This is a genomic window from Paenibacillus athensensis (assembly GCF_004514475.2).
Taxonomy (GTDB): domain Bacteria; phylum Bacillota; class Bacilli; order Paenibacillales; family NBRC-103111; genus Paenibacillus_AL; species Paenibacillus_AL athensensis.
Genome location: NZ_MYFO02000003.1, coordinates 115344 through 173014 on the forward strand (window position 1 = coordinate 115344; position 57671 = coordinate 173014).

41 protein-coding genes and 2 pseudogenes (2 of these 43 cut by a window edge) are annotated in these 57671 nt (G+C 59.4%); 29 read left to right on the plus strand and 14 right to left on the minus strand.

Features of this window, described 5'->3' with window-relative positions; genetic code table 11:
- Positions 1–159: the final stretch of a PAS domain-containing sensor histidine kinase gene (locus B5M42_RS07025; protein ID WP_407946116.1), read on the plus strand. Its footprint begins 957 nt before the window's first position; the window shows 159 of its 1116 coding nt (coding positions 958–1116); its start codon lies off the left edge, out of view; the stop codon is at positions 157–159.
- A gap of 247 nt (positions 160–406) precedes the next feature.
- Here B5M42_RS07025 and B5M42_RS07030 read toward each other — a convergent pair whose 3' ends face one another.
- Positions 407–1339: a GGDEF domain-containing protein gene (locus B5M42_RS07030; protein ID WP_134756714.1), complete on the minus strand. Its 933-nt coding sequence runs from the start codon at positions 1337–1339 to the stop codon at positions 407–409.
- Positions 1340–1557: 218 nt separating this feature from the next.
- On the opposite strand from B5M42_RS07030, the gene B5M42_RS07035 reads away from it, so the two are divergent.
- From B5M42_RS07035 to B5M42_RS07045, 3 genes and pseudogenes are all read left to right on the plus strand, one after another.
- Positions 1558–1929, plus strand: coding sequence for a hypothetical protein (locus tag B5M42_RS07035; RefSeq protein ID WP_167690243.1), 372 nt, complete (start codon positions 1558–1560; stop codon positions 1927–1929).
- 45 nt (positions 1930–1974) lie between these two features.
- Positions 1975–2505 (plus strand): ribosome hibernation-promoting factor, HPF/YfiA family, encoded by a 531-nt coding sequence (hpf, locus tag B5M42_RS07040; protein ID WP_134756712.1) that lies wholly within the window; start codon positions 1975–1977, stop codon positions 2503–2505.
- A gap of 75 nt (positions 2506–2580) precedes the next feature.
- Positions 2581–3360 (plus strand): annotated as a pseudogene (locus B5M42_RS07045) (formate/nitrite transporter family protein); the annotation flags it as partial.
- Positions 3361–3720: 360 nt separating this feature from the next.
- On the opposite strand, the gene B5M42_RS07050 reads toward B5M42_RS07045, so the two are convergent.
- Together B5M42_RS07050 and B5M42_RS07055 are read right to left on the minus strand one after the other, a co-directional pair.
- Positions 3721–4176 carry a CBS domain-containing protein gene (locus tag B5M42_RS07050; RefSeq protein ID WP_134756708.1) on the minus strand — a complete coding sequence of 152 codons (456 nt, stop codon included), beginning with the start codon at positions 4174–4176 and terminating at the stop codon, positions 3721–3723.
- A gap of 110 nt (positions 4177–4286) precedes the next feature.
- Positions 4287–5915, minus strand: a complete 1629-nt coding sequence (locus B5M42_RS07055) for a DHA2 family efflux MFS transporter permease subunit (RefSeq protein WP_134756706.1) — start codon at positions 5913–5915, stop codon at positions 4287–4289.
- Between the two features lie 416 nt (positions 5916–6331).
- Between B5M42_RS07055 and B5M42_RS07060 the strand changes: the two genes are divergently transcribed.
- The 4 genes from B5M42_RS07060 to B5M42_RS07075 all read left to right on the plus strand — a co-directional run bounded on the left by B5M42_RS07060 (position 6332) and on the right by B5M42_RS07075 (position 10891).
- The gene (locus tag B5M42_RS07060; RefSeq protein ID WP_134756704.1) at positions 6332–6766 is read left to right on the plus strand and encodes a MarR family winged helix-turn-helix transcriptional regulator; all 435 of its coding nucleotides are present in this window, start codon (positions 6332–6334) and stop codon (positions 6764–6766) included.
- Between the two features lie 131 nt (positions 6767–6897).
- On the plus strand, positions 6898–7185 hold the full coding sequence (locus tag B5M42_RS07065) for a DUF1811 family protein (protein ID WP_134756702.1): 288 nt from the start codon (positions 6898–6900) through the stop codon (positions 7183–7185).
- 84 nt (positions 7186–7269) lie between these two features.
- Positions 7270–8397 (plus strand): stalk domain-containing protein, encoded by a 1128-nt coding sequence (locus B5M42_RS07070; protein ID WP_134756700.1) that lies wholly within the window; start codon positions 7270–7272, stop codon positions 8395–8397.
- A gap of 160 nt (positions 8398–8557) precedes the next feature.
- On the plus strand, positions 8558–10891 hold the full coding sequence (locus tag B5M42_RS07075) for an OmpL47-type beta-barrel domain-containing protein (protein WP_134756698.1): 2334 nt from the start codon (positions 8558–8560) through the stop codon (positions 10889–10891).
- Between the two features lie 183 nt (positions 10892–11074).
- On the opposite strand, the gene B5M42_RS07080 is transcribed toward B5M42_RS07075, so the two are convergent.
- Positions 11075–12706: a HAMP domain-containing sensor histidine kinase gene (locus tag B5M42_RS07080; RefSeq protein WP_134756696.1), complete on the minus strand. Its 1632-nt coding sequence runs from the start codon at positions 12704–12706 to the stop codon at positions 11075–11077.
- Positions 12687–13376 carry a response regulator transcription factor gene (locus tag B5M42_RS07085; RefSeq protein WP_134756694.1) on the minus strand — a complete coding sequence of 230 codons (690 nt, stop codon included), beginning with the start codon at positions 13374–13376 and terminating at the stop codon, positions 12687–12689. Before B5M42_RS07085 ends, B5M42_RS07080 begins: the two co-directional genes overlap by 20 nt.
- A gap of 192 nt (positions 13377–13568) precedes the next feature.
- Here B5M42_RS07085 and B5M42_RS07090 point away from each other — a divergent pair, with 192 nt between their 5' ends.
- Positions 13569–14069, plus strand: coding sequence for an HPP family protein (locus tag B5M42_RS07090; protein ID WP_134756692.1), 501 nt, complete (start codon positions 13569–13571; stop codon positions 14067–14069).
- 260 nt (positions 14070–14329) lie between these two features.
- On the opposite strand, the gene B5M42_RS07095 is transcribed toward B5M42_RS07090, so the two are convergent.
- The gene (locus B5M42_RS07095; RefSeq protein ID WP_134756690.1) at positions 14330–14689 is read right to left on the minus strand and encodes a DUF1304 domain-containing protein; all 360 of its coding nucleotides are present in this window, start codon (positions 14687–14689) and stop codon (positions 14330–14332) included.
- 161 nt (positions 14690–14850) lie between these two features.
- On the opposite strand from B5M42_RS07095, the gene B5M42_RS07100 reads away from it, so the two are divergent.
- From B5M42_RS07100 to B5M42_RS07135, 8 genes are all read left to right on the plus strand, one after another.
- Positions 14851–15825: a LacI family DNA-binding transcriptional regulator gene (locus B5M42_RS07100; protein ID WP_134756688.1), complete on the plus strand. Its 975-nt coding sequence runs from the start codon at positions 14851–14853 to the stop codon at positions 15823–15825.
- Positions 15826–16099: 274 nt separating this feature from the next.
- On the plus strand, positions 16100–17068 hold the full coding sequence (locus tag B5M42_RS07105; protein ID WP_134756686.1) for a PfkB family carbohydrate kinase: 969 nt from the start codon (positions 16100–16102) through the stop codon (positions 17066–17068).
- Between the two features lie 256 nt (positions 17069–17324).
- Entirely contained in the window at positions 17325–18167 is an 843-nt protein-coding gene (locus B5M42_RS07110; RefSeq protein ID WP_134756684.1) for a carbohydrate binding domain-containing protein, read from the plus strand.
- Positions 18148–19374 (plus strand): acyltransferase family protein, encoded by a 1227-nt coding sequence (locus tag B5M42_RS07115; protein ID WP_134756682.1) that lies wholly within the window; start codon positions 18148–18150, stop codon positions 19372–19374. The genes B5M42_RS07110 and B5M42_RS07115 overlap by 20 nt, the downstream gene beginning before the upstream one ends.
- A gap of 74 nt (positions 19375–19448) precedes the next feature.
- Entirely contained in the window at positions 19449–20207 is a 759-nt protein-coding gene (locus B5M42_RS07120; protein ID WP_134756680.1) for a hydroxypyruvate isomerase family protein, read from the plus strand.
- A gap of 284 nt (positions 20208–20491) precedes the next feature.
- Positions 20492–22882, plus strand: a complete 2391-nt coding sequence (locus B5M42_RS07125) for a cadherin-like beta sandwich domain-containing protein (protein ID WP_134756678.1) — start codon at positions 20492–20494, stop codon at positions 22880–22882.
- Between the two features lie 267 nt (positions 22883–23149).
- Positions 23150–25933 (plus strand): ATP-binding protein, encoded by a 2784-nt coding sequence (locus tag B5M42_RS07130; RefSeq protein ID WP_134756676.1) that lies wholly within the window; start codon positions 23150–23152, stop codon positions 25931–25933.
- 67 nt (positions 25934–26000) lie between these two features.
- Positions 26001–27584 carry a response regulator gene (locus B5M42_RS07135; RefSeq protein ID WP_134756674.1) on the plus strand — a complete coding sequence of 528 codons (1584 nt, stop codon included), beginning with the start codon at positions 26001–26003 and terminating at the stop codon, positions 27582–27584.
- Positions 27585–27600: 16 nt separating this feature from the next.
- On the opposite strand, the gene B5M42_RS07140 is transcribed toward B5M42_RS07135, so the two are convergent.
- The gene (locus B5M42_RS07140; protein WP_134756672.1) at positions 27601–28203 is read right to left on the minus strand and encodes a 5' nucleotidase, NT5C type; all 603 of its coding nucleotides are present in this window, start codon (positions 28201–28203) and stop codon (positions 27601–27603) included.
- 125 nt (positions 28204–28328) lie between these two features.
- Here B5M42_RS07140 and B5M42_RS07145 point away from each other — a divergent pair, with 125 nt between their 5' ends.
- Together B5M42_RS07145 and B5M42_RS07150 are read left to right on the plus strand one after the other, a co-directional pair.
- Positions 28329–29261 (plus strand): DUF1848 domain-containing protein, encoded by a 933-nt coding sequence (locus B5M42_RS07145; protein WP_134756670.1) that lies wholly within the window; start codon positions 28329–28331, stop codon positions 29259–29261.
- A gap of 100 nt (positions 29262–29361) precedes the next feature.
- Complete coding sequence (locus B5M42_RS07150) at positions 29362–30123, plus strand: SDR family NAD(P)-dependent oxidoreductase (protein WP_134756668.1); 762 nt, start codon at positions 29362–29364, stop codon at positions 30121–30123.
- 457 nt (positions 30124–30580) lie between these two features.
- Here the strand turns inward: B5M42_RS07150 and B5M42_RS07155 are convergent, their stop codons facing one another.
- Entirely contained in the window at positions 30581–30988 is a 408-nt protein-coding gene (locus B5M42_RS07155) for a VOC family protein (protein WP_134752456.1), read from the minus strand.
- 323 nt (positions 30989–31311) lie between these two features.
- Here B5M42_RS07155 and B5M42_RS07160 point away from each other — a divergent pair, with 323 nt between their 5' ends.
- Together B5M42_RS07160 and B5M42_RS07165 are read left to right on the plus strand one after the other, a co-directional pair.
- Positions 31312–32073, plus strand: coding sequence for an SDR family NAD(P)-dependent oxidoreductase (locus B5M42_RS07160; protein WP_134752458.1), 762 nt, complete (start codon positions 31312–31314; stop codon positions 32071–32073).
- Between the two features lie 160 nt (positions 32074–32233).
- The gene (locus tag B5M42_RS07165) at positions 32234–32878 is read left to right on the plus strand and encodes a hypothetical protein (protein WP_134752460.1); all 645 of its coding nucleotides are present in this window, start codon (positions 32234–32236) and stop codon (positions 32876–32878) included.
- A 433-nt stretch (positions 32879–33311) separates the two neighbouring features.
- On the opposite strand, the gene B5M42_RS07170 is transcribed toward B5M42_RS07165, so the two are convergent.
- Complete coding sequence (locus B5M42_RS07170; RefSeq protein ID WP_134752461.1) at positions 33312–34550, minus strand: WD40/YVTN/BNR-like repeat-containing protein; 1239 nt, start codon at positions 34548–34550, stop codon at positions 33312–33314.
- 700 nt (positions 34551–35250) lie between these two features.
- On the opposite strand from B5M42_RS07170, the gene B5M42_RS07175 reads away from it, so the two are divergent.
- Positions 35251–39030 (plus strand): carbohydrate-binding domain-containing protein, encoded by a 3780-nt coding sequence (locus B5M42_RS07175; RefSeq protein WP_209280702.1) that lies wholly within the window; start codon positions 35251–35253, stop codon positions 39028–39030.
- 362 nt (positions 39031–39392) lie between these two features.
- On the opposite strand, the gene B5M42_RS07180 is transcribed toward B5M42_RS07175, so the two are convergent.
- The 3 genes from B5M42_RS07180 to B5M42_RS07190 form a co-directional block, all read right to left on the minus strand.
- Positions 39393–43892: an S-layer homology domain-containing protein gene (locus B5M42_RS07180; RefSeq protein WP_134752465.1), complete on the minus strand. Its 4500-nt coding sequence runs from the start codon at positions 43890–43892 to the stop codon at positions 39393–39395.
- 131 nt (positions 43893–44023) lie between these two features.
- Positions 44024–44884 carry a CPBP family intramembrane glutamic endopeptidase gene (locus tag B5M42_RS07185; RefSeq protein ID WP_167689846.1) on the minus strand — a complete coding sequence of 287 codons (861 nt, stop codon included), beginning with the start codon at positions 44882–44884 and terminating at the stop codon, positions 44024–44026.
- Between the two features lie 173 nt (positions 44885–45057).
- Positions 45058–46044: a copper amine oxidase N-terminal domain-containing protein gene (locus B5M42_RS07190; RefSeq protein WP_167689848.1), complete on the minus strand. Its 987-nt coding sequence runs from the start codon at positions 46042–46044 to the stop codon at positions 45058–45060.
- 193 nt (positions 46045–46237) lie between these two features.
- Between B5M42_RS07190 and hprK the strand changes: the two genes are divergently transcribed.
- The 4 genes from hprK (at position 46238) to B5M42_RS07210 (ending at position 51061) form a co-directional block, all read left to right on the plus strand.
- Positions 46238–47149 (plus strand): HPr(Ser) kinase/phosphatase, encoded by a 912-nt coding sequence (gene hprK / locus B5M42_RS07195; RefSeq protein WP_134752471.1) that lies wholly within the window; start codon positions 46238–46240, stop codon positions 47147–47149.
- A gap of 149 nt (positions 47150–47298) precedes the next feature.
- Positions 47299–48393, plus strand: a complete 1095-nt coding sequence (locus B5M42_RS07200; protein WP_134752473.1) for a hypothetical protein — start codon at positions 47299–47301, stop codon at positions 48391–48393.
- A gap of 179 nt (positions 48394–48572) precedes the next feature.
- A complete protein-coding gene (locus B5M42_RS07205) occupies positions 48573–49667 on the plus strand; it encodes a hypothetical protein (RefSeq protein ID WP_134752475.1) in 1095 nt (364 codons plus the stop codon).
- A 308-nt stretch (positions 49668–49975) separates the two neighbouring features.
- Complete coding sequence (locus B5M42_RS07210) at positions 49976–51061, plus strand: hypothetical protein (RefSeq protein ID WP_134752477.1); 1086 nt, start codon at positions 49976–49978, stop codon at positions 51059–51061.
- A gap of 73 nt (positions 51062–51134) precedes the next feature.
- Here the strand turns inward: B5M42_RS07210 and B5M42_RS07215 are convergent, their stop codons facing one another.
- Positions 51135–52421, minus strand: a complete 1287-nt coding sequence (locus B5M42_RS07215) for a glycoside hydrolase family 18 protein (protein WP_134752479.1) — start codon at positions 52419–52421, stop codon at positions 51135–51137.
- A 280-nt stretch (positions 52422–52701) separates the two neighbouring features.
- Between B5M42_RS07215 and B5M42_RS07220 the strand changes: the two are divergent.
- From B5M42_RS07220 to B5M42_RS07230, 3 genes and pseudogenes are all read left to right on the plus strand, one after another.
- Positions 52702–52911, plus strand: a pseudogene (locus B5M42_RS07220) (YiaA/YiaB family inner membrane protein); the annotation flags it as partial.
- Between the two features lie 24 nt (positions 52912–52935).
- Entirely contained in the window at positions 52936–53139 is a 204-nt protein-coding gene (locus tag B5M42_RS07225) for a YiaA/YiaB family inner membrane protein (RefSeq protein ID WP_268999117.1), read from the plus strand.
- 181 nt (positions 53140–53320) lie between these two features.
- Positions 53321–56017, plus strand: coding sequence for a PAS domain S-box protein (locus B5M42_RS07230; RefSeq protein ID WP_134752481.1), 2697 nt, complete (start codon positions 53321–53323; stop codon positions 56015–56017).
- Between the two features lie 204 nt (positions 56018–56221).
- Here B5M42_RS07230 and B5M42_RS07235 read toward each other — a convergent pair whose 3' ends face one another.
- Positions 56222–57671: the 3' portion of a sensor histidine kinase gene (locus B5M42_RS07235; protein WP_167689852.1), read on the minus strand. 542 nt of this gene lie beyond the right edge of the window; 1450 of the gene's 1992 nt are visible here — the last part of the coding sequence; the start codon falls outside the window, past its right edge; the stop codon is at positions 56222–56224.

A 57671-nucleotide genomic window follows, 5' to 3' on the forward strand; every position in this document is an offset into this window, starting at 1 on the left:
GATCGCGGACAGGGATTCTCGCGCGCGGGCATGGGCAAGGGCGTGGGGCTGTTCAGCATGGAGGAGCGGGCGAAGTCCGTGGGCGGCCAGCTGCAGGTGAGCTCGGCGCCGGGGGAAGGCACATGCGTGACGCTGACGGTGCCGCGCAGCCGTAACTGACGGCGCGGGCCGTCCGGGCTGCCGCACAACGGCTGCGGCGATGTGGCCGCCGACGTGTCGAGCAGGCTGCAGGGGGGGCGCGTGAGCGGCGGCAGGCCGGCCCCGCGGCCCGCGGGGAGCGAGCACGCGTGTCGAGCAGGCCGCAGGGGGGACGCGTGAGCGGCGGCAGGCCGGCCCCGCAGCCCGCGGGGAGCGAGCACGCGTGGCGAGCAGGCCGCAGGGGGGACGCGTGAGCGGCGGCAGGCCGCTACAGCTCGGCGCGGTTGCGGCCGCGGGCCTTGGCCCGGTAGAGCGCTTCGTCGGCCCGGGCGACGAGCGCCCGAGGTCCGACGGCTCCTGCGGGCCGTACGGCTCCGGCCGCCGGGCTGACGGCTGCGCAGCCGATGCTGACCGTGACGACGTTCAGCACGGTCGAGCTGGCATGCGGCAGCCCTTCGTCGCGGACCGCCTCGACCAGCAGGCGCGCTGTTTCCAATGCGGCTTCTGCATTGGCGCCCGGCGCGATCAAAGCGAATTCCTCGCCGCCGTAGCGGGCCAGGAAGCCCTGACGCACGCTGCGGCGCAGCGCATTCGCAACCGCGCGCAGGCATTCGTCTCCGCCCAGATGGCCGTACGTATCGTTGAATAGCTTGAAATGGTCGATATCGATCATCAAAAGCGCGAGCGGATGCCCGTTTTGCCGGGCCTGCTCCCACTCATGCAGCAGCATGTCGTCGAACAGCCGACGGTTGGCGATTCCGGTCAGCGCATCTTGCGTGGCCAGGCGCTCCAGTCGGCTATTTTGTTTTTCCAGCCGTCGTTCCTTATGCTTGCGGTCGGTAATATCGGAGAATATCGAGACGTAATGCGTGACGGAGCCGTCGTCGTCCCGCAGGGCGGTAATATGCTGCCATTCGATGAACGTTTCCCCGTTTTTGCGCTTGTTCCAGATTTCTCCTTGCCACTGCCCCGATGTTCGCAGCGATGTCCACAGCTCCTGATAAAAATCCGCTTCATGCAGTCCCGACTGCAAAATCCGCGGGTTTTGCCCGCAAACCTCCTTCAGCGTGTACCCGGTCAGCACCGTGAAGGCTTCGTTGACATAAACGATGCGGTTGCCGCTGTCAGTGACGATGACGCCGTTAGGCGTTTTTTCGACGATTTGAAAAAAGACGTGCAGGTCTTGCGGAACTTTGAGCATGGAAGCCACCTCGGGTCATTTGCTGATCTCTTCTATTATACATTTTATTCGACAAAATTCGATGAAAATACCAGCCTTCAGCGCGGATTTTGGACATTTATTTTCCAGGCTAAAAGGGGGCGGGCTTATTTTTTAACAGGATGCAAGTGATTTTTTTCACAACCGTGGGCAGAGAGCTGCTGTACAATGAAGGCAAGAGGAAATGGAGGGGATGCGTCATGAACGAGCGGTCGGCGGGTGCAGCGGATGCGGCGGGTACGGCAGGTGCGGAGGTTGCAGGTGCAGCGGTTGTGTCAGGTGCGGCAGGTGCAGCGGTTGCGGAGGTTGCAGGTGCAGTGGTTGCGTCAGGTACGGCGGGGAATGCGATAGAGCACGGGCGCAATGAGCAGGAGCTGGAGACGTATGGTGCGGCAGTGTGCCGGCACTGCGGCGCGGAGCTGCCCGCGTTGGCGGAATGTTATCCGACGGAGTGCGCGCGCTGCGGCGGCAGGCGGTTTTATGCGATCCGCGAGATGCCGCGTCGACGGTCGGAGCCTGACAAAGCGGCGTTTCTGCCCGATGTTGGCGTGATCGACGATTATACGTTGTAAACGGCGGTGCGATGAATCCGGATGCCCGGAAAGGAGATGGCGGCGATGCGGTTTATTTTCCACGGCAGACACATGGAGGTTACAGAGGCGTTGCAGACGTATGCGGAGCGCAAAATCCGGCGCGCGGCCACGATCGCTCCCTGTGAGGAGGCGGTTGTGACGTTCAGCGTGAACCGGCACAAGCAGCATACGCACCGGGTCGAGGTACTGCTGAGGCTGGACGGCGCGGTTTTGCGGGCCGAGGAGGATACGGGCGATATGTACGAAGCGCTCGATGCGGTAGCCGACAAGCTGGAGCGCAGGCTGCGCAAGCTCAAGGAGAAGCTGCGCCGGCGCGGACGGCGAGGTGCGGAAGCGGGGCCTGAGCCGATGGAAGCGGTGCGGCTGGACGACGAGGAGGCGTTTGCGATCGCGCGGGTGAAGCGGGTGCAGCTCAAGCCGATGGATATTGAGGAGGCGATATTGGAGCTGAATTTGCTGGACCACAGCTTCCACGTTTTTGTGAACGGGGCGACGCAGGCGACGGAGGTCGTTTACCGGCGGCATGACGGCACGTACGGATTAATTACTTCATGACGGCGGCGCGCCGGTTCCGTGAGCGGAGCCGGCTTTCTTTGTCGCCAATGTCATCATAAAAAAGGGGCGGTACGCATGTATGAGGAAACGCTGGAGCTGGCCAATGCGCTGACGGAAAAAAAGAAACGGCTGATGAAGCAGCGTCCGCTGCGCTACCTGCTGGCTGCCGGTTTGGCCGGCGCTTACGTCGGGCTGGGCATCGCGCTGATTGTATCGGTGGGCGCGCCGCTGTATGCCGCTCACTCGCCGTACACGTCTACCTTGATGGGTGTCTCCTTCGGGGTGGCGCTGACGCTGGTGCTGTTTGCGGGGGCGGAGCTGTTCACGGGCAACCATCTGCTGTTTACGATCAGCTCCTTGTCCGGCCGGACGGCATGGCGCGATACGCTGGCGAGCTGGGGGCTGTCCTATGTGGGCAACCTGCTCGGCGCGCTGGCGTTATGCGGACTGTTGGTCGGGGCGGGGATTTTTGCACAGGCTGGACCCGATCATTTGCTGATGGCGACAGCGGTCAAAAAAATGCATCTGACGACTGCGCAGTTGTTTTTCCGCGGCATTCTGTGCAATTGGCTGGTTTGTCTGGCCGTCTGGACCGGGCTAAGGGTCAAAAGCGAGGCGGCCCGGCTGGTGCTGATCTGGTGGATGCTGTACGCCTTCATCGCCACCGGCTACGAGCACAGCGTCGCCAATATGACGGTGCTGAGCCTGGCGCTGCTGCTGCCGCATCCGGCAACGGTCACGCTGGGCGGCTGGCTGCACAATATGGTGCCGGTGACGCTCGGCAACATCGTGGGCGGCGCGCTGTTCGTCGGCACGGCATATTGGCTGATCAGCCCCGTGCGCAGCGCCCGGAAGCCGTCTGCGGCCGGGGAGGGCGAACGGGCGGAGCGGATCGCCGAACCGCAGACGGCTGAGCAGACGCCGGCCGCTGTAGGCGAGTCGGCGGAAGGGATTGCGGCAACGACAGCGGCGCTGGCGCTGGTTGCCGCGCCGGCTGCGGCTGGGCCGCGCAGCAGCGCCCAAGGGCGGACCGCTACCGGCGAACCCGAAACGGCCGGCAGTACCCACGGTCGAACTGCTACCGGCGAACCCAAAACGGCCGACAGCACCCACGGTCGGACCGCTACCGGCGAGCCCGGAACGGACAGCAGCCCGCACACGGCCGGGTAGGCGTGGCGGGCTGCTGCAGGCTGTTGCGCGAGGACTGGTGGCGCGCTAGAGCATTTTTTTGAACACCTGCCGGATGACGTCGCCGCGGCTGATGATGCCTACGAGCACGCCGCGGCGTTCGACTGGCAGCTTTTTGATTTGCTTTTTGCCGAGAATCGCGGCCACTTGTTCCAGCTCCTCGTCGGCTGAAACGACAATGACCTTTTTGCGGGCGATGTCCATGACCGGAACCTTGAGCAGCTTGTGGGCGCGCGATTCAAAATCCTCGATATCCCCTTTAAACACCGCGGTATGATAGACAAAATCGACGACCAGGTCCTGATGCTTGCCGATATAGCGCATAATATCGCCATCGCTGATGTAGGCGACGATTTCGTTGCGTTCGTTAACGACCGGCAAGCCGCTGATCCGATGATCGATGAATTTCTCGATCACCGCGCGCACGGAGTCGTGCTCCTTGACCTTGTATACCTGCGTAATCATGATGTCCTGCGCTTTCATCCGTTTCGTCCTCCCCTGTGTTCATGCTTGTAACGCCGGTGTTGTCCGGCATCGTCCCGGCATTGGCCGCTTGCTCCAGCGCTTCCCCTTGCGGCTGCGGCAGCCGCCGTTTACAGCGGCGTCACTGACGGTTCCTCCGGTTCGCCCGTCCCTTTTTTCCGATCCGACAGCTTGATCGCATGCAGGAAAAAGCTGAGCACGGCCCCGGCAATAATAAAGACCAGGCCGAGCAAATAGACGCTGTGCAGCGATTCGACGAGCGCGTTCTTCATTATCGGCAGCAGGGCGCTTTTGAACGCCTCCGGGAATTGGGCCAGCGCTTCGGGACTCAGCATGACGGAGAATAGCGTCTGTGGGTCTTTTTCAATCGTTGCCGTTAGTTGCCCGACCAGTTGACCGGCCTCGGCCGGCATTTGCTGCAGCTTGGGCAGCAGCTCCTCGTTCAGCAGCGTGCCCGAACGGTGGTTCATCACCGCGCCGAGCACCGTCATTCCGAATGTGCCGCCGATTTGCCGGAAAAACTGGCTCGACGACGTCACCACACCCAGCTCGGATTTCGGGAATTCCTCTTGCAGCACAAGCGTCAGCAGCGGCATCACGAGGCCCATGCCTAGGCCAATGATCATCATGTAGGAGGATGCGGTCAGCTTGGACGTATCCATGCCCATCGTCGTCAGCAGCAGGAAGCCGGCTGCCATGATGACCATGCCGATGATCATTTGCGGCTTGACGCCGAGCTTTTGCACGATTTGTCCGCCGATGACGCTGGCGACGATCATCGTGATCATCATGGGCGTCATCACGGTGCCGGAAGCCGAGGCGCTGATGCCGACAATGCCTTGCATGAACAAGGGCACAAACATGATGGCGCCGAACATGCCGATGCTCATCAGAAAGCCGATGCTGTTGATCATGGAGAAGGTGCGGTTGCGGAACAGCCTTGTCGGCAAAATCGGCTCATCCGCGCGCGCTTCAACCAGGACGAAGGCGATCAAAAACGCTGCAGCGACAACGAGCAGCCCGATAATCTGCCACGAAAGCCAAGCGAAATCCTTGCCGCCGAACGTCAGCGCAAGCAGCAACGAGACGACGCCGATGATCATGGTTGCCATACCGGCAATGTCGAATTTCACTTTGCCCTGCGCTTTATGCTTGGGCAGTGCCGTAGCAATCAGCAGCGTAGCAACGATACCGACCGGCAGGTTGATGTAAAACACCCATTCCCAGCTCATCGAATCAACGATCCAGCCTCCGACCTGCGGGCCGATGACCGAAGAAAGCCCGAAGATGGCACCAAAAACGCCCTGCCATTTGGCCCGCTGCTTGCCGGTGAAAATATCGCCGATAATAATCATCGCCATTGGCATCATGATCCCGCCGCCGATGCCTTGCACCGCCCGGAACAGGATGAGCTGGGTCATGTCCTGAGCCATGCCGCATAAAGCCGAGCCGAGGATGAAAATAACGAGCCCCGACACGTACACGGCTTTGCGGCCAAGGAGATCGGCCAGCTTGCCTGCGACCGGCACGACGACAGTCGACGTCAGCATGTACGCAGTCGTCACCCACGCCATCAGGCTCAAGCCGCCCAGTTCGCCGACAATGCGCGGCATGGCCGTGCCGACAATCGTGCCATCCAGCGCGCCGAACAGCATGGCGATCATCAGGCCGGCGATCAGCAAGCCCCGCCGCTCCTGGTGTTCCCCAGGGGGCTGATCTTTTTCCAAAGAAGCTGTCATAAGGAATATCCCTCCGTTTGTATTTCCTGCTAGGATCAACTGCTTTCATATATTTCAATAGTTTAAATATATCACAAGTTAACATTTATCTCTACTGCATTTGGACGTCTTCAGGTTGCTTGGCCGTGACCTGGAAAGCGGACAATCGCTGTGCGTAAAGGCCGGCTCCGCTATCGGAAGGGGAGCAGCCTATTCGGGTGAGGCTGCATCTAGTTTACCGTTTTACGGAAAGCCGTATGCGGATGCGGCCAAGCCGCCCGGCCAGGGAGCGGCAGGCGCTTGCCGCACTGCGCTGTTCGTGGGAGCAACGCGAATTCCCGGGCCCGCGGGCTGCTTGACACCCGGAGCAGGAAGCGCCTAGTATGGGGTAATAAGAAAAGACAGGCCCGGGCGCGGGAACGGATAGGAGGAAGGTCATGGACGTTGACGTCGAGCGCTTTCACGATGCGCTGCAAGCGCTCAGGCGCGCCGTAGAGGCCGAGTTGTTGCAGGAAATACAGGCTCAGATTACCGGGCCGCAGATGTTTATGCTCTATTACATCAATGAGCTGGGGCCTTGCAAGCTGACCGAGCTGGCGGACAAGCTGGAGGTCAAGCCGAGTGCGGTCACGGTGATGATCGACCGGCTGGAAAAGGCCGGGTATGTCGAGCGGACGCACGATACGGTCGATCGGCGAGCGGTGCGAGTCGCCGCTACGCCGATCGGGCGCGAGGTTCTGGCCAAGGCGGTCGCCAAGCGCAATGAGATTATCGGCGGGTATTTGTCGCGGCTGGGACCCGGCGAGGCGCTGCAGGTCACGGAGCTGCTGGAGCAGATGGTGCGGCAGCCGCAATCGGCGGAAGGACTCTAGGGCCGCGCAGGGCTGTGGTTGGATGCTGACGACCGTCCCGCCAGCCCGCCGAAGTCAACGGGCAATCAGCGGTCCGCCGAACCGAGCGCATGAGCGAGCCCCGGACGAAGTCTATGAAGGAGTGTAGCGATATGAAACGATATTCGGAGATGAGTCCGCAGGAGCTGCAGGCAGCAATCGCCGCCCTGGAGAAGCAAATGCAGGCGGCCGAGTTTCCAAGCCAGCTTGCCGTGCTGGAGAGCAAGCTGTTGTTCGCCCGGGCGTATGCGCTGTCGCCGACGGATTTTCCGCCCGGCTTGTACGCGGTGAAGGATCGCGAGCAGCCGATGCGCGTCGATTATTTGAATGGCGTGATGGCATGGGGGACGATGGACGGCGAGGAAATCAGCGTGCCGATTTCCGCCTTGCGTCCTGTCTGAGCTCCTTCCTGCGAGGGGCGGCGCTGAACCTTTCGCTTGCTTGAAGCGTCTATTAAATACTTGAATGGTAAAGGAGCTGTCAGGATGCAACCAGTAACAAATCGTTTTCACAAACGCCGGCCGTCTTGGGTCCGCGTTCCTATTGTCATCGCGTTGGCCGCAGCTTTGGGCAGCGCTCTGCCGGCTGCTGGTTATGCGGCAAGCGACGCGGCTGCGGCGGTTGAGACAGCTGCGCCCATCCAGCTGAAGACGCTTAACGTGCAAATCGCCGGGCAGCGCACAGAGGTGCCGGGCGGCATTTCGAACGACGGAGACTCGTACGTCGGGCTGGCTTTTCTCAGCGACAAGCTGGGGCTGACAACGGCTTGGGACGGCGATACGCGCACCGTTTCCGTCAGCAGCGAGAGCAAAACCATGAACATGCACAATGAAAGCAGCATATATGAGCTGAACGGCCATGAATTCTACGGCGTGCTGTCACCGTACATTATTGAGGGCAGCACGTATGTGCCGCTGCGTTTTGTACTGGAGCAAATGGGGTTCCACATCGGGTATGATGCTGCCGAGCGTCTGATTACGATTGAGCCTGTACAGGAAAATGCGTTGCAGCTGCGTAACGAAACGATTGACGATTCCTCCGAGGGGCGGACGATCACGATTCAATATCCGCAAATCGAAGGCTGGGCCGATGCTCAAGCGAGCGGCAAAATCAACGCTTTTCTGAAGCAGCGGGCGCTGCAGGCGCAATCGGACGCGCATGCGCTTTACAAGGAGGCGACCGACGGGCTTTCCGACGAGGATCGGCAATTTCCTTTTGAAGATACGCTGAATTACCGCATTACCTACAATCAGGACAACAAGCTGAGCTTGTATTTTGAAACCTACAACTACACGGGCGGCGCGCACGGTATGTACGATATGGAGGGGCATACGTTTGACCTGACCACGGGCGAGGAACTGACGCTGCAGCAAGCGGCGCTGGGCAACCCGGGTTACAAGGCGATCATTAATCGGGAAATCAACGAGCAGTTGGCGGAACGCGACTACGATTTACTGGAGTCGTTCGATACGATCGGCGACGAGCAGCGATATTTTTTGCAGGACGATCAGATTGTTGTCTATTTCGGTTTATATGAATATACGCCATACGCTGTAGGCATGCCCGAGTTTCAAATTCCGGTAGCGATGTTTGGTAAGCCGGCGGAAAGCTGATCTGCGGCAACGAGGCGCCTTAGGGCGCTTTTTTGCGTTCAGGGGGAAAATCCGCACAGTAAACGGGTGCATCTTGTAGAAGCGTAGTGTAGAATAAAAGAAAAAGCTGCTGGAGGATGTTTGTGCAATAAGGGACCGATTGCAGGAGAGGGGGAGAAGATTGAATCGAAAAATGGCAGAGTGGCTGCTGGTTGTCGCTGTCATGCTCATCGTGAGCTTTGTGCCTGCGCTGGCTCACGCGCAAGACCGTTTGCCGTCAGGGACCTCATGGACAAGCTCGGGAGCGGGCGTATACTCGGTTACGGATGCAACTTACGGAGTTACGTTAACGTATGATATCAACAATTCCAGCGTCTGGAACGGACAAAGCTGGGACTTCGGCACCACGGCGGCAGATGCGGCGGATATTTCCTATAGCTGGACGTACTCGGGGCTGCATGCCTGGTTCCACGCATCTGCTAATCTCAAATCGTATGTCGAGCATAACGGGGTTCGCACGACGACAACGCTGTATAATCAGAGTGTATCCGGATTTTTTAACGGGTCCGGCGTTTCCAGCTTTCATGTTGTCGCCGGGGACAAATACGGCTTCACCATCTCCGGGGAGAATTATGATTACAACAGTATTTTGCGGGGTACCGTGGGCATTTCCACCGCGCCGGTGATCGAGTCAGCCATGACCGGGACCACGGGCGGCGACGGCTGGTATACGTCGAATGTCGGGCTGAGCTGGACGCTGAGCGATCCGGCCTCCGGAACGATCACATCCACGGGATGCGATCCTGTGTCTTTGGCGACGGATACGTCAGTGAGCGGTGTGACGTATGCGTGTACCGCCTCCTCTGCAGGCGGGAGTTCCACGAAGAGCGTAACGATCAAACGGGATACGACGGCTCCCGTCACGACGGACAACGCGCCGTCCGGCACGGCGTTGTCTAACGTTCAGGTGGATTTGTCGGCAAGCGACGCCGCCTCCGGGGTAGCCGCTACGTACTACCGGATTGACGGCGGCGCGCAGCAGACGGGAACGACGGCGACGTTGACGACAAATGGAGTGCATACGCTGGCGTATTGGAGCGTGGATACGGCGGGCAACGTGGAGACATCGCATACGGTGACAGTGACGATCAGCAAACCGCTGCTGGCGGACGTAACCTTTGTTGCAGACAAGGAAACGCCGACCAACCAGCCGGTTGTAGTGACGGCGCAATTTCCGGCAGAGGCTGTCGTCAGTCAGTTCAGCTACGATGCTGCGCTATGGAGCAGCTACACGGCTCCTTTGACGATTGCCGATAATCGGACGGTGTATGCCAAATATCAGGATGCCTATGGCAACTGGAGCGATGTGGCCCACTACACGGTTGCGAACATCGATAAAGAAGCGCCCGAGCTTCCCGTAGTGACGTTGTCCACGACAGCGCCGGCTCAAGAAGTGACAGTGACGATCACGTATTCCGCTGATACGGTCATTCGCCGTTATCAGTTGTGGGGCGATTATGATGTACCTTATACGGGACCTTTTGTATTAACTTCAAACCGGACCTTATCGGCGTATGCGACTGATGCGGCCGGCAATATGAGCACCACAACGATCGGCATTACCAATCTGGACATCGTGCCGCCGACGGTTGCGCTGACCATCGATAATCACGCCACGACTGCTCACAAGCAAGACGTTACGCTGACGCTGGATGATCAGGGGACGGGCGCTGCCTATATGCAGTTCTCGGACGACAATGCCCAATGGTCGGAGTGGGAGGCGTACAACACGACCAAGCTGTACAGCTTGTCTGCCGGCGAAGGACAGAAGCATGTATATGCCAGATTGAGGGATGTGGCGGGCAATATCAGCCAATCGGCAGAAGCGACGATTATGCTCGATCTGCCGCCGGTCATCTCGCTGGAGGTCTATGACGGCTCGACGCGGACGAATCAGCCGATTACGGTCCGTGCAACGGTCAATCAGGGCGTGCTGAACGCCACGGAGCATACATTTACGGAAAACGGCAGCTTTGAATTTATCGCCACCGATGAGGGCGGCAATGTGGCTGCGTTGACGGTGACGATTACGAACATCGATAAGGCTGCGCCGGTGACAACCTTGGGGCAGTCGACAGACAGCCTGACGAAGCATGTCACGCTGGACCTGAGCGCCGTCGATTCGGAAGCAGGCGTGGCGGCAACGTATTATACGGTGGATGGCGTGTCCTATACAGGTAGCCATTTGGTATTGACCCGGCACGGCAAGCATCAGATCACGTATTGGAGTGCGGATACGACGGGCAACGTGGAAGCTCCGCACAGCCTTGAGGTCGAGGTCAATCTGCTGCCGTTCGACGATAACGGACAGCTTAACCTGCAAGCGATTATACGTCAGATTGATACCGGCACGCTGGAGCAAATCGATTTGAACGGTGATGAGGTTTTCGACCGTCACGATATTCAAATGATGCTGGACGCTATTACGCCGATGTTTATTCCGTTGGCGGGATAGCGGGCGATGGGGCTGTTGCAGCTGATTAGCGTCTGCCGGGCTACTGGCCGCTGATTCCTCCGCTTGCGCCGGTCCCGTCCGCTATTGTAGGCTCTGCGCTCAGGCGTCGGTTTGCCCTTTCTGTTAGCAGTCAAACAAGCACCCGTTCGGGCGAGTTTCGCGCCGGGCGGGTGCTTGTTGCTGTCAGGAGGGGCTATTGCTGGGGGCATTGTTGCCGGCCTGCGGCACGAAAATCTGAAACGTTGTACCGAGCGGGGAGCTCATCTTCAACTGCAGGCGCCCGCCCATTGCGTTCGCGAGCAGCCGGCTGAAGGTCAGACCAAGGCCGAGGCCGCGTACGGCCAGCTTTTTGGATTCACCGCGAAAATAGCTTTCAAAAATATTCGGCTGCTCGTGCGCCGGGATGCCGTGTCCGGTGTCGCTGACCAGCACCTCCCAGTCCGCTCCGCCGTCATGCTGCAGCTTGACCGTAATCGCGCCATGCCCGTTCAGCGCTTGACAGCCGTTGTCCAGCAGGTTGACGAGAATCTGCTGCACCCGGTCTGCATCGCCTCGGGCCATGCAGGCTGCTTCGGGCAGGTCAAGATGCAGCTCAAGCGCATCGTCCTGATGGAGCAGCCCCCATTGATAGACGCTTTCCTTGAGCAGCTTGCCCAGATCGAATGGCTCCGCGTTCAGCTTCATGCGTCCGGAGGCGAAGGCGTGAAAATCGAGCAGATCGGCGATCATATGCTGCAAACGGACGGTCTCCTTGAGCGATATGTCGAGAAACTCGCTCGCTTCGGGACCGGAGACGACTTCATCGCGCACGGCCTGAATGAGACCGTGAATCGACGTGACGGGCGTCTTCAAATCGTGCGTGACGCCTGCCAGCAGCTCGGTGCGCAGCCGTTCGAGCTGCTCCAGCCGCCGGGCCATCGCTTCGCAGGAGGCGTAGAGCGCGTGAATCTCGCGCTCTACCGGCCGCTCCTGCAGCGCCAGCTTGTAGTCGCCCTGCTCCACTTGGCGCAGCGCCGCCGCTACCTCGTGGAGCGGGCGGGTCACCCGGCGCAGCAGCAGGTAAATGATCAGCCAGCCGAGCAGACCGGCCAGCGCCAGCAGTCCGCCGATCAGGCCGTACTGCGGGTGCACGTCGGTCAGCGCCGCTTTGCTGTAGCTGATCGCGATCGTCCCGGCGACGCCGGTGGCGCTGGCGACAGGCACCGTGACGGCGTACAGGCGCCCCTGCGTCCGCACGCTGCTCGCGCCGAGCAGCGGCGGCGGTGTGGCGAACACCGCGTCCACGCCCGCAGGTCCCGGCGCAGCGCCGCTGTCCGGCCCTGTCCGCGTCGCGCCGCCCGCGCCGCCGTCTGCCGCCCGCCCGTCCGCCTGCCGGACAGCTCCGCTGCCGCCTGTCTGCCCGCCGCCGCCAGTTTGCTCGCCGGCGGCGGGCTGCCTCCGCAGCGCCCCGCCTGCGTCGTCCGCCTGCCGGACCGCGCCGTCCTCGACCGGCGCGGACTTGTAAAACAGGCGCCGCCCGTCGCGGTCGAACACCGTGAAGCCGAACTGGCCGGGAATGCCGTATTGGCGCTGCGTGCCGTCAATCCATTCGTACAGCCGGTCCGGGACGACGATGCCGCCGTGTCCGTCGGACACATGGGCCGCTGCTGCTTCGCCGAACGCCTGCAGGGCGTTGAGGCGCTGGTGCAGCGCCGCTTCCCGCTGCCACAGCACAGAGACGGCGCCAATGGCGATAAGCCCCGCGCAGAGGGTGACGACATAACGCAAGGTCCATTTGCGGAGCAGCGTGCTGCGCTCAGGCGTTGGATTTGGCATAGAATTGATACCCCGTTCCCCGCAGCGTGCGGATTTCTCCTTCCTCCTGCGGCCAGTGGAGCAGGGCTTTGCGCAGCCGCTTGATCGCCAGATCGACGGCGCGGTCGCTGCCCTCATAGTCGATGCCCCATACCTGCTCGATCAGCTGCTCACGCTCGAAAATACGGTTGGGCCGCTCGGCCAAAAATAGCAGCAGGCCGAGATCGCGCGGAGTAATCGTCAGCCGGGCGCCGTTCAGATAGACGGTTCGCGAGCGATAGTCGATTTTCAGACTGCCGAAATATTTCACCTCCGGCGTCTCCAGCGACTGCGTCGGCCGGCGCAGCACCGCTTGAATACGGGCAATGACCTCCTCGGGGGCGAAAGGCTTGGCGATATAATCGTCCGCGCCTTCGTTCAGGCCGAGCAGCCGATCGTTCAGCTCGCCGCGCGCCGTCAGCATAATGACCGGATATGCGCCTCTGCTGCGGATATGACGCAGAATATCCCAGCCGCTTTGGCCCGGCAGCATGACGTCCAGCAGGACGAGCGCCGGGCGCAGCGCGTCGAATTGCGCCGGAGCTGCTGCTCCGTCCGCACAAACAACGCACGTGAAGCCGATCTTGCGAATATAAGCAGCCAATACGCGGGAAATCGCGTCTTCATCTTCCACAACCAGAATCGTTTGCATGGTGTCCCCTATCTGTCCGCCGCCGGACGCGTTGCTTGGATGGTTCCATTGTAAATCGCCAATATGTCGGGTAAAAGTCAAAGCCGCCGCGCCGCCGCAAAAAAATTAGGCTCGGCCGGGGATTGACGTAAGCGATTGCAAAATTCTACAATAAGTAAGGTTTGCAATCGGCTCAAAAGAAAGAGGTATACGATGAAGCTAAAAATGGCTGCAATCAGCTTGTATATCGTACTTATCTATTATTTTTCGCTGCATGTGCCGCTGCTGCACATGCTGTTTTTCCCTACGCTGGGTGCGTTCAGCCTGTTGTTTGTTTCCCGCTCGCAGGATGTCCGGGAGTTGAGCAAAATTGCCGCCGGCGCTTTTATCGCTTCCATCATCGGCACGGCTCTGTTCCACTTGGGCAATGGCGGCGTGCTGTCGCTGTTCATTACCATCATCGTCATCAGCTGGCTGATCATAAAGCTGAAATGGAATGCTCCGCCAATACTGGCGGTGTCATTGATTCCGTTTTTCGCGCATGCGCCTAACGTATGGATTGTGCCGGTGTCGGTGTGCGGTTCGATGGCGGGACTGCTGGCAACGCTCGGCCTGGTCAGCCTGCTGGAACGGCGGATCAGCCCGCTGGCGCAGCGGTTGCAGGGGCTCGCGCTGTTCGCGCCCAAGCGGAGAGAATGGTCGGAGTCGGAGTAGTCCGGTCAGGCGCTGTGACGCGCCGGCCGGTCAGGTCGGTCGGCTGGGGAACGGCTGTCGACGGCATACATATAAAGGAACCAACGGGAGGGCCGGTAAGCGGCGCTCTTTTTTTATCCCTCAAAATCGTTCGCGAGGCGCTCGTTCGCTGCCAATCAACCCGCCCGGCTGATTATACATCGCCACACGGACATGCCTTGCCTACCGCACCGCCAGGACCGGACGGACCCGGCGTCACCGGGCGCGCAGCGCCGGCTTTTTTACCCGAAGAAGCATACAGCCAGCAGGCCGATGAGCCCCGGTAGTCCCTGTACCAGCCAAATCGAGCGCTTGGCGGTCGCACCGCCGTACAAGGCGGCAACGAGCACGCAGGCGAGGAAAAAAATCTCGATCTGCTTGCCGACGGCTGCGTCGGGATGAACCATGCCCCAGATGAGGCCAGCGGCCAGAAAACCGTTGTACAAGCCCTGGTTGGCGGCCAGCGCCTTGGACGCTTGGGCGAATTCCGGCGTCGTGCCGAACGATTTGCGCCCGCGCGGCGTGGCCCAAAGAAACATTTCCAAATACATAATATACAGATGCAGCAAAGCTACCAGTCCCACAATAATCAGGCTGATCATCACGCAAGCCTCCCTGAGCCAACATAAGCTCTGCCCGATAAGCGGGCTAAGCACTTTCATTGTACACATTCCCCGTAAGAGCGACAACGGATTCTTTATAAGCCGGCGGGATATTGATATAATGCACATACCAAGCCAGAAGGAGAGAAGGACGAGGGGCAATGGCAACGATCAAGGATGTGGCGCTAAAAGCCGGCGTGACCGTCACGACGGTGTCGCGCGTGCTCAACAACCGCGGTTATATCAGTCAGGCGACCCGAGAGAAGGTATACCGCGTGATGGAGGAAATGCAATATCAGCCCAACGAAATCGCCCGCGCGCTGATGCGCAAGCGTTCGATGATGCTCGGGATGATCGTGCCGACCATTGCGCATCCTTTTTTCGGCGAGCTGGCGCATCATGTCGAGCTGCACGCATCGGCACGCGGATACAAGCTGCTAATCTGCAATTCCCGGATGAATCAGCACAAGGAACGAGTCTATATCGATATGCTGGAGAGCAATCGCGTCGATGGCATCATTATGGGCAGCCATACCATGAACGTGGATGCGTACACGAAGCTCAAGCAGCCGATTGTGGCGTTCGACCGGGTTATTCCCGGCGTACCGAGCATTTCCTCCGATAATTATCGCGGAGGCGTCCTGGCGGCGGAGCTGCTGCTGAGCAAGGGCTGCCGGCGGATCGCGCACGTGTGCGGCAAGCTGAATCCGATTTTTCACGGCAGCCGCCGGACGGACGGCTTCCGCGACGCGCTGGCGGCGCAAGGCGTGGAGCCTTATGTGATGGAGCTGGGGCCGGACGATTTTGACAATGAGCACTACGAGCAGGCGCTGCACCGGCTGTTTGACGAGCTTCCCAATCTGGACGGGCTGTTCGCAAGCAGCGACATGATCGCTCTGCATGCCGTCAAAATTTGCGCAGCGCGCGGCATTACGATTCCCGGACGGCTCAAGCTGGTCGGTTACGACGATATCCAATTTGCGTCGATTGTGACGCCGGGCATCACGACGCTGCGCCAGCCGCTTTCGGAGATGAGCGAGCTTGCGGTGGGGCTGCTTGACCGAATGGCGTCCGGCGAGGACGTGCCCGGCGAGCATATTCTTCCGGTTCGCCTGGTGGAGCGGGGCTCGACCTGAGCGGCTACAGCAGCTTGTGCAGGAACGGGCAAGGACAAAGGGGCAAAAGTCGGAAATTGCCAGTGCGTAAAGATTGATATGTTAAACGTTTAACATATATAATAAAAGTACACAACGTCGGAGCAAGCGACGACCTTGTTCCGGGCGAAGCGCGGCGGTGAGGGCCGTCTTTTGCCTTGCGAACGAAGCCGTCTGCGCCGATAAGCCCGGGGACGCTGCTGAAACCTGAGACGGCGGCCTGCAACACGGGACACTCAGGTCAGGGAGGCACGAGATGGGAACAGTTTTTACGATCGGAGAAGCGCTTATTGATTTTGTGCCGGCTGAAATCGGCGTCGAGTTGAAGAAGGTGTGCACGTTCCGCAAGGCGGCGGGCGGGGCGCCTGCCAATGTTGCCAGTGCAGTAGCCCGTTTGGGCGGCAGCAGCGCGTTTATCGGCAAGCTGGGAGAAGACGGCTTCGGCGATTATCTGGTCGAGACGATGGCATCCGTCGGCGTTCGTACCGATTGCATCACACGCACCGGAGAAGCGAATACGGCGCTGGCCTTTGTCAGTCTCAAGGAAGACGGCAGCCGGGAGTTTTCCTTTTACCGCAATCCAAGCGCGGACATGCTGCTTGCGCCGGATGAAATTGCCGAGAGCTGGTTTCAAGCCGGCGATATTTTGCATTACGGGTCGGTCGATCTGATCGAAGCCCCTGTGAAGTATGCGCATATCAAGGCGATCAAAGCGATGCAAGCCGCCGGAGGGCTGATCAGCTTCGATCCGAACGTGCGGCTGCCGCTGTGGAGCAATCCGCAGGACTGCCGTCAGGCGATTTTGGAATTTTTGCCGCAGAGCCATATTCTGAAAATCAGCGAAGATGAGCTGGAATTCATCACCGGAATTTCCGATGAAGCGCAGGCGCTGGCTTCGCTGTTTGTCGGCAAGGTAGCTCATATTTTGTATACGCGCGGAGCCAACGGGGCGGTGTGGTATACGAAGCAGGATGCGGTGGAAGCCGAGGGCTATCGGGTCCAGGCGATCGATACGACCGGCGCGGGAGACTCGTTCATCGGCGCTGTGCTCTATCAGCTGGCCCGGGAGGGCGCGGAGCCGGGGCGGATGTCGCCGGAGCAGCGGAAGCGGGCGCTGACATTCGCCAACGTCACGGCGGCGCTGGTCACCACCCGTTACGGCGCGATTCCTGCGCTGCCGACATTTGAGGAAGTGCAGGACGTGTGCGCTGCGCTGGAAGCGTAAGCAGCAACCGAGCCGGAAGCGGACCGGCCGGACAAACGGTCCGCCGTTGGCATAAAATAAGAGCATCGAAGCTTTGCCCTGCGGGGCAGAGCTTTTTTATTAAAAAGCGCCGGACAGGTGCAACAAGTCCGCATGCGCAAGCAGCAAGCGTGCTATAATGGGGGCAGGGCTCGATTCATCGGGCGGGCGGCCCATCGGCAGCCCTTTCCGAGCAAGGGCCGGGAAGACGAATATACGAGCGGGGAGAAGAACCGACTTGATTCATAAAAAATACATCATCGCCGCAGCGCTTGGCCTGGGAAGCCTGCTGGCATCAAGCGGCGCCGCTGCTGAGGGCGGCGCCAATGCGCTGCTTAATGCGTCGTTCGAGGAGCGCGGGGCGCAAGGCCCCGCGGCGTGGACGACGACGGCTTGGGATGCTTCGCCGGGCAGCGCCGACTTTGCGCTGGAAACGGAAGCGGCGGCCTGCCATTCGGGCGCAAGCTGCGCCAAGCTGACGAATGTGAAGGACAATGACGCCCGTTACGTCCAGGAGGTGCCGGTCGCTGCGAACGCGATGTACAAGCTGTCCGCCTGGATCAAGGCGCAGGGAGTCGGCACCGGCCATAAGGGCGCAAGCTTGTCCGTCGAAGGCAAGACAGTCACCACCTCAGACGTAGCCGGCTCCGACGACGGCTGGCATTACGTTGAAATGTATGCGATTACACGTGAGCAGGCGACCACGCTTCGCCTGACGCTGGGTCTGGGCGGCTACGGGCAGCTGAGCACAGGCGCGGCCTGGTTCGACGACGCAGCCGTCGAGCCGGTGTCGGCTGTTCCGCCGGGGGCGACCGTCGTTTACCTGCCGGACGATCCGCCACCCGCCGCCAATGCCGCCGGTCTTCCGCAGCCGCCGAACGCTGCGGCCAGCGCGGGGAGCAGCGGCTGGCATCCGCTTTCGCGAGGGCCGCGGACCGGCCTGTGGGTCGGCTTGAGTGCGCTGCTTGCCGTCCTTGCCGGAATGGCGCTCGCCTACCGCCGATTGGCTTCGGTCGGCGCGCAGCCGCCGCGCCGTATGCCTGGGAAGGGGGGGCGCCCGCATGGCCAACCGCAACGATAAACATCCGCTGCACGTTGACAGCATGGACGGCTTGCGCGGTCTGGCGATTTTGCTCGTGATGCTGTTTCATGTCTGGGAGCTGAGCTGGCTCCATCATGGCTTCCCGTTGTTCGGATACGCGGTCAATCTGGATTTTATCCCCATCGCGGGGACGCTGGGCGTCGAGCTGTTCTTCTTTATCAGCGCGTTTTGTCTGTTTGCTCCGGCTGTGAATGCGCATCTGGAGGGCAAGCCGCAAAAGCCGCTTCGCCATTATGTCTACCGGCGGGCGATCAAAATTTTACCCTCCTACTGGCTGATGATGCTGGTCATGCTGTTGTTGGTGCCACATGATTTTCCCGCCGGTCAGGGATTCAAGCATATCGCGACGCACCTGCTGTTCGTGCACAACTGGTTTCATGATACGAAAAATTCGATTGTTGGCGTCTTTTGGTCACTGGGCGTCGAGGTGCAATTCTATGTGCTGTTTCCGCTTGCAGCTTGGGCGTTTTTGCGCAAGCCGCTGCTGACTTATGCGGGGCTGTGCCTGATTGCCGCCGGCTACCGTTACGGTGTGGAGCGATATAAGTTCGACGATTTGCTGTTTTATTTGAACGAATTGCCGGGCTATCTGGATGTATTCGCAAACGGCATGCTGGCTGCCTATGCGCTGGTATGGGCTGTAAAAAAGCTGCCGCACCTACGCCGTCTGCAGGCGTGGATGACCGCAGCGGCGGCACTGGCAGCCGTCGTGCTGCTGTACATGTTCCAGTGGCTGTACGATATTCGCTACGATGTGAACGGGGTTGCCGTCTGGCAAAGCCACAACCGCTTTTTCCTCGGCGTGCTGCTGACGGTCATAGCGCTCGGCTCCCATTTTGCCTGGAAGCGCTGGACCGGAATCGTGGCCAATCCGTTTTTCGTATTTCTGTCGGTCATTTCGTATAATTTGTACTTGTGGCATCAATGGATCGCCCGCGAGCTGGTCAAGCTCGGCTTCCCGGCGTCGCGCATAGCCGACCCGCATCAGGATACCGTCTGGCAGCTGTCATTTACGGCGCTGTCGTTGGGGACGGCCATTGCCGTTGCGGCGCTGATCACGTACGCTTTTGAGCGGCCGCTGCTCAAATACGGCGTTCGCGGCGCGTTGATCAAGCTGGGGCAGAAGACGGGGCGCTGGCGCGGAGGCGGTGTGCAGCAGCCAAAGCCGGGCGCGCGCGAGGTGTAACGGCGAGCTGGCTGCAGCCGGCAGGAGCAGACAATAAGCATGAAGCAGGCAATCAGTAGAGAGGGGCTTTCACTATGAAAATGTCGGTTTGCGTCGATGCCGTTTACCGTGACGGCGCGTTCGCGGAAGGGGTTCGACGGGCGTTGCGCGCCGGATTTACAGCCGTGGAAATCTGGGGCTGGTGGGACAAGGATCTGGAGGCGGCCGAGCAGGCGCTCAAGGAAACGGGCATAGAGCTTTATGCGATGTGCACCCGCATGATCAGTCTGGTGGATGAACGCCAGCGCGGCGCTTATCTGGACGGGCTGGTCGAATCGATTGCCGTTGCGGGCCGCTTGGGCTGCCGGAGGCTGGTGACGCAGGTCGGCCAGGAGCTGGAGGGCGTGCCGCGCGAGCGCCAGCGGGAATCGCTTGTCGCCGGTTTACGCGCTTGCGCGCCGCTGCTTGCGCTTCACGGCATGATCTTGCTGGTGGAGCCGCTTAATACGCGCGTCGACCATCCCGGTTATTTCCTGGCGGCGGCCGACGAGGCTTTCGCCGTGCTGAATGAAGTTGGCAGCGAGCAGGTTAAGCTCGTGTACGACATTTATCATCAGCAGGTTACCGAAGGGAATATTTTGTCAACGATGGAGCAGAATCTGTCCGCGATCGGGCATGTGCATGCGGCGGGTTGCCCCGGTCGCGGCGAGCTGGATACAGGGGAGCTGGATTATATCCGCATATTCCGCGCGCTGGCGGCTATGGGCTATGAAGGCGCGGTGGGACTGGAATATTTTCCGGCGGGCGATCCGGATGCGGGCCTGGAAAGATTGCAGGCTCTGTTAGGACGCTAGCGTGAGCGCGGCCGGACGGAGCGGGTAACCGTTGTCGTGCCGCCGCCGGAGTGTCAGGGCCGAAGAGATTTGTAGCCGACTGCAAGCCGCATATCCAGTCAGGATGCGGAGCTTGGGGCCTGGCGGCAGGTCTCTTTTTTGCTTGGCAGCGGGCTGTGAGTTGTTTATGATAGACATAGAGCTAAGGGCGCAGAAATCTAACGACTTCGAGTCCAATAAAGGGACTTTTTTCATGGTGATATACAGATGATTAGGCAAAAAATGTCGGAAATCAGGAGGATTTGATGAAACGCGTTTCTTTTATGCAACGTCGGCTGTCGCAGCTGCTCGTAGGGCTGCTTGTGCTCGTGGGGCTGCTGGCCGGAACGGCCGTTATGCCCAATCAGGCGCAGGCGAGTCTGGGCGCGGGCGATTATTTGCCTCATGCCGATAAAGGCTCGATCGTCCGCTTCGGCGGCAAGGACTGGATTCTCGTCGATCCGGCGCAGCGCAAGCTGCTGCTGAAGGGAGTAACCGGGGAGACCTACTTTTGGGGGTATACGTATCAGTTTAACAGCTACTCCAGCTCCATGAACTCAACCTACCGTTACTTGAACTATGACCAGACGCGGGATGGCGATTCGACCTTCTACGCTTCGTTAGGGAACGAGAAGAACTGGATTGAGCCGCATAGCTTCGATGTGACGACGGACGCGGACGAGGCGCTGCCGCTGTACGAAGGAGCCGCTACGATTACGGAGAAGGTCGGACTGCTGACCTACGACGATTACCAGACCTACAGCGCGGACGCTCAGCTTGATCTCGGCTCGTGGCCAAGCTGGTATCTGCTGACGCCGCACCGGATCGACGGGTCGACCATCGGTGTATATTACGTGAGCGGTGGAAGTCTGAATGTGATGCCGGAAGCCACACTTGTCAATTATTATTTTAATATGCGGCCGGTCGTTTATTTGCAGGATAACGTTTATATTGCCGGAGGGGACGGTACGTCGGGCAATCCTTATACGTTGGGACGAATGGGCATGACGCTGAGCGTCACGGGGCAGACGACGGGGCCGGTGACGGTAACGTTGAATTACCCGCCGCAGAGTACGAACCGGCAGTACAAGATCGGCGAATCCGGGGCTTATACCACTTATTCGGCGCCTTTTGAGCTGACGGCGAACGCGAAGATTTACGTCACGTATGACGATCAGGGAGCGGAGCAAGCGAGCTTTGACGTTACCAATATCCTTGCGCCCAGTATTTCGCAGCCGCTGCTGGACGTATCGACTTCCACGCCTGCCCGGTCGGTCACGGTCTCGATCACCTGTCCGGGCAATCCGGCCATTTGCGAATACCGGATCGACGCCGGCTCCACAGGCGTCTGGCAGCCGTATACGGGGCCGCTCACCCTGGAGGAGAATGCGCAGGTATATGCGCGCGGGGGCGACGGTAACGGCGTATATTCGCCGGAGAATAGCGTGAGTGTGAGCAATATTGATCGCACGCCGCCTTTGCCTCCGGCCGTGACAGCCAATACGTCGGCTGCCGCCACAGAGGTGCTGGTGGAGCTGATGCCGGCCAACGACGCCGTATTGACGGAGTATCGGCTTGGCGCAGATGATTGGCAGCCGTATACGGGGCTGATCGAGCTAACGGCCAACACAACGGTGTATGGCCGCTCTACCGATGCTGCGGGCAACGTTTCGACCGAATCTTCGTATACGGTAACGAATATCGACCGCGTGCCTCCGGTCATTCAGGGCATATCCGACGGCATGAGCTATACGACCAAGGTATATCCGTTCTCGGTGGATAACGATCTGGCTGCTGTGGCCTTGTGGCGCAATGAAACGGCTGTGTCGGGCTACAGCCTGGGCACGCCGGTCAGCGATCCCGGCACATATCGGTTGCTTGTCACCGATCTGGCGGGCAATACAGCCGAGCTCGTGTTCACGATCCTGCCGCCGCCGCTGGAGGGCGGCACGCTGGCTTCGCTGGAGGCCGGTACGGCTGCCGACGCGCTGACGGGCTTGTCGGAGCAGACGCCGGGCGCATTCGCTCTGGTGGTGGGCGACGATGTGCAGCGGGTATATGTTCGTCCGGCGGCTTCGGGCGTTGGCGGCTATCTGTTTGTGAACGGCGAGTCTGTGACCTCAGGCGATACGGCCGAGGTGGCGCTGACCGGAACGACGACGACGATTGAAATTTCCGTCTTGTCGGCTGACGAACAGCATTCCGCCACCTATCAGCTGATCGTGCAAAAGGCGGTGCGTCCGCAGCTGCTGTCCGCGTCGACGAATTACAGCGGCACGCTGCTGCTGGTTACGCTGGATCGCGAGGTCCAACCTTCGTGGGAAGCGGGTAAGCTGCACGTTTCGGGCGGCCGCACCGTCACTGCCGTAGCGCTGGACGCAGCGAACGGACGCTGGCAGCTGACGCTTGACGGGCCGGTAGCGGCGGGTGAACCGGTCACGCTGACGATGGATGCCGATGCTGTCCGCAGTACAGAAGGGGCCGGCAATGCAGCGGTATCCTCTTTGACCGTCACCAATCAGACGATTGGCGCCGGAGCTGGAGGCAGCATCAGCCTGGAGCAGCTGTTCCAGCAGTCGGGACAAAGCGGTTGGACGCGGGAGCAGGCTGTGGAGCTGCTGTCGCTGATCGGGCCGAGGTTTGTCGGAGGACGTTAAGATCGGCCAGGAGATGACCGGCAAGCCGCCCGGCAGGGGCGGACCGCAACGAGCGCGCGACGAGGGGCGATGGCCGGCAAGGCGACGCTGCCGGAGCGAGCAACGTCAGTAAACGCATAGGAAACAAAGCCGGGGGTGTATGCCAGCCGGCTTTTTCTGCTATGGAGGAGAGCGCTGCCCTCCCGTCCATTTTTGCCGCGAAAAAGGAATTGCCCGTCTTTCTTCGAATTAATACAACGAAGGGTGTAGAGCGGAGGTAGGACGAAGATGAAATTCAAAACCAAGCTGATTGCTGGCTTCGGCACGATTCTGCTGTTGATTGCGCTGACGGCGCTCCTTGTTTTTGGGCTGCTGGCCGATTTGAAGACCAGTATGCATGTGATCGTCAATGACAGCTATGCCGGCGTGAAGCTGGCCAGCTCGCTGCGCAGCGAGCTGAACAATATGAGCCGCGAGGCTGTCGCCTACTTGCTGGAGCGAGACCCGGCTTTGCTCGATGAGCATGTGCAGGAAATGGAACGGAGCAAGGTGCTGATTGGCGAGAATTGGAACCAGCTGAACAGCTTGGGGAGCAGTCCGGCCGACAGTGCGTTGATCGCTCGGATCAGCAGCGCGTATACCGGCTATGTCAACACCTTGCCTCCCTTGATGGAGCTGAAAACAAAGGGCCGGCAAGAGGAAGCGATCACGTTTTATTACGACGTGGTCGAGAAGCGGAGAGCCGAGCTGTTCGAGGCGCTGAAGGATTTTAATGCCGTCTATGATGCCCAAATCGATCAGGCGCAGCTGGAGTCCAACCGGACCTATGCCGTGACGGTGGGCCTTCTGGCCGCGCTGCTGGGACTTTTGCTGCTCGGCGGCGCGGCCATTGCCTACGGCGTGCTGCGCAGTACCACGGGCAGCCTGAGGCGCGTTACAGCCGCCATGAGCGGCATTTCGTTTCGCGATGTTGTCCATATTCCGCGTATTCCGGTAGGGACATACGACGAAATTGGCCGCATCGCCGAAGCGTTCAACCAGATGGCCGGGGCGCTGGAGGAGCACACCGAGCATCTTCGCACGTATCAGACGATGCTGGAGCAGCAGCATGCCCGCAAATCCCGAACGGCCGATATGCTGGCTCATCTTCAGGGAGTCCATGATATCGAGCGGATGGCGGAGCTGTTCGTGAACGAGATGACGCCGCTGCTTGGCGCGGGCTACAGCGCATTTTACTGGAGTGATCCGGAAGAAGCGGGGCCGCGCCGGCTGGCCCGTGTGGCCTGCTTTGCGGGAGAGGATGGGCTGGAGCCGGGCCGCAAGCTTGTAGCTTGGGGCGAAGGGCTGGTCGGCCAATGCGCCAAAACCAACCGGCAGCTCCTGCTGGACGACGTGCCGGAGGATTTTATCCGCATCCGCTCCGGTCTGGGAGAAGCGCTCCCGCGCCATTTGCTGTTTGTTCCGGTCACGTATGAAGGCAGGGTGGTCGGGGTGCTGGAGACGGCCTCGTTTCAGCCGTTCCCGGTGTCGGGGCTGCTGCTGCTGGAGGAAATCAACGTGTTGTTCGGCGTAGCGCTCAACAGCGCGTGGGCGTATATGCAAAATCAGCGGCTGCTTAGCGAATCGCAAGCGATTACCGAGGAGTTGCAAGCCCAGTCCGAGGAGCTGCAGCTTCAGCAGGAGGAGCTGAGCGCGTTGAATGAGCAGCTGGAGGAGCAGTATCGCAACACCGAGATCAAGAACCGGGAGCTGGAGCTGGCGCGCAGCGACCTGGAGGACAAGAATCGTCAGGTGATCATCCACTCGCAGTACAAAACGGAATTTCTCGCCAACGTGTCCCACGAGCTGCGCACACCGCTTAACAGCCTGCTGTTGCTGACGAATTTGCTGATTGAAAACAAGGAAAGCAATTTGTACGAGAAGCAGCTGGCGTTTTTGCGGACGATTCACGATTCCGGACAGGACCTGCTCCGCCTGATTAATGAGATTCTGGACCTGTCCAAGATAGAAGCGGGCAAAATGGACATTCTTTACGAGCCCGTGCCGCTGCTGCGCGTCAAGGAGACGCTTTTCCGCCAGTTTGAGCCGCTGACCAAGCAGAAGGGCCTGGAGCTGTATGTGGAGCTGGAGGCGGGGCCGCTGCCCGAAACGCTGATGACCGATGAAGCCAAGCTGCAGCAAATTTTAAAAAATCTGTTGTCCAACGCCGTCAAGTTTACAGAGCGCGGACAAGTCGCGCTGACGATACGCCGTGCGGCGTCGCAGGAGGTGGTGGAGGCCGGCCTAGCCCTCCCCAGCGGGATGTGGGTCGCCTTTGACGTAAGCGACACGGGCATCGGCGTGCCGCATGCGATGCAAAAAATGATTTTTGAGGCGTTCCGCCAAGCGGACGGGACGACCAGCCGCAAATACGGCGGCACCGGCCTCGGCCTGTCAATCAGCCGCTCGCTGGCTGCCCGGTTAGGCGGCGCGGTAAGCTTGGCCAGCGAGCCCGGCCGGGGCAGCACCTTTACGCTGCTGCTGCCGCTGGCGGGCGCCCGTCAGGCGGGCGGAGCGCTCATGGAGGCCGGCTATCCGCCAGCGGCAATGAGCACTCCGCCAGGGTCGGCCACGGCCGGTCCGCCAACGGAGCTGCTGGCTGCGCAGGCAGCCGGGGTGGGCGAGCCGGGCGGCCGCGACGGTCAGACCCAGGTGCTGGCAGGCCGCGTGGTGCTGCTCGTCGATGACGACATGCGCAATATTTTTGCTTTGACCAGCGTACTGGAATCGTTCCGCATTCGCGTGCTGTTTGCCGAAAACGGCGAGGAAGCGCTGCGCCTGCTGAACGAGCAAGCGGATATCGATTTGATCCTGATGGATATCATGATGCCTAAGCTGGACGGATATGAGACCATTCGCGCGATTCGGCATGCCGACGCCGCTTACCGGCTGCTGCCGATCATCGCGCTGACGGCCAAGGCGATGAAGCATGACCGCGATCTTTGCCTGGCCGCCGGAGCCAATGACTATATCAGCAAGCCGATTCAGCTGGAACAGCTGCTGTCGCTGCTGCAGGTGTGGCTGCACCGCTAGCCGACCGCTTTGTCCGCAAGGACGAAAGACAACGCTGCCGCCGCATCGGGCTGAAAGGAAGTGGGGCATGAAAGAGAAAGTGAAAATACTGGCGGTGGATGACCGGCAGGAAAACCTACTGGCGCTGGAGGCGGTCCTCGCCTCGCCGCGTTATGAACTGGTGCTCTTGCGTTCCGGGGAAGAGGCGCTGCGTTATTTGCTTATGGAGGACGTGCGCGATGTATCGGTGATCCTGATGGATGTTCAGATGCCGGGCATGAACGGCTTCGAGACGGTCGAGCTGATCAAAAGGCGCGAGCGCTGCAGCGAAATTCCGGTAATCTTTCTGACAGCGATCAGCACGTCGATGGACCACGTCCTACGCGGTTATCACGCGGGCTCTATCGATTACTTGTCCAAGCCGGTGCATCCCGAGCTGCTGCGGCTGAAGGTGGACGCGTTCGTCAAGCTGCACAGCTATCGACAGAAGACGTTGCAGCAGGGCGAGCTGCTGCAGAAGCGCGCAGCCGAGCTGACGGCGATGAACGAGCGGCTGGCGCGCGCCGAGGAGCAATTGAAGGGACAAAACGAGCTGCTGGAGGCGATGGTGCGCGAGCGTACCCGCGAGCTGATGATTGTCAACGAGCGGCTGGGCAAGTCGCAAACCCGCTTCAAGCGGCTGTTTCTGTCCAGTCCGTGCCTGATGGCGATTCGCAGCCTCGCCGACCAGCGTTATATTGATGTGAATGATAGCTGGAAGCAGCATACCGGGTATGACGAAGCCGTGCTCGGGCAGACGGGCGATCCGCTGGGCATTACTGCGGAAAGCGGCGAGGAGCAGGAGCTGGAGCCTGGCGAGGCGCTGCAAGCCATGCGCATCCGGTATACGACCCGAGCCGGTGAATTGCGCAACGGTCTGCTCTCTACCGAGGTCATCGATATCGACGATGAAAAATGTCTGGTGCAGGTCATTGTCGACATTACGGCGCAGGTGCAGCTGGAGCGCGAAATGACGCGGATGGCCCAGCTTAATCTGGTCGGGGAGATGGCGGCCGGCATTGCGCACGAAATTCGCAACCCGATGACGGCCATTCGCGGCTTTCTCCAGCTATCGCAGGCCAATGGCGGGCGGATGGAGCGCGATTATCTGGATATTATGCTGACCGAGCTTGACCGCGCAAACAGCATTATTACCGAATACCTCTCCTTGGCCAAAAACAAGCAAACCGATCTCCAGCCCGCCGATCTGAATGCGATTATCGAGACGCTCCAGCCTTTGATTCAGGCCGAAGCGCTGATGTCGGGCAAATACGTGCGGATCGAGGCGGGAGCCTGTCCCACGCTGCTGCTGGACGAAAAAGAAATCCGGCAGCTCATCCTCAACATGGCGATGAATGGGCTGGAGGCGATGGAGCCGGGCGGCTCGCTGACGCTGGCCACCTATGTAGACGCCGGCCATACGGTGCTGCGCATTGCCGACGAGGGCGGCGGAATCTCCGAGACGCATCTGGAGAAGCTCGGCCGACCGTTTTTTACGACCAAGGAGCAGGGCACGGGGCTGGGACTGGCGGTATGCTACAGCATCGCCGGGCGGCATCGCGCGCAGATTGAGGTAGAAAGCGGAGGAGCCGGCACCAGCTTTTATGTCCGATTTACCAAAAAGGCCCCCTGAACCCGCCGCCGTCCTTTCAATCGCCGAAGAGGGCGAGGATCGTCGCTTCGGCTTCCAGCAAATCGCGGGCCCGCAGCGCACCGGCCACATGCCGGTTATACGGCTGGTCCATGAGCAGGCAGCGGCTGCCCAACGAAACAAACGTTTCGTACGTTTCCGGCTTGTCGTCGATCAGCAGATCGCCGGCAACGCGCCATTTTTGCCCGGTGATGATCAGGTTATGCGGATCGACCATCGGCAGGTGCTCGCGCAGCCATTTGCGCTTGTCGTCCGTCGGATTGCTGACGCGCGAGGCATCCTGCCGGTAATCGCAATAGGCGTGTCCCGGGGGCGAATCGGAGACGATGACGATTTCAAAGCCGCGGCTGCTCAAGCGCTGCAGCACGTCGGCGGCATGCGGCTTGGGGCTGAGCTGGCGGAACAGTCCGGGCGTTTGAAATAAATCGTAGACCCGCCGGCCGCATTCCGGCTTGACGGAGCGGCTTAAATCCCATTCCGTCACATCGTCCAGCGTCAGCCGGTCGTTGTAGCGCCCGTTGTATTCGTTCAGCAGCGCCGTCAAAAAATCCGCCAATACGTCATCCAAATCAAACAACAAGGTGGCCTTGTATCGCTGCATGGTTTACCTTCTTTCTTTTCCACAGCGGGAATATTTACCTAGTGTACAGCAAGGCGGCGGTATTTGAGAAGCGTCGCGCCAGCCGCACGCGCCATCCCACCATCGACAGTCAGGAGGGCTTGTCTATGATCGTCAGCGCGAGCAGGCGGACAGATATTCCGGCGTTTTTCGCCGAATGGTTTATGCAGCGGGTGCGCGAAGGATATGTGTACCGCGTGAATCCGTTTCACGTCAAGATGGCCAAGGCAGTCAGTCTGAAGCCTGGCGACGTGGACGGCATCGTGTTCTGGACCAAGCAGCCCAAGCCGCTGCTGCGGCACCTGGACGAGCTGGACGGGCGCGGGTTCCGGTATTATTTTCAGATGACGTTAAATGATTATCCGGCGCTGTTTGAACCAGGGCTTGCGCCGCTGGACGCGCGGGTCGAGCAGCTGATCGCTTTGAGCGAGCGCATCGGGCCGGAGCGCGTCGTCTGGCGGTACGATCCGATCATTGTCAGCACGGCGACGCCGGTGGCGTATCACATCGAGACGCTTGCTGCGCTGGCCGAGCGACTGCAGGGGCACTCCGTGCGCCTGGTCATCAGCTTCCTGGATATGTACGGCAAGGTGGAAAAACGGCTCGCCAAGCTGCGGCAGCTGCATCCGGGGCTTGCGCTGACCGACATTGCCGCTCCGGAGCAGCGCGGCTTGCTGGCCGAGCTGATGCAGGCGGTGCAGGCGATTGCGGCGCGCACGGGCTTTACCGTGCAAAGCTGCGCCGAAGCGGCCGACCTGTCGCTGTGGGGGACGGTGCATGGCGCGTGCATCGATGCGGAGCTGCTCGCCCGCTCCGGCCCCGGCGGCGCGTTGACGCACCGCAAGGACCGCAATCAGCGTTCCGAATGCTTATGTACGGAAGCGGTCGATATCGGCATGTACAACACGTGCCTGTTCAACTGCACCTATTGCTATGCCGTACAAAGCGACAAGGCGGTCCGGTCAGCGCTGCAGCGCCATGTGCCGGGCAGCGCTTCGCTGCTGTACGATTACGGCCCGGGCGAGCCGGAGCGGCCCTAGATCTGCTCAGGCGTTATTTTCGCATCTTCACCGCGCGGCTTGTTTCCCCTATAATAGAGAAAGTCGGATAACGTTTTCCGAAGGAGAGGAGCTTTTCAACATGCAAATCGATCTGTCAGGCAAAATCGCGCTGGTCACAGGAGCCACCGGCGAGCTGGGCCGCGTGATGGCCCGAACGCTGGCGCTGTGCGGCGCCGATATCGTCATTCATTACAACAGCAATCTGGGCAAGGCGCTGGAGCTGCAGCGCGAGCTGGAAGCGTTAGGCCGTCGGGCCGTATGTGTGCAAGCGGACATTACGAAGCAGGAAGCCGTGCTCGCCATGCAGCAGGAGGCTGCCGCGAAGCTTGGAGACGTCGATATCGTGGTCGCGAACGCCGTTGTGCAGTATGCGTGGACGACTGTGCTGGAGCAGGCCGCAGAGGATTATGTGAGCCAATTTGAATCGTGTGTGCTGCAAAGCGTCTTTTTGGCCAAGGCGTTCATTCCGGCGATGCTCGGCAAGCGCAGCGGGCGGATGATCGGGATTAATACGGAGTGTGTGATGCAGCATTTTGCGACGCAATCGGCCTATGTGGCGGGCAAAAGGGGCATGGACGGCGTCTACCGCGTGCTGGCCAAGGAGGTTGGCGAGCACCAGATCACCGTCAATCAGGTCGCACCGGGCTGGACGATCAGCGAGCGCGACCGGGACAATCAGACGGAACAGAACGAAGGCTATTCGCAGTCGGTGCCGCTCAAGCGCCGCGGAACCGATCAGGAGATTGCCAATGTGGTGGCGTTCCTTGCTTCTGATTTGGCCAGCTTTATTACCGGGGCGTACGTGCCGGTCAGCGGCGGCAATGTGATGCCGGCGATTTAACGTCTGACAGCCGTCGGCCGGCCGTCGCCGCGCTTTGGGTGCCGCGCGCAGCATGGAATGAACGCGCGTTCGCAGGCAGGCAGGCAGGCAGGCAGGCAGGCAGGCAGGCAGGCAGGCAGGCAGGCAGGCAGGCAGGCAGGCAGGCAGGCAGGCAGGCAGGCAGGCAGAGGATGAGCCCTTGATGCTGCGCTCTGCACTCTGCGTGCGAGATCGGGACAAGCTGCTTGCCGATCGGCTCGGTGCCCCGGATGCTGCGCGCTGCGCGCTGTGTGCTGCGTTCGAGGTGCGACGTTAAGCGCTCGGCCGCTACAGCGGGCGGCAGCAACGCCGCCATTGAGCCACGGCCCGCCCGTACCACCTGCGGGGAAGCGGCAAAGCCCCGGAACAAGCCAAAAAACCTCCCGATTTATCGATTCCGGGAGGTTTTGCCGTTCAGGCAGCGAGGCCGCCTGAGCGATCAGCTATTGGCTTGCGGGGAATTCGGGTGCAGCTCCATGAATTCGATCCGGTTGCCGTCCGGGTCGCGTACCCAGCACTGCCAATTGAAATCCTTGCCCTGCAAGGGCTCGACGTCAAGCGTCACGCCCTGCTCGCGCAGATGCTGAGCGATGTCGGCGACGCTGTCGACCTCCAGGCAGAGGTGGGAGAAGCCGATCGGCTTGGCGACGGCAGCAGGCTTTTGCTCTCCGCCATAAAACAGCTCAATGAATTGTCCGTCAGCGACCTTGATATACACAATCCAGGGCTCGTCGTTGTCGTTGTTGATTTCAAAAGCTTTCGTAAAGCCGAGCACGCCGCAGTAAAAAGCCAGCGACTTGTCCATATCGGCAACGTCAAAGGCGAGATGGCCGATTCGTTTAATCATGATTGGTTCCCCCGGTCCATAAAGTAGTGGATAAACGTTTTCATTTCTAGCATAATCAATTCGCTGCCCGGTTGTAAAGCGCGGAGCGCCGGGCCGCGAGCGCGTAACCGGAAGCGCCGGGCCAGACGCCGCCTTTTCGTACCGCGCGCGACTCCCGGAGCGCGGTGCCAGCCGTACGGCGGCTGTCAAACCAGTGCGGGACGGGCATGGCGCGGCGGCACCGACCGGGAAAGCTGCGCGGGGCGTCTAAGCCGCGCCGCCGGCAAGCCCGCTCGAAACGGCTGCCGACGGTCTATTTTTCATAAACAGAAAGGGTGTTTACGATGTATCCAAGCTTTGATTTGACAGATAAGGTCGCTGTGGTGACGGGAGCGAGCATGGGCATCGGCTACGGGCTGGCCAAGGCGCTGGCCCATGCCGGAGCCAAGGTAGCGGTTATGGCGCGCAGCCTGCCGGAGCTGGAGCGGCTCGCGGCGGAAATCGCCGCAGAAGGAGGACAGGCGCTGGCGCTTACGCTGGACGTGACCGACGTTTCACAGATTGCAGCGGCCATGCAGCAGGTGCGCGCGCATTTCGGGCGGCTCGATATTCTCGTCAATAACGCGGGCTTGGGCGCGAATCATCCGGCGCTGGAGGTTACGGAGGCCGATTGGGACAGCATGATGGACGTGAATTTGAAGGGCTTGTTCTTCTGCTGTCAGGCGGCGGGCCGGATCATGCTGGCCGACGGCGGCGGCCGGATCGTCAACATGAGCTCGCAAGCCAGCGTGGTCGGGATTCGCGATCATGCCGTCTATTGCGCTACAAAGGGCGGCGTCAACCAGCTGACGCGGGTGCTGGCGCTGGAGTGGGGCGCGCGGGGCGTGACCGTCAATGCCGTCGGGCCGACGTTCACCTATACGCCGGGCACGGCTGAGCGTCTGGATAATCCCGCCTACCTGCAGACCGTTGTGGAGCGCATTCCGAGCGGCCGGGTGGCCGACATCAAGGATGTGGCCGGAGCGGTCATTTACCTGGCTTCAGAGGCCGGCGCAATGGTCAACGGCAGCGTGCTGCTGGTTGACGGAGGCTGGACCGCGCAATAAGCGGGCAGTTCCGCCGGTAGAGCATAACGGCAGCGCATAGCCGTCGTCTGCTGCAACCGTTTGCGCAGGGGCTTGTTTCAGCCGCAGCAAGCGGGTGTAATGATACGTAAGGGCGACTACTCCCTTAATCTAGCAGGCAAGCCGAAAGGGGACGGAAATTATGACTGTGGAATATGCGAAATTCGCCAAAGTGCAGGTCACTCCCGTTGGGCGCGGCATTCAAGCCGCTTTGAAGCTGCCGGCCTCCTATAATTGTTCGTCATCGTCGGGCTCCATCCGCTTTTTCGTCGGCTTCGACGATCTGGAATGCGGCATCGAGACGGCATGCGGAGCTCCGGGCTGGCGCTGGTTTGCCGACAGCGGCGCTGCTGCCGGCTCGGGGGAGCGCGGCGAATACGGCGAGTTCAACAACGGAGATTCGGTCAAAATCAAAATGACGCTCGACGACACCGAGCATAAGGTCAAGTTCTTTGTGAACGGCGAGCTCAAGACGACGTTTTCGACGGCGTACTCGGCAGCGACAACGTTTACCAACTGCCGGCTTGTGCTGGGTGCGTTCATGGTGTCGCCGACGAGCGGGGCGGATGAGCTGCCGCAATGGGAAGTGGTCCACGAGCTGGTCACGGTCGGCGGCTTGATGTACAAAAGCGCCGACCAGACCTGGATGCCGATTACGAGCGCCAACGCGACTCCTTCGGTGTTTCATACGCCGGCGGGAGAAGGCGAAGCCTGCTGCCCGGAAGCCTACAAATTCGATATGTCGGAGCTCGACAGCTCCAGAGTGTGCGCGTCCATTGACGTATAGCGCAGCATGTGAGGCAACAAAAGCCGGCGGTCGGGCAGACGGACGGCGGGAAAGCCATGTTGGGCCGGTAGCCGGGACATGGGAGCATGCCGGCTATCGGCAGATAGACACTTTTCGCGAATGGCTCGTCGGAGCCGGCGTGGAGAGTGTTTTTTCTGTCTGTAAAAAAGCCCGGCCCCTGGCAGCAAGTGCCGGGACCGGGCTGCGCCCGCGCGCTGTGTACAGCTCAGCGTATAGGCGTTGCTTGTATCTCATAGGGATGGAGCTCGGCTCGGGGAAGGACTTATCGGGCCGTCCGCTCCGCGGATGGATGGCAAGCCAGGTCTGACAAGCAGCCGCAATCCCCGCAGCGCGCGACTCCCGGAGTGCGGTACCGGCCGTACGGCGGCTGTCAGCCCACGGGAGCTCGCCAAGCAGCGCCGCAACGGCCAGCTTACGAGCTGGCTTTTGGCTTCGCAAAGGTGTAGACCTTGGTCCACGTTTTGCCGCCATCGGCGGTCGTATACATCGCGGACGGCTCGGTGCTGTCGGTGGTGATCCACCAGCCGCGTTCGCTGTCGGCCATCGCCAGCAGCGCTTCGCCGTAGCCGGCAAAGGCCGCGCTGCCGTTCACCCACGTACGGCCGGCGTCCTTTGTCCAGCCGATCGTATTCGGCTTATCGCAGGCCGGGCAGCTGCCACCCATAAACGCCGTCTGTCGGTCGACGACATAAAGCGGACCCGGACGCGAGCCCTCATTTTTCGGGCCGTCGTTATATTCGAGCGGGAAGCCGGGCGCAGGGCCGCCGCCAGCCGAAGAATTGGCAAGCACCGTCTGCCATTTGCCGCCGCCGTCGGCTGTATGGAACAGCGAATACGAGGTTTGCGTCATGCCCGAATCGCCGATCCATTCGACCCAGGCGTCGCTGGCTCCGGCGGAGCGGATCAAAGCGCCGTTCAGCGGCGCTGCGAGCTTGCGATTCATGACCGCGGTCCATGTCCGTCCGCCGTCCGTGGTGCGCTCGACCTTGCCTGCGCCCTCTGTTTGCGTCACGGCCCAGCCGTTGGCTGCATCGTGGAAATAAGGATCGCCGACAAGGTTAGCTGGTGTCTGCAGCGTTGTCCACGTCCGCCCGCCGTCCTTGGTTGTGGCGTTGGCCATGAACGCTTCTTTGGCCGAGACGAAATGCAGGAATCCGTTGTTTGGCACAGAGCCGGCCAGCTTCCACGTCTGGCCGCCGTCGGTTGTTGCCAGCAGTTGCTTGCTGCCAGTAACGGCCCAAGCCATTTTATCGTTCAGCGCAAAAATCTGCGCAATCGCTTCGCCGCCTTTATATTGCTGCTTCCAGCTCTTGCCGCCGTTATCCGTGCGGGCAATCCAGCCGTCGCCGCCGATCCAGCCCGACGAGGCGCTGGCCAGACGTACAGCCGTTGGCTGGTTCAACACAACGGCTGTTGCGCTATCGCTTGCCGCGGCGCCGGTTGCTTGCGGGGTTGCTGCCGCTTGGCCGCTGTTGGAGTCGTCCGCCGCTCCGCTTGGGGCGGGCGATGCGGTTCCTGCAGCGGAGACGGTCGGCTGCGGCGCGGCGGAGTTAGTGCTGGCCGGCGCTGCCGATTGGCAGCCCGATGCAAGCAGAAGCGCCCCTAGCAGCAGTGCGTACGGAGTTTTTCGAATGGATGTTTGTATTGGCATGGGAATCCCTCCATTTTTCTGTCTGTAGTAAACTGACGTTGCTGACTGTGGAAAAGTTACAAAGCGGTCTGTCATAGCGTAACCCGATGCTGCGGTCGGCATACAAAATCTGGCGCCAAGCAGAAAGTATTTTCCGAAAACGGACGGAAGCAGGGGGCTGACAGCAAGCGGGAAAGCGGAGTTAAAAAGGCGGGGCTGCAACACTATACGAAGGATGTACCCACATTTTAAAAAAATGAAAAATAGAAAACGTTTTCGTTGTCAAAAAAACAATTTGTGATATAATAAAACCAGAAGGGAACGTCAAAGGGCCGTCAGGCCTGTTTGACAGCATCAAATGAAAGCGCTTCGCCCTGAATAGAATCCGATGCGGGCGATCGCGGGACAGGAGGCGGGAAAAGCTGTTGATTGGAAAGGAAATCCTTGTTGGATCAAGGTTTCCGGCTGGCTGCAAGCAGGAATGAACGCGCGTTTATAACCGTGAAGGAACGCTTGGGCAAGCACGTCTGAATCAACATGAAGCATCAGGCAAGGGAGCAGCATGCCGCACTATTTTTTTACCTATATAGGAAAACGGTTTCTGATAATGCATGTGTCAAAAAGTCATTCTTCCGTCGCTGCGCCGTCAGGCGAACGCGTTATGGAAGGGGCGACGCCGTTCTCCGCATTCCTACTTCATTTCTTACAGGGAGGTCATTTTGTGATTCGACAAAAACTACAGATATCGTGGCTCGCACTGCTGGTTGTTTGCGCGATGCTGGTTGCTTTGCTGCCCGCCGCCGCAAGCGCTGCGGAAGCGGACTACTCGCATTTAATCGTGCCTGCGGCCGTCAAGCCTTCGGCGGGAGGAGCCCTGCAGCTGCTGACGCACAACGGAGAGAAAATGCTCAGCGACGCCAACGGCGACCCGATCCAGCTGCGCGGCATGAGCACGCACGGCTTGCAATGGTTTCCCGGCATTATTAACGACAACGCGTTCGCAACGCTGGCCGAGGATTGGGGCGCGAACCTGATTCGCTTGGCGATGTATGTCGGCGAAGACGGCTATGCCACGAACCCTGCGGTCAAGCAAAAGGTGATCGATGGCATCGACTACGCGATTGCCAACGATCTTTACGTGATCGTGGATTGGCACGTGCACAATCCGGGCGACCCGAACGCTTCGGTGTACGCGGGAGCGATGGATTTTTTCCAAAGCATTTCCGAGCTGTATCCGAACGACAAGCACATTTTATATGAGCTGGCCAACGAGCCGAACGGCGGCAATGCGCCGGGCGTGACGAACGACGTCTACGGCTGGCAAGCGGTCAAATCGTATGCCGAGCCGATCATTCAGATGCTGCGCGATTCCGGCAATGAGAACATCGTGATCGTCGGCAGCCCGAACTGGAGTCAGCGTCCGGACCTGGCCGCCGATGACCCGATTGACGATGCGAATACGATGTATACGGTGCATTTTTATACCGGCACGCACATGCCGGCCGCGGATGACACGGATCGCTCCAACGTGATGAGCAATGCGCGTTACGCGCTGTCGCACGGAGCTGCGGTGTTCGCGACGGAATGGGGCACCAGCGAAGCAAGCGGCAACAACGGGCCGTTCCTGGACGAAGCGGACCAATGGCTTGATTTTTTAAATGAACACAATATCAGTTGGGCGAACTGGTCGTTGACGAACAAAGCGGAGACGTCGGCGGCGTTCCAGCCGTTCGAGCTGGGCAAGCACGATGCGACGAACCTCGACCCGGGCTCCGACCACCTGTGGACGCCGCAGGAGCTGACCGTTTCCGGCGAATACGTGCGGGCGCGGATCAAGGGGATTGCCTACGAGCCGATTGACCGGACAAAAGAAAGCTTCAGCACAACGCTGTTCGACTTCAACGACGGCACGGTGCAGGGCTTTGGCCTGAACGCTGACAGCCCGGTCAAGTCGATCACGCTGAGCAATGTCAATAATGAATTGCAGTTGTCCGGCATGACGGGCAGTCAGGATGTGTCCGACGGCAACTATTGGGCAAACGTCAGGTTGTCTGTGGATAACTGGGCAGGCGATAAGCCGGATATTCTCGGCGCCGAGCAGTTGACGATGGACGTATTTGCAGCGGCGCCGACGACGGTCGCTGTAGCGGCAATTCCGCAAAGCGCGAATCATGGCTGGACGAATCCGCAGCAAGCGGTGCGGGCGGAGACGGGCGATTTTACGCTGCAGGAGGATGGACGTTACAAAGCGACGATTACGATCAGCAAAGCCGATGCGCCGAATCTGGCGGCGATTGCCGAGGATGCGGAAGACAGCACGCTGACGAATCTGATTTTGTTCGTTGGCGTGGCTTCGGGCAATGTGATCTCGCTGGACAATATCGCGATTAGCGGCAATAGAACGATTGTCGAGCATCCGGTGGTTCACGATCCGGCGGGTGTGGCGACGTTGCCTTCGGATTTTGAAGACGGCACCCGCCAGGGCTGGGGCTGGGACGGCGGCTCCGGGGTGAAAAGCGCGCTGACGCTCCGCGATGCCAACGGCTCCAAAGCGATTTCCTGGGATGTCGCTTATCCGGATGTCAAACCGAGCGACGGCTGGGCATCGGCACCACGCCTGGTCTTGGGCGGCATTAATGCGACGCGCGGCGATCACCGATACTTGCTGTTTGATTTCTATTTGAAGCCGGTACGCGCTTCGGCTGGCGCACTGTCGATCAATCTGGCGATGGCTCCTCCGGCGCTTGGCTACTGGGCGCAGGCGGCAACGAATTTTGATATCCCGCTGACTTCGCTGGCGAACAAGGCGACAACTGCCGACGGCTTGTACCGATTCCAGGCGTATTTCGATCTGGAAGCGTTGAAGGACGGCAAGGTGCTGGAAGGCGATACGAGCATTCGTGACTTTACGCTGGTTGTCGCCGATGTCGACAGCGACTACGCCGGTACAATGTATGTGGATAACGTCCGGTTGGCGACAACGCTTCCTCCGGCTGCTCCGGTTGTGCAAGCAGCTGGCAGCGACGCGAGGGCGAAGCTGCTGTGGCAGGCGGTGAGCGGGGCATCCTCGTACAACGTGCAGCGCGCTACCGTGAGCGGCGGACCTTATACGGTCATTGCGTCAGGCGTTACGGAGACCACCTATACCGATAGCAGCGTGCATAACGGCACGACCTATTATTATGTGGTCACAGCGGCCAACGCCGGCGGCGAAAGCGAACGCTCGGTCGAGGTGGCGGTGATGCCTAAGAAGTCGAGCGGCGGGGATAGCGGTGCCGGCAATGGCAACGGAAATGGCAATGGAAATGGAAACGGGAACGGCAATGGTAATGGGAATGGTAACGGTAACGGGAATAGCAATGGCAATGGAAACGGCAATGGCCCAGCGGGAGCCACGCAGGTGGTGAAGCTGCCGGCAGCCGATGCGAACGGCCGCATCTCGGTGAAGCTGGACAGCGGTGTGAGCAAGGTCGTTCTGCCGGCAGCAGGCAGCGGAACGGACGGCAAAGGCCGGATCGAATTGGCCGGCGATCAGGTGACGGTGCAAATTCCGGGCAGCGTGCTGCAAAAGCTGCAATCGCTCGTACCGTCCGGCGAATTGGCTGATGCGACGATTTCGTTCCGCATGGAGCCGGCTTCCGCCTCCGATAGCGCTTCGCTGCTGGAGAAAGCCGGGGCAAGCAGCGGGGCTTCCGTCAAGGCGGCTGGGGACGTGCTGGACTTCTCACTGGCGATCGTCGGCAAGGACGGCAAGGAAACGAAGCTGTCCACGTTTGCCGAGCCGATTACGATTGCGCTCAAGGTGAACGCAGACGCGAATCCCGATCTGCTTGGCGTCTACTACATCGCTGACGACGGCACGCTGGAATATATCGGCGGCAAGCTGGTCGACGGCACAATGACCGCAGACGTCACTCACTTTAGCAAATACGCCGTGCTCAGCTTTGACAAATCGTTTGACGATGTCAGCGATTCGTTCTGGGCCGCTCCGGTAATCAAGTCGATGGCGGCGAAGCACATCGTCCAAGGCGTGAGCGACACCCTGTTTGCGCCGCAGCGTCAAGTGACGCGCGCCGAGTTCGCGGCGTTCCTTGTGCGGGCGCTTGATCTTACGGCAACGGGCCCTGCGGCGTTTGCCGACGTACAGGCCGGCGACTGGTACGCCGGCGATGTGGCGGCCGCCAGCGAGGCCGGCTTGATCAACGGCCGCAGCGCCGATCAGTTTGCGCCGAACGACACGATCACGCGTGAAGAGATGGCGGCCATGCTGGTGCGCGCCTACGCGCACAGCCGCGGCGCAGCCGCAGTCGACGCCGCCGGTGCCGACGAAGCGGCGGCGTTCGCCGACCAAGCGCAAATCAGCGCTTGGGCTCAAGACGCCGTGCGCGCAGCGCAGGCGCTCGGTTTGCTGAACGGCCGCGATAACGGCTCGTTCGTGCCGCACGGCGCAGCCACGCGCGCCGAAAGCGCGCAGGCGCTGGCCCGCCTGCTGGCGCCATAGCGCGAGGCTAAGCAGCGCTGCGGCTGGGCGGCCAAGCGGCAAGCGCATACGCGGCCGGGCGGCCCGGGCCGGGGCGGGGTGAGCGCGAGAGGCTCGGCCCTGAGCGCTCGCCGCCGAGCGTCCGCGGGCAAGCTGCGCCGTCGAGCGCGGGCCTGACAGCCGCCGCATGACCCGCATCGCGCTCGGGGGCGCGCGGATGCGGCAGCGCGGGGCTGGCCGCCGAACGGCGGCGGCTGATCCAGCAGCGCTACGCAGCTACACAGGCGCTAACACAAAAACTCCACCTGCAGTTGAAGCGAATCGGCTTCTTCTGCGGGTGGAGTTTTTTAGTTGGACAGATGTTCCAATTAGCGAAGCTCCGGTTAACCTTCGTCGCTGCGCCGTTTTACCGGAATGCGGATCGGCTCGCTTTCGGCTTTGCCGTAATCCTGAGCCGTTACCCAAATCTCCTCGGAAGCACCTAGCAGATTCTCGTTAAATTCGTAAACCAAGGAGCCTTCAAGCCATGTCTGACGATGCCAGCCGAGCAGCTCGCCTTGTGAATTCGTGAACCGGACAAGCGGAGCTGTCAGGTCAAGCCCGCTAATCGTGATTGGACTGGTCCCCGTTGCATATACATCGCCGGTAACCGTCGGAGTCGCGGTTTTGCCGTCAAGCTGAACCGGGTATACAATGACGGGCTCGCTTGGCGTTTGGCCGTTATGCGAAGCAATAATGATGGTATAGCCGGTTTGAGGGGAATCTGCCGGCGGGTCGTAATCGACATAAGCTTTGAGCAGATACTCATTGTGCAGCGTGTAGTTTTTTATGGAAAAGTCCGGTGTATAGATGGTAATTGACGTGTCCGGATCTTTTACGGCAATATCCAGCCAGCCTCCGTTAGTGGAAAGGGAGGGAACTACGTTGGGTATTGCGGTTTGGGTCATTTCTTCGACGGTAACAGGCAGAGGTTTGCTGGGAATCTGACCAATCTTATGAGCGCTCACCCAAACCGTATCTCCGGCTTGCAGGAATTCCGCCGTTAACAGTTGCATGAATCGGCCTGAATCGTCGGCAACCGCGACATTGGTCATAAGGCTGCTGCTGAACCAAATTTGTGCACCCGGCACGGCTGTGCCCGTAATCAAGGATTCTCGATTGGCACTGAGCACGATACGATGCGGCGAAGGAGCTTCCGTTATCCCGGAAAGCTCTTGAACAGTAACGGGAATCGGGTCGCTTTCGGCGAAAGAATTATTGATTGGCATGGCTACGACATACACCGTTTCTCCCGGAACAAGATTGGATTTCGAAAACAAGCTGGTCCAGTTTACAACCGTTCCGTCCGCGCTGTAACTGTCAAGGTAGTTGCCGTCTGCTCTTTGCAACAGCAGGTAGGAGTTGGCGTCTTTCGTTCCTTGAGCGATGATGCCGTTCTCGTATACCTGCAGCTGCGAAAACACAGGCGCTTCCAATGGAGATGTAGTCTGCACAACAACTTGGATCGGGTCGGAGGCGGTTTTGCCAAAAGCAGAAGCTTGCAGCCAGAGAACACTTCCGGCGTTCAGCTTGTCCGCAATGCTCAGATAAAAAGTACCTCCGTCGTCTGCATATTGCATCCCGACAAGGCGACCGTCATCTCCAAAAGCAGCGATTTGCGCATACGGCTCGGCCGTACCACGAATTTCGGTCCATTTTGAGTTGAAAACAGGTTCGCTAACTTGTGGAGCGGTAGATTTGCCTGCAAGCGGTTTAACATAAAAGCTGCTTGCTGCGCTAATCGCTTTGCCGGGCGCCTGGGAGGTGATTTCAATTTTTGACCCTACAGCGAGGCTCCACCAACATATAGGTATGATAGTAATGGCGGAACTAGCGTCCCAAGTAAATCCAAATGCACCGGAATTACCTTGCGCCATCACTGTAATTCTGGAGCCAGGTTCCGTTGTTACTGTAAGCAAGCCTCCGTTTGTAAACAAGGTGCCGGAAACGGCAGGTACAGCAGTCGCCGGTAGCAATGCATCACCCAGATAAATGGTTTCAACTTGTGCGCTCGGCAGTTTTCCTAAGGCTTCAGCGGTCACAATGACGATATCGCCTGCATTCAGGTCGGAAGGAGCTACATATGCCTCAAAGCTGCCGTCTTCTTGAGTAAGGATAGTATTCAAAACAACCAAATCCGACTTTCGTTGCAAATGAATCCATGTATTGGGTAGCGATAAGCCCGCGACAGTAGAATCGGATTTTGAAGCCTGTTTTGTCACAGTAGGTGTAGCTGTTAATACTTGAATTACATTGAATACAGGAATCCTCACCTCTTCGCTGTCCATCATGCCTGGCGCATGGCTGTATACCGATACAAAGCTGCCTACAGATAAAGGAGGTTTAACCACAGCTCTGATGAATCCTTCAGAACTCATATACTCCCCATTGTATCGAAGTTCACTTCCGTCCGGGGACTTGATGAAGACGTCGCTAGCGCCTTCAGTTCTAATCTTCAGGACACCTCCGTTGGTATAGACGTTGCCACTTACTTCTGGTGTGGCTAAACGCTGAGTTAGCGGTAAAACGGATACTTCAGCATCATCGCTGACATTTTTGCCAAACCCTTGCGCAGTGACCGCGAGCACATCGCCGACCTGCACGGGAAAGTTGAGAGAAATGTAGCCATGCTCATTCAATTCGGCGCTGCTGGCTTGCGCGCCCGTTCTTTTATTGGTAATCGTCAAAAAAGCATGGTCTTCGGTTGTAACCTCCACATACGTGGAGTTGGTATATACAGCAGATATAATAAGAGGGGTCGCTGTTTTACCGTTAATGGCTTCGACGGTTACGGCCGTAGGAGCGCTGATCTTTTTACCGGGCATCTTGGCGCGGAAATATAGACGTTCCCCTGCCTGAAAGCGGAATTGGCCATTTATCGTGGCAGAATAGAAATTGATTTTTTCATAAATGTCCGCTTGAATGACTTCCCCGTTCTCGCGCGTAATTGTCACCTCTGACCCCGGCTCTATTGATCCGCTCAACATACCCCCATTCACATACACATGGCCAAAAACAGACGGCTTCTCCGTCTGCCCCGCCGACGACAGCGCGTTTAGCGTCGCTTCGGCGTCGATCAGGCTCGCATAGTTGTAAATGTCGGCTTCCGTGCCGCCCAGCGCCAGCACGCCTCTAACCGCGGCGCGCGCGCGGCGGATCGAAGCGGCGGCCGCTTCCGGCTGCTCCCAGATCGCCGTGATGGCGCCGATGCTCGCTTCGGCGTTGGCTACGGCCTTTTGCTTCGCCCCCGGCTTGATCGCATCGTTCACAACGATCTGCACGTTGTTGTAGGTTTCGATCGCCGTATTGGACAACGCCGTAGGGTCGCCGTCCAGCGTCGCGCTGCCGCCCAGCTCGATGAGGCCCAGCTTGGCACCTGCGCCGACCTGAATCAGCGAGCCCTGCGCCTGCGGATCGACGCCCAGCTTGTCGATGGCGCCTGCGCCGCTCACGTAGACAGCGGCCGGCTTGGTGAGCTGGACTTGTCCGATGTGCGCCCCGGCTGCAGACTGCAGACGAGTTTCCGCGCCAAGGCTCAGCTGCGGAAGATCGGCTCCCGGCTGGATATCCAGGCCGATCGGCTGGGAGCCCTCCTCGACCGTTACGCCCGCAGCAAAGCTGCCGCGGAACTGGACGCTGTGCTGCTGCTGCGTCATATGCAGGCGCACCGGGCCGAAGCTGCCAGCACCTGCGCCTGCTCCTTGATCCAGAATCGCTCGCGAGCCGACCTTTGTAGCGGCGACGGTGCTGCCGTTCTCCAGCAGGATTCGCACCTGGTTGGCCTGTTGCTTGGTATCGACGTTAAGCTCGCCCGTTACGGCGATGCCGGAAAGCTTGATCGTATTGGAAGCGCCGGATTGAATCGTCAGGTTGCTGGCTTGAATGTTGCGCAGCGTCACTTCGCCGTTGGAGCCGGGATTGACCGTCAGCGTTCCGTTGACGATTTTGACGCCGCTGGCCGGTCCGTAGGTATCCCCTGCGGTAATCGTCAGATCGCCCGTGTAGGTATCGTTGCCCGCCAAGGTTGCTTGCACGGTTGGCGGAAGCACGCCGCCGCCCCCACCGCCCCCGCCGCCGAAAAACGGCTCGGGCGTCGGCGAAGCCCCCGGCTCGGCCGGCTTTTCATCTGCGGGCCTGAAGGCTTTGGCCTTGTCCAGCAGGCCGGCGCGTTCATGGATGGCGCGGTAGGCCAACGCGGCCAGCGCCTGCCGCTCCGCAGGCGCCTTGGCGTCGAAACGCACGCCGCCTTGACCGTCGTCCATGCCCTGCACGAAGCCGATCCGGTAAGCGAGCGCTACGTCCTGACGCGCCCAGGCCGAGACGGCGCTCATATCGCTGAAATCAGCCGCTTGGGGCTCCACGTAAGCGGCTGCCTGCTCCAGCCCGAGCGCGCGTACAAAAAAGACCACGAGCTGCTCGCGGGTGACCGCATCGGCCGGTGAAAACGTGTCGTCCGATGTGCCTTGCACGATCCCGGATTGCTTCAGCGCACCGACATAGCCGCGATACCAAGCATCCGAAGCGACGTCGCGGAACGAAGCTGCGCCCTCCGGCTGCTCCTTCAACTGGAACGACTTGGCGATGATTTTCGCCAGCTCGGCGCGGGTGATTGGCCGGGCAGGCTGAAAGGAGCCGTCCTCATAGCCGGAGAGAATGCCCTCCAGCGCCATGCTGGCGATCTCCTTGGCTGCGTAAGAGCTTGCGATGTCCGGGAACGGCGATTGCGGCTCCTGTGCGTATGCAGTAAGGCCGACAAAGCCTTCGGCCACCAAAAGGGCGCTTAATAGCCCTCCGAGGAGCTTGGTGCCAAAGCGGCTGCGTGTAGGTAAATGTGTCTTGCTCAATGCTTGTTCTCTCCCTATTGTGTAAAATATGCGACATCTCCTACTATAGCACTATTTTGGAAATGTGTAATTAGCAGGAATTACATTTTTACAAAAAAAGTAAAGGGACCGCAGATGCACTCCAGCCGTGTTCAGTGGCGGGCCGAATGCCGGACCGCAACCGTTCCTGCCGGCCTCAGCAGCTCGGCGATGAGCAGGGCGGCTGCCAGCATAATCAGCGGCAGCAGCAGCCCCAGCGCTTTATCGCTGAGCCGGGCTATCTCTGTGATCACCCCGCTTTGGAACAGGGCGAACAAAGCGAGGTTAAAGCTGAGCGCCATAACGATTGTCGGCCATAGCGTGCCCCAGTGGCGGAAGACGAAGCCGTAGGCAATGCCCAGCGCACAACCGAGCGCCATCACGGCCAGGCCCGGCTGCAGGGCTGCGGTCAGGAGCGCCTGAACGATCAAAGCGGCGGCAAACGGGAACGCGCCCAGCAGCCGGCGCATGATCAGGCCGCGAAACACCAGCTCCTCGAACGGAACGCCGATCAGCAAAGCGAGAGGGACTAACGGACTATAGCGAGCCGACATGAACTGTGTGAGAAAGGCGTGCAGCTCGGGGAAGCGCGCAGAAACGAAGGAGAGACCGTTCAAGCAGGAGAACGCCGCGGCGGCCAGCAAGCCAAAAAGCACAAAACGCAGCCAATGCGAAGGCCGCAGGTCGGGACCGGCGGTACGCCACAGGCTGGCCGGAAGCAGCGGCTCCACGGCAATCGGCAGGCGGCCAACGCGCCGCGACAGCACGCTGGCGGCATATCGGCGCACGAGCAGCCACAGGGCAAGGAAGGCGCAGGACAGGAGCGCGACCATTGGCAGCCAGACCGGCGGGTTGGCATGAATAAAGCTGGCGTAAGCGGTGTTGTCCATCCAGATCCGATCATGCGTCTGAACAGCCGCTTCAATCAGCAGCAAAATCACAATCACTTCTGTAACCGCTTTCAAATAGTTCATTGCTTCGGCCTCCATTTGGAAAATATCGTTTATATCCATTATAAAATGGAGACGGCGTCAAAGCTATAAGGAAAACGTTTTATTTTTTTCCTGATCAGCGTTCCTCCAACGAAAAAAACGGCCTTCGGCATATGCCGAAAGGCCGTTCTTCATTCCTTCGCCGCCCGAAGCCGCTATTCCGCTAACGTCACCGACTCAAAGCTGTAGCCGTCGATGAATACGCCGTCCACCCACACCTTGCTGCCTTCCTTGATCGAATCGGTGTCGATCAGCGCGCTGCTGCTGAGCGTCAGCGTCTGGCCTTCGGCGGTTTCGATCGTCAGGTAGTGGACGGGATACGTGTAGGTGCTGCCGTCCGGAGCTGTTGCCGATTGCTCCTCCGTGACGAGCTTCTTGACCGTAACTTCAGCGTAAGGCACGCCCACGCTCACATGTCCGGCCGTACCATCGTCGTTGAGGGTGATCAGCGCGGTAATGCCGTCATGGAAAGCGGTTTTGTAATAAGCGCCGTCCACCGTATAGTCGCCGGGGAAGGCAATCGTGGCATCGTCGGCGATTTCGATGTCTTGCGTCGAGCCGTCCTCCAGCGCTACAGTCAGCTTGCCGGTCGCTTTGTCGGCTTTGGTTACGAGCCCGTACACCTGATTCGCTTCCGTTTCCATCGGCGGCACGTTCACGCGCACGCCGTCCTTGGTTTCAACGACGCCTTGCTCCTCGACGACGACCGTGCCTGTGGCCGCATCGTAGCCGACGGTATTGCCAAGCGCTTCGGCTACTGCGCGAGCGGGAAGGAACACGCGGGAATCCTGGGAGACGACCTGTTGGGCCGGCACCTCCAGCTCTTTGAACAGCTCGCCGTTGACATAAATATTTTTGTCGCCTACCGCCAGCTTCACCGTGAAGTCGTCCAGCTTGATCGTCACCGATTTCTCGCTGCCATTCCAGATGATGTGCTCATCGTCATTCGGTACGCCAAGTGCGATCAGCAGGTCGCGAAGCGGCATCAGGCTGCTGCCGTTTTCAATAAACGGCGTGCCGTATTGGAAATCGACGGCTGCTCCTTTCACTTTCATTTTTAGCGTTGCGGCGCTTGCCGAGCCTGCGACAAGAGCAGCCGTCAATACGGCGCTTGCGGCCAGCAGCATCAATCTTTTTTTCATTTTCCCATTCTCCCCTTTGTTTATAAAAGATAAAGTCTCCATGTTTGCTGGATTATGTATTCGTCGCAGCCGCGGGCAATCCTTCTTCCTGTCGCTGCAATCATGGAAAAAGGGGATTTTCGCCTGCCTAGCGAATCTTATGTATGAACAATCAGAGGTATGCCCGCGTTGGCTGCAAGGGAGGAAGCTTTCGTTGAAGATAACGACTGTACACGATTTGATCAACCGTTTTTCGCTGGAGGTGCTGGCGGGCTCCGCGCGTCTGGATACGCCGATTACCCGTTCGCGGGCGCACCGGCCCGGACTGGAATTCGTCGGGTATTTCGACTTTTTCCCGTTAGCGCATGTGCAGGTGCTAGGCCGCAAGGAAATTACGTATTTGCACAAGCTGACGGAGGAGGAGCGCAACGACCGGATCGGCAATATTGTGAAATACCATCCCCCGTGCTTCATTGTGACCCGCGATCAGGAGGGGCTTAAATATTTGACCAAATACTGCGAAGAAGAAGGTATCCCGCTGCTGCGCACGAGCGAGCCGACCTCGCGTTTTCTGGAGCTGGTCGATGCGTATTTGTCGAAGGCGTTAGCTCCGGAAATTGCTGTGCACGGCGTGTGCGTCAATGTGTCGGGCATCGGCATTTTACTGCGCGGGAAGTCGGGTGTGGGCAAAAGTGAAACGGCGCATACGCTGATCCGCCGGGGGCATCGGCTGGTCGCCGACGATCTGGTCGTGCTCAAGAAAACCGGCCCCGAGACGCTGCTGGGCACGCACGACGGCAAAACGAAGGAATTTCTCGCGCTGCGCAGCATCGGTTTGGTCAACGTCTCCCGTCTCTACGGGCGCAAAGCGTTTCAGGACGAGACGCGCATCGTGCTCGATATCGAGCTGACCAAATGGCAGGATAACGCGCTGAACAACGAGCTGGAGCTGGAGCCCAAATTCACCGAATATATGGACGTGCGCATTCCGCATATCGAAATCCAGCTGCAGCCGGGGCGCGATGTGGCCGGGCTGGTGGAAGCCGCCGCCAATAACTGGTACCTGCGCCAGCAGGGGTATAGCGCCGCCGAGGACTTTATGAAGCGAATTGTCGAGGAATCATAAAGTGGAGATTGGAAAAACGTTTTCATATTTACATAATAAACCATTCCCTCTATATTAAAAGAATCCGGGCTTGCGCCGGGCGCCGGACAGCTCCCGGACGTCCGGCGTCGCTGCGTCGGGACTTGTTTTCAAGGAGAAGGGGGATCGGGATGAACGGAAATTTGTCCAAGGAATATTATGTGGGCCATGACGGCGTATTTAACGACTTTGCTCCGCTGCTGAATTGCTTTCAAGCTGCTCTTTATTTCAGTCTGAAGGCGAAGAAGGGGCTGGACAAGCCCTTTGAGCTGTTTGTGCAGGACCCGTCTTATGGTCTGGACACCGACCCGGACGGCAGGTACCGGGAGATTCGCAACGTACAGGGATGGAAGTGCTTCGAGGTATTCCAGACGCATGACGTCAAAGGCCGGGGCGCAGCCACGCTCGCTGAAATCGAAGCGCTGCTCGATCAGGGTGATCTGGTTATTTTTGAAACGTTCCTGAACCGTGTCCCGCATATGAAGGATTTCCTTGCGCTTGATTTTCCGTTCGACCCAACGCGGCACAATACGCCGCATAATCATATTTTTGTTGCCGTCGACTACTCGGATACCCATCTGTACTATCTGGAATCGCCGGCGCTGCTGAATGCGGCGCATGTGCCCTACGAGAACAGCAGGTGCGTGGGGATGATTGAAAAAAGCGTGCTGCATCACGCCATCGACTGCTTCCTGAACTATCGCCGGCTGGAGATCAAGGATGCCGGGCTCGCCGAAGATAACAAGCGGCGCCGGGTAGTGGCGGCCATGCGCTCGCTGATTGGCAACATCGGCAGGCCGGTGCTGGAGACGCCGACATACACGCGTCACTACGGCACCGACGGCCTTGACCGGCTGATCGCTTGCTGCCGCAGCGGGGAGTTCGTCTTCAGCCGCCCCTCTTCGATTCACCAATCAAGCGAAGGCGATGTGCTGGAATGGAAGCTGTCCAACACCCGGCAGCAAAAAAGCGTGCTTTATCACTGCATCGAGGCTCACCCGGAGCTGTTTGGCGCTTACGGCCCCGCGCTGCTGGAACGCATGCGCGCTTCGATCGAGCTGTGGCAGATGACGATGAGCAAGCTGCGGCTGATGAAGCTCAGGCGGCAGGACGATACGGCGGCGCTGCAGGAGCTGCTGCTGCGCATGAAGGACAGTGAGCTGCGCTTTCAGGAAGAAGCTGTGCGCTGGCACGCCCGGACGGAGGCCGGCTTGCCTGCGGGTTAAGTCGCGCCGCTCGGCGCGTTTTTTTTTGCGAAATAGAAAAAAGGATAAAAATGACATATGTACAAATGAAAATCCTCTCTTTATCATGAGAGTCAGGGGGCACTCGGTTGTGCGGAGGAGCGGGACCGCCGGACCGCCGCTGCTGCTGTCCAAATCAATCGTGACGAAGGGGGATTGGGATGAACGGAAACTTGGCCAAGGAATATTATGTGCGACACAATGGGGTGTTTGATGATTTTGTTGCCCAGCTCAATTGCTTTCAAACGGCTTTATATTTTGTTTTGAAAAACAAAACAAGCGTGGAGACGCCCTGCGAGCTTTTTGTACAGGACCCGTCTTACGGTCTGGAGCTTGACTGTGAGGGGCGCTTTCGGCAGCTGCGGCTGACGGAGTCGTGGCAGTGCTTTGAGGTGTTCCAGACGCATGACTTTAAGGGGCGTGGCCCGCAGACGCTGGCGGAGATTGAAGCGCTGCTTGATGCGGGGGAGATGGTGTTGTTCGAAACTTTTCTGAACCGGCTGCCGCATATGACAGGGTATATCGCGCTGGATTTTCCTTTTGAACCGGCCAAACACGATCTGGCGAACAATCATATTTTTGTGGCCTTGGCCCACACCGACACGCATCTTTATTATACGGAGGCTCCGATTCTGCTTAATGCCAATCACGTACCTTATCTGAACCGTCGGGATATCGGCATGATTGACAAAACCGTGCTGCACCATGCGACGGACTGCTTTCTTCATTATCGCCGCGTGGAAATCAAGGAAGAGGGGCTGCTCCTCAGCCGCCATCTGCGGGTAACCGATGCGATTCGCTCGATGCTGGCCAATGCGACGCGTCCCAAACAGTCACTTCCTGATGGGGGGACGCTTTATTATGGGGCTGATGCGCTGGACAAGCTGGCGGAATGCTGCCGCAGCGGCGCTTTTGTCATGAACCGGCGTTCGATGGGGTACGAAAGCAAGGAGGGCGAGGTGCTGGAGTGGCGGGCCAGTCTCATCCGCCAGCAGAAGACGATGCTTTACCGCTGTCTGGAACGCAACCCCGAGCTGTTCGGTAGCGATGCGGTTGAGCTGTCGGATACGCTGAAGCGTTCGGCAGACGTCTGGCAGGCGGCGCTAAGCAGGATGCGGCTGATGTTGTTGAAGCAGCAGGACGACACGACGGCGCTGCAAGCTTTGCTGATGAAGATGAAAGAGTGCGACCAGCGTTTTCTGGAGGCTGCTGCGCGCTGGTACGCCCGTTCGGGGGCGGAACTGGGAGTCGGTTAGGAAGATGGCTTTTCCACGGTGCGAGCGGCTTGTTTGCGGCATTTCTGTCGTGTAAATCCAACAAGCAATTGGGGGGAACGGGGACGTTGGCGCGGTTATCCAGCAGCTCCCTCCTCCCTTATCGCGTTAATTTTTAATTTTCTGATAAAATACGGTTCGTTTCCCTCTTTCGACAAGCTCCGGCATATTTACAAAAACAACCACTCCCTCTATGATTAAAAGCAAACGGGCGGACAAGTCCGCTGCAAGCCGGGAGGAGGTCGTGAACGCCGCTGTTGTCCACATTACACAAAAAAGAGGGGATTGGGATGAACGCGAATTTATCGAAGGAATATTATGTGCGTCACGATGGGGTTTTTGATGATTTTGTCCCGCAGTTGAATTGTTTTCAAGCGGCCTTATATTTTGTGTTGAGAGCCAAAACGGGCATGAGCAGGCCATACGAGCTTTTTGTGCAGGACCCGTCCTATTGCTTGAATCTGGACGCCGAGGGGCGGTATCGGGAGCTGCGGCTCGCCGAGCGGTGGCAGTGCTTCGAGGTGTTTCAGACGCATGACGTCAAGGGGCAGGGCGATGCGACGATGGCGGAAATCGAAGCGATGCTGGATGCGGGAGATATCGTGATTTTTGAAACGTTCCTGAACCGGGTGCCGCATATGAGAGATTTCCTTGCGCTGGACTTCCCGTTCCAGCCGGAGATGCACAATACGCCGCATAATCATATTTTTGTCGCGTTGGGTTATTCGGATACGCATCTTTATTATGTGGAAGCGCCGTTCCTGCTCAACGCCAATCACGTGCCGTACAATAACAGCCCGTGTGTCGGCATGATCGAGAAATCGGTGCTGCGTCATGCGACCGACTGTTTCCTGAATTACCGCCGTGTGGAGATCAAGGAAGATGGGCTGCGCCAGAACCTGCAGACCAGGGTGGTGAATGCGATCCGTTCGCTGCTGGACAACGCCGTGCGGCCCGTAAAGGAGTCGCCGGAGGGCGTTATCTATTATGGAGCCGAAGCGATCGACCAGTTGGTGGAATGCTGCCGCAACGGCGCGTTTGCGATGAAACGGTCTTCCACGCTGTACCAGACGAGCGAAGGCGAGGTGCTGGAATGGAAGCTGGGCAACGTCCGCCAGCAGAAAACGCTTTTGCATTGGTCGATTGAAAAAAATCAGGAGCTGTTCGGCGATTATGCTCCCGGTCTGTTGAAGTCGCTCAAGGAAACGCTGGATGCGTGCCAGATGACGGCGAGCAAGCTGCGGCTCATGCTGCTCAAAAAGCAAGAGGACACGACGGCGGTGCAAGGCATGCTGCTGCGCATGAAGGAAGGCGATTTGCGCTTCCAGGAGCTGGCCGAACGCTGGTACGCGCTGGCCGGTGCGACCGCTGTCTGAACAAAAAAGCCCCGTGCGGCCTGATTGGCCGTCGCGGGGCTTTTGCTATGCGGCGCGGCGGGAGCGCCGGCTGTTATTTTTTGACCACATTGAAGTTGTCGTCGATGAGCAGCCAGTTTTGCGGGAAGGCAAGGCCCAGCTTCCAGTAGCTGATGCCGCGCAGTCCCAGCTCCTTGAGCAGATCGAATTTGGCTTGAATGGAGCGGGCGTCTTCGAACCAGACGACGTGCTCGCGGCCATCTTCGTCCCAGTAGTGGAAATTGGGCGCTTGCGCCGTGTAGTCGTACATGATTTGCGCGTGGTACTTCCGGGCCAAGCCGATGGCTGCTTGCGGACTGACTGCCTTGGCGTAGGCGCCGCCCGGCTTGTAGGGCAGCGTCCAATCGTAGCCGTAGAGGTTTTGCCCCATCATGATTTTGGAAGCGGGCATTTCGCTCAGCGCGTATTGCAGCACCCGGCGCACCGGACCGATCGGCGAGACGGCCATAGGCGGACCGCCGCTGTAGCCCCATTCATACGTCATGATAATGACAAAATCGACAATTTCGCCGTGCGCCTTGTAGTCGTGGGCCGAATACCATTCGCCGGACTGGGCGGCGCTGGTTTTGGGCGCAAGCGCAGTCGAGATCAGGTAGCCCTTCTCGTGGATGCGGGCGGCGGCTTTGCGCAAGAAGCTGTTGTAGGCTTCGCGGTCGGCGGGCAGCAGGTGCTCGATATCGAAATGAATGTCGCGGAAGCCGAGCCGTTCGGCGGTGGCCAGGATGTTATCGAGCAATTTGTTCTGCAGCGCTTCGTCGCTGAGGATCAAGTGGCCGAGATCGGCACTGAACTGATCGTTCTCCAGATTGGTGACGACCATCATCAGGGTGACGCCGGATTGTGCGGCGATGGCGCGCAGATCGTCGAGCGGAGGCGGAGCCAGCGTACCGTCGCGTTGAATGCGGAAGCTGAACGGAGCCAGATACGTCAAATGGGGCGCGGCTTCCCGGGCGCTGTTCGCCAGCGCCGGCGAGACGGCTCCGCCCCGCGGCTCGATGTAGGCGTTCACCTCGGCGGCACGTTTCGGCTTCGGTGGCAGATACAGCCGCTGGCCGACATTCAGCGGTTTGGCCGCGTCGATGCCGTTCACCTCGGCCAATGTGGCGACGGGGACGCCGGTTTTACGGGAAATCAGGTACAGGCTGTCGCCCGGCTGTACCCAATAATAGGAACCCGCCACCGGCACGACAAGTGCCTGTCCGATGACGAGCGTCTGCTGCGGGTCGATCCGATTGGCTTCGGCGATGGCCGACCAGTCGATTCCGTAAGCTTGAGCAATGCTGTAAAGCGATTGTCCGCGTTGGACAACGTGAATTTGCATACGTATTCTCTCCCTTGAGATCATCTGCTACACGATATGCAGCGGACGGCAATAGGTGTCTGTCCCGAACATCCGTTTCTGGCTGGTCCGGGGAGGAAGCGCGAGCGGGCTGCTATCCATCGGGGACTAACGGTTGTTCACCGATCTTTTAGGAGGAGGTACTAAGAGAAGATAGTACTTTTTCGCCGGCTTCGGCTCTTATATGCTAGAGACATCAAGAGCGAGCGGCGCAGCAAGCCGCAGCAGCTACAGGAGGACGATTCCGATGAGAACCTATCCAATGAAACGCAATACAGCCGCTTTTACCTTTATGACGTGGGCTTCCTTTCTTTCCGCGATGCTGGCGATGTTTATCGGTATTTATACGCTGGAGGAGTCGCTGAGCGTCAAGGGCTATTACGCGGTCTGCGCGCTGTTCCTGACTATGGCGTCGTTTGTTTTGCAAAAGGTGGTTCGCGATAACCAGGAGGACCGCGAGGAGGCAAGAAAGCGGAATACGGCCGCCTTCACGTTCCTGGCTTGGGCAGCGTTCGTCTGCGCTTTCCTCGGCATGTTCATCGGGGTCGTCAACCTGGAGCAGCCGCTGTCGGTAAAAGGTTATTACGCCGTCACGGCGCTGTTCCTGACCATGTCCTCCTTTGTCCTGCAAAAAACAATTCGTGACAACAATGACGACGAGCATCGCCGGATAGCCGGGGCTGCGGAACCTGTCGAATAAACGGGGGCCGGGCCCCGCTTCTTTTTGTAACAATCCGCGGGTGCGGATGAGCTCGGGAGGCGGATTTGCATACAATTTTTTTGAAGGGATATCTCTAAACGCGAAGGAACGGCCCTGATCGATGGCGAAGAAATAGGTCGTAACGTGTCGCTGTTTTTTTGTCCGAACAGGGGGCTTTGGTATGATTCATGATTTATTGGCGAATTTCGCCTTGTTGATGTCGGGATTTTTTGCCGCCACGTTCTGGCTGCGAAACCGAAGCGCATTTGCCCCCGCAACCCTGTGGATGAAACTCGGCACGGGCTTGGCGAACGGCTGCCTTGGGCTTCTGCTGATGCTGTTCAGCGTGCATATCAACGGAACGTTGGTGGATTTGCGGCAGGTTGCCGTCATCGCGTCTGCTTACTTTGGCGGGATCTACGCGGCGTTGACGACGGCGCTGATTGTGGCGGTCGGACGGATCGCTTTGTTCGGCGGCGTGAATGCGGCTTCTGTGACGGCTTCGCTCGGGGTACTGGCTCTTGCGCTGGGAGCGGGCTGGATTTGCACAAATATTACGTCCTATTGGCGGCGTTGGGGATATAGCTGGCTTTGGATGCTGACGGTAAACTGTCTGACCTCGGCTTATTTGCTAGGCGCCAGTTTTCTGAAATCGTTACCAGTCTACGCGACGATCGCTACGGCAGCGCTGCTGGTAACGGCCAGTGTGTTGTATGTGCTCGGCCAAGCGAGGGAAAAGTCGCAGCTCAACGATGTGCTGATCTCATTAACGAAGAGATTTAATAAAATGGATACTGCCTTTAGCATTTATGACGCGACACTGCAGCAGATGGGCGTGCTGTTCAATGTTCAGTTGGGCTCGGTCATTGTGATCGATCACCAGCGCTTCCGGTTGCTGTCTGTCATGAACGGCGGACTGACCAAGCGGGAAAACCGCGAGATCAGCTTGCAGGATATGGAGGTGCTGGCTACGGCGCAGCGCGGCGAGACGGTGCTGTTCCCCGATTGGTCCAAAAAACGTCCGCGCGGCAACGTAGACGAGGTTGTCTATCAGACGAAGAGCGTGCGGTCATCCTTGCATGTACCGTTTGAGTACAAGGGCCGGGTCATTGCGATGCTGAGCCTGGGCGCTTCAATGCCGGGATATTTTGACGAAAAAAAAGCCGCTGCGGTCCAGATGCTCGTGCCGCTGGTTTCGCTCGCGATGGCGCTCAAGGAAGCGGAGGGCAAGTTCTCATCGATTATCGATTCTTCGCACGATGCGATCGTGCTGGCCGATGATGACGACCGGATTGTGCTCTGGAGCAAGGGGGCGCATGCGATGTTCGGCTATACGGAAGAGGAAGTGCTGGGGCGCAACGTCGATCTGATTATTCCGCTCGAGCAGCGTGACGAATATTTGCGGGGGCTGGAGCGCTTGCGGGCCAGCGGCGAGCTGCAATTGGCCAGCCGCACGGTGGAGATGCAGGGCTTGCGTAAAAACGGAGGCGTCTTCCCGCTGGAGATGTCGCTAAATACATGGAATACCGGCGGACAGCAGTATTTCAGCGGTATTTTGCGCGATATTTCCGAGCGGCGCGAGACGGAGCAATTCATTTTGGCGCTCAAGCAGGAGCTGGCCGATACGCTGCATAATCAGCAAGGCATCGTGCTGAAATATAAGAAGCGCGAGGAAGGCTATGTTGTTACGATGGTCGAGGGGCAGCTGGCCCAGCAGTTCAAGATGACCGACGGCCGGGCGGTTGGACGCCCGATTCGCGAGCTCGTGCCGCCGGAATCGTATCCGACGATTCAGGAGCATTATGAGCGCGCTTGGCTGGGCGAAACGCTGCAGTTTGATAGCCGGATCGGCGAATATACGCTGCTCACGGCGTTAAGTCCGGTCGTTGTCGACGGCGTTGTGACCGAGGTCGTCGCTACAGCCAGCGACATTACGGCGCGTGTGAAGGTGGAAGCGGAGCTGCAGGAAAGCGAGGACCGCTACAGACGGCTGATGGAGCTGCTGCCGGACGGCTTCTTTATTCATAGCGGCGGCAAGGTGGTGCTGGCGAATCCCGAAGCGGCGAGTCTGCTTGGCGCGGCCGGTGTGGAGGAACTGATTGGCTGTACGCTGGGGCAGATTATTCATGCCGATTCATTGGCTGCCGATCTGGAGCAGGCGGCTTACATGTATGAGCATAAGGCGAGCCTGCCGCCTTCCGATCGCACGTATGTCAGGCTGGACGGCAAGCTGATCCAGGTCGAGGCGTCTTCGACCTGGATGTCCTATCAGGGCAAGCCGGCGATTATGATTGTCTTCCGCGACATTACCAGCCGCAAGCAAGCCGAGCTGCAGATGCGGCAGGCTAACGAGATGCTCAAGCGCCTGTCGTCGCTGGACGGCTTGACTGGCATTCCGAATCGCCGCAGCTTCGAGGAGCAGTTTGCCCGCTTGTGGTCGGAGGCGCACAAGGAGCGTTCGCCGCTGTCGCTGCTGCTGCTGGATATCGACTGCTTCAAGGCGTATAACGATTCGTACGGCCATCAGCAGGGCGATGCGTGCTTGCGGCAGGTAGCGTTCAAGCTCGCCGAGCTCGGCGCGGAGCGCGATGCGTTCGTAGCCCGCTACGGGGGCGAGGAGTTCGTCTGCTTGCTGCCGGGCGCCGAGGAGTTGGAAGCGGAGTTGTTTGCCGAGGAGGTGTGCGAGGCGGTGCGCAGTCTGGACATCGTGCACGCCTTCTCCGTGGTCGATCGGCACGTGACGGTAAGCGTTGGCGGGACGACGCTGGAGAACCACGGAGAGATCCATCCGCGCGATCTGGTGGAGGCTGCCGACAAAGCACTGTACCGCGCCAAGGAGACGGGACGCAATCGCGTCGTACTGCTGCGGGAGGATTAAGCGCGGCGCAAAAGGGCTGTCCCGAAAGGGATGGCATAATAAGGAACAACCCCAAAATGACCCCAAAATCCACAGTTATGTGGAAAGAGGGGTCATTTTTTTAGGGGCATTTTGCTACTGCAAGTGGGACTCGAAAAATCACAAATTGACATTTCGGCCAGCCCCTTGCTGGCGGAACCGACCGCCGGGCTCTGCGCGGGAGCGCTACGAAACGGGGATGTGGATGGACAGCAGCCAGCCCCGTCCGTTCGCTCCTGCGCCGAGGCGCATCGTTCCGCCGAGCTGCCGCACGCGCTCCTGCATGGACTGCAGGCCAAAGCCGGCAGGGACGGGCGTGTATGGCCGCCCGTCGTTCCACAGCTCCAGCAGCAGCACGCCGTCTCCGCCGTGCAGACCGAGCTGGAAGCGGGTGCTGCGGCCGTGCCGGATACCGTTAGTCAGTCCTTCCTTGAGCGCGTGGTAGAGCACTTTCTTTTGCATCGTCGTCAGCGGCGGCAGCGGGTCAAGCGCGCAATCGATGGCGACACCGGCCGCTTGCTCGGTCTCTTCGACGAGCTGGGCGACGGCGGCTTCCAGCATGAAGTCCGTGCCCTGCCGCTTCATCATGCGCACGGATTCGCGAATGTCGTCGAGCCCCTTGCGGACGAGGCTTTGCGACAGCTCCAGCTTGTCGAGGCCGCGCTGGTCATTGCGGACGAGCAGCATTTTGGCCGCTTCGAGCTGAACGATCGAGGCTGTGAGCGTATGTCCGACGTGATCGTGAATGTCCTGCGAGATGCGGTTGCGCTCCTCCAGCACGGACAGCTCGGCCCACGTCTCGGCGGCTTCGCGTACGGAATCCTTGAGCTTGAGCGTTGCCAGCTCCAGCTCGGCCGTCCGCTCCTGCACGCGCTGCTCCAGCTCGACGGAGAAGGCGCGCAGCTGCTCGTTGATGCCGCGCAGGCGCGCCAGCACCACCATACCGAGGCAGAGCACAAAGCTGAGTACGCCCAGCGAAGTCGTCTGATCGATCCAGTAGAAGTACCACACGGGAGCGATCGGGAATACGGCTGCGCCCAGGCCGGGAAAAAGCGTAAACGCGTAATGCGTAGAGATGCCGGCGACGAGTCCGACCAGTCCGAGCGCGAGCCAGCGCGCTTCTTCATCCCGGCGCTGCCGGAAGCGTCGCAGCATCGGTGCGGAGAGCGCCGGAACGAAAAACAGCAGCGCAAAGGCGTAGATGTAGAGCGAGCGTTCAAAAAGCCGCGGACTGAACACAGCCAGCGCCAGACAGGCGGCGATCAGCACCAGCAGCGCGTAGCGGATGCGGCGAAAGCGCACCCGCGTTTCCGGCTCGGACAGCCGTTCGAAGATGCCGGTCACCGCCAGCATGCCGATGGGCACGCAAATGCTGTAGTAGTAGGCGAACTGCGGCGCTGCGAAAAAAATTTTGTAGAGCGAGGTCAATACCATACACGGATACGCGCAGCATAACGACAGAATGGCGAAATACAGGTAAAGCGAATCGCGGCTGTACAGTAAAAACGCGCTGATTCCCGCCAGACCGAGGAAGATGAAGCAGGTCGTGATGACCAGCTTGTTCGTATCCTGACGGAGCATCTGCGTGATGTAATGCCGCCCTTCGTTGATGCTCATGTAGCCGGGAGACAGCCCC

Coding starts and splice junctions, on each gene's coding strand:
- B5M42_RS07030 (WP_134756714.1), bottom strand. CDS start 1,339: ATGCTCAAAGTTCCGCAAGACCTGCACGTCTTTTTTCAAATCGTCGAA.
- B5M42_RS07035 (WP_167690243.1), top strand. CDS start 1,558: ATGAACGAGCGGTCGGCGGGTGCAGCGGATGCGGCGGGTACGGCAGGT.
- hpf (WP_134756712.1), top strand. CDS start 1,975: ATGCGGTTTATTTTCCACGGCAGACACATGGAGGTTACAGAGGCGTTG.
- B5M42_RS07050 (WP_134756708.1), bottom strand. CDS start 4,176: ATGAAAGCGCAGGACATCATGATTACGCAGGTATACAAGGTCAAGGAG.
- B5M42_RS07055 (WP_134756706.1), bottom strand. CDS start 5,915: ATGACAGCTTCTTTGGAAAAAGATCAGCCCCCTGGGGAACACCAGGAG.
- B5M42_RS07060 (WP_134756704.1), top strand. CDS start 6,332: ATGGACGTTGACGTCGAGCGCTTTCACGATGCGCTGCAAGCGCTCAGG.
- B5M42_RS07065 (WP_134756702.1), top strand. CDS start 6,898: ATGAAACGATATTCGGAGATGAGTCCGCAGGAGCTGCAGGCAGCAATC.
- B5M42_RS07070 (WP_134756700.1), top strand. CDS start 7,270: ATGCAACCAGTAACAAATCGTTTTCACAAACGCCGGCCGTCTTGGGTC.
- B5M42_RS07080 (WP_134756696.1), bottom strand. CDS start 12,706: ATGCCAAATCCAACGCCTGAGCGCAGCACGCTGCTCCGCAAATGGACC.
- B5M42_RS07085 (WP_134756694.1), bottom strand. CDS start 13,376: ATGCAAACGATTCTGGTTGTGGAAGATGAAGACGCGATTTCCCGCGTA.
- B5M42_RS07090 (WP_134756692.1), top strand. CDS start 13,569: ATGAAGCTAAAAATGGCTGCAATCAGCTTGTATATCGTACTTATCTAT.
- B5M42_RS07095 (WP_134756690.1), bottom strand. CDS start 14,689: ATGATCAGCCTGATTATTGTGGGACTGGTAGCTTTGCTGCATCTGTAT.
- B5M42_RS07100 (WP_134756688.1), top strand. CDS start 14,851: ATGGCAACGATCAAGGATGTGGCGCTAAAAGCCGGCGTGACCGTCACG.
- B5M42_RS07105 (WP_134756686.1), top strand. CDS start 16,100: ATGGGAACAGTTTTTACGATCGGAGAAGCGCTTATTGATTTTGTGCCG.
- B5M42_RS07115 (WP_134756682.1), top strand. CDS start 18,148: ATGGCCAACCGCAACGATAAACATCCGCTGCACGTTGACAGCATGGAC.
- B5M42_RS07120 (WP_134756680.1), top strand. CDS start 19,449: ATGAAAATGTCGGTTTGCGTCGATGCCGTTTACCGTGACGGCGCGTTC.
- B5M42_RS07125 (WP_134756678.1), top strand. CDS start 20,492: ATGAAACGCGTTTCTTTTATGCAACGTCGGCTGTCGCAGCTGCTCGTA.
- B5M42_RS07130 (WP_134756676.1), top strand. CDS start 23,150: ATGAAATTCAAAACCAAGCTGATTGCTGGCTTCGGCACGATTCTGCTG.
- B5M42_RS07135 (WP_134756674.1), top strand. CDS start 26,001: ATGAAAGAGAAAGTGAAAATACTGGCGGTGGATGACCGGCAGGAAAAC.
- B5M42_RS07140 (WP_134756672.1), bottom strand. CDS start 28,203: ATGCAGCGATACAAGGCCACCTTGTTGTTTGATTTGGATGACGTATTG.
- B5M42_RS07145 (WP_134756670.1), top strand. CDS start 28,329: ATGATCGTCAGCGCGAGCAGGCGGACAGATATTCCGGCGTTTTTCGCC.
- B5M42_RS07150 (WP_134756668.1), top strand. CDS start 29,362: ATGCAAATCGATCTGTCAGGCAAAATCGCGCTGGTCACAGGAGCCACC.
- B5M42_RS07155 (WP_134752456.1), bottom strand. CDS start 30,988: ATGATTAAACGAATCGGCCATCTCGCCTTTGACGTTGCCGATATGGAC.
- B5M42_RS07160 (WP_134752458.1), top strand. CDS start 31,312: ATGTATCCAAGCTTTGATTTGACAGATAAGGTCGCTGTGGTGACGGGA.
- B5M42_RS07165 (WP_134752460.1), top strand. CDS start 32,234: ATGACTGTGGAATATGCGAAATTCGCCAAAGTGCAGGTCACTCCCGTT.
- B5M42_RS07170 (WP_134752461.1), bottom strand. CDS start 34,550: ATGCCAATACAAACATCCATTCGAAAAACTCCGTACGCACTGCTGCTA.
- B5M42_RS07185 (WP_167689846.1), bottom strand. CDS start 44,884: ATGAACTATTTGAAAGCGGTTACAGAAGTGATTGTGATTTTGCTGCTG.
- B5M42_RS07190 (WP_167689848.1), bottom strand. CDS start 46,044: ATGAAAAAAAGATTGATGCTGCTGGCCGCAAGCGCCGTATTGACGGCT.
- B5M42_RS07200 (WP_134752473.1), top strand. CDS start 47,299: ATGAACGGAAATTTGTCCAAGGAATATTATGTGGGCCATGACGGCGTA.
- B5M42_RS07205 (WP_134752475.1), top strand. CDS start 48,573: ATGAACGGAAACTTGGCCAAGGAATATTATGTGCGACACAATGGGGTG.
- B5M42_RS07210 (WP_134752477.1), top strand. CDS start 49,976: ATGAACGCGAATTTATCGAAGGAATATTATGTGCGTCACGATGGGGTT.
- B5M42_RS07215 (WP_134752479.1), bottom strand. CDS start 52,421: ATGCAAATTCACGTTGTCCAACGCGGACAATCGCTTTACAGCATTGCT.
- B5M42_RS07230 (WP_134752481.1), top strand. CDS start 53,321: ATGATTCATGATTTATTGGCGAATTTCGCCTTGTTGATGTCGGGATTT.